This window comes from Actinocrispum wychmicini (genome assembly GCF_004345645.1).
GTDB lineage: Bacteria > Actinomycetota > Actinomycetes > Mycobacteriales > Pseudonocardiaceae > Kibdelosporangium > Kibdelosporangium wychmicini.
In genome coordinates, this window is sequence record NZ_SLWS01000011.1 from 173,015 (window position 1) to 229,461 (window position 56,447).

Annotated in this window: 59 protein-coding genes (2 of these 59 running past the window's edge); 28 read left to right on the forward strand and 31 right to left on the reverse strand. The window is 63.5% G+C overall.

Translation table 11 applies throughout. The annotated features are described in order from the left end of the window. Positions 1–635, reverse strand: the 5' end (the start) of a protein-coding gene (locus EV192_RS40180) for a tubulin-like doman-containing protein (protein WP_132123916.1). The gene continues 2,536 nt to the left of window position 1, outside the view; only the first 635 of its 3,171 coding nucleotides appear in the window; the start codon lies at positions 633–635; its stop codon lies beyond the left edge, outside the window. 26 nt (positions 636–661) lie between these two features. Continuing rightward, complete coding sequence (locus EV192_RS40185; RefSeq protein ID WP_165960878.1) at positions 662–2,860, reverse strand: vWA domain-containing protein; 2,199 nt, start codon at positions 2,858–2,860, stop codon at positions 662–664. Positions 2,861–3,251: 391 nt separating this feature from the next. On the opposite strand from EV192_RS40185, the gene EV192_RS40190 reads away from it, so the two are divergent. Together EV192_RS40190 and EV192_RS40195 are read left to right on the forward strand one after the other, a co-directional pair. Then, the gene (locus tag EV192_RS40190) at positions 3,252–3,734 is read left to right on the forward strand and encodes a hypothetical protein (protein WP_207926579.1); all 483 of its coding nucleotides are present in this window, start codon (positions 3,252–3,254) and stop codon (positions 3,732–3,734) included. Positions 3,735–4,033: 299 nt separating this feature from the next. Then, positions 4,034–4,234 carry a hypothetical protein gene (locus tag EV192_RS40195; RefSeq protein ID WP_132123918.1) on the forward strand — a complete coding sequence of 67 codons (201 nt, stop codon included), beginning with the start codon at positions 4,034–4,036 and terminating at the stop codon, positions 4,232–4,234. Between the two features lie 296 nt (positions 4,235–4,530). Here EV192_RS40195 and EV192_RS40200 read toward each other — a convergent pair whose 3' ends face one another. Beyond that, positions 4,531–4,833 (reverse strand): hypothetical protein, encoded by a 303-nt coding sequence (locus EV192_RS40200; RefSeq protein ID WP_132123919.1) that lies wholly within the window; start codon positions 4,831–4,833, stop codon positions 4,531–4,533. A 253-nt stretch (positions 4,834–5,086) separates the two neighbouring features. After that, positions 5,087–5,284, reverse strand: coding sequence for a hypothetical protein (locus EV192_RS40205; RefSeq protein WP_132123920.1), 198 nt, complete (start codon positions 5,282–5,284; stop codon positions 5,087–5,089). Positions 5,285–5,513: 229 nt separating this feature from the next. On the opposite strand from EV192_RS40205, the gene EV192_RS56355 reads away from it, so the two are divergent. Together EV192_RS56355 and EV192_RS40220 are read left to right on the forward strand one after the other, a co-directional pair. Beyond that, the gene (locus tag EV192_RS56355) at positions 5,514–5,951 is read left to right on the forward strand and encodes a hypothetical protein (protein ID WP_243727371.1); all 438 of its coding nucleotides are present in this window, start codon (positions 5,514–5,516) and stop codon (positions 5,949–5,951) included. A 290-nt stretch (positions 5,952–6,241) separates the two neighbouring features. Continuing rightward, positions 6,242–7,042, forward strand: a complete 801-nt coding sequence (locus EV192_RS40220) for a dihydrofolate reductase family protein (protein WP_243727372.1) — start codon at positions 6,242–6,244, stop codon at positions 7,040–7,042. Positions 7,043–7,102: 60 nt separating this feature from the next. Here EV192_RS40220 and EV192_RS40225 read toward each other — a convergent pair whose 3' ends face one another. From EV192_RS40225 to EV192_RS40235, 3 genes are all read right to left on the reverse strand, one after another. Then, the gene (locus EV192_RS40225; RefSeq protein ID WP_165960879.1) at positions 7,103–10,096 is read right to left on the reverse strand and encodes a nidogen-like domain-containing protein; all 2,994 of its coding nucleotides are present in this window, start codon (positions 10,094–10,096) and stop codon (positions 7,103–7,105) included. 468 nt (positions 10,097–10,564) lie between these two features. Then, the gene (locus tag EV192_RS40230) at positions 10,565–11,548 is read right to left on the reverse strand and encodes a hypothetical protein (RefSeq protein ID WP_132123923.1); all 984 of its coding nucleotides are present in this window, start codon (positions 11,546–11,548) and stop codon (positions 10,565–10,567) included. Between the two features lie 166 nt (positions 11,549–11,714). After that, positions 11,715–12,485 carry an ESX secretion-associated protein EspG gene (locus tag EV192_RS40235; protein ID WP_132123925.1) on the reverse strand — a complete coding sequence of 257 codons (771 nt, stop codon included), beginning with the start codon at positions 12,483–12,485 and terminating at the stop codon, positions 11,715–11,717. A 66-nt stretch (positions 12,486–12,551) separates the two neighbouring features. Here EV192_RS40235 and EV192_RS40240 point away from each other — a divergent pair, with 66 nt between their 5' ends. After that, the gene (locus tag EV192_RS40240) at positions 12,552–13,295 is read left to right on the forward strand and encodes a helix-turn-helix transcriptional regulator (RefSeq protein ID WP_132123927.1); all 744 of its coding nucleotides are present in this window, start codon (positions 12,552–12,554) and stop codon (positions 13,293–13,295) included. On the opposite strand, the gene EV192_RS40245 is transcribed toward EV192_RS40240, so the two are convergent. From EV192_RS40245 to EV192_RS40280, 8 genes are all read right to left on the reverse strand, one after another. After that, a complete protein-coding gene (locus tag EV192_RS40245) occupies positions 13,276–13,785 on the reverse strand; it encodes a hypothetical protein (protein WP_132123929.1) in 510 nt (169 codons plus the stop codon). The genes EV192_RS40240 and EV192_RS40245 overlap by 20 nt on opposite strands. After that, on the reverse strand, positions 13,782–14,498 hold the full coding sequence (locus tag EV192_RS40250) for a hypothetical protein (RefSeq protein ID WP_132123930.1): 717 nt from the start codon (positions 14,496–14,498) through the stop codon (positions 13,782–13,784). Before EV192_RS40250 ends, EV192_RS40245 begins: the two co-directional genes overlap by 4 nt. Beyond that, positions 14,488–14,775, reverse strand: coding sequence for a hypothetical protein (locus tag EV192_RS40255; RefSeq protein ID WP_132123932.1), 288 nt, complete (start codon positions 14,773–14,775; stop codon positions 14,488–14,490). Before EV192_RS40255 ends, EV192_RS40250 begins: the two co-directional genes overlap by 11 nt. Then, positions 14,772–15,851 carry a PPE domain-containing protein gene (locus tag EV192_RS40260; RefSeq protein WP_132123933.1) on the reverse strand — a complete coding sequence of 360 codons (1,080 nt, stop codon included), beginning with the start codon at positions 15,849–15,851 and terminating at the stop codon, positions 14,772–14,774. Before EV192_RS40260 ends, EV192_RS40255 begins: the two co-directional genes overlap by 4 nt. Before the next feature lie 73 nt (positions 15,852–15,924). After that, positions 15,925–16,389 (reverse strand): hypothetical protein, encoded by a 465-nt coding sequence (locus EV192_RS40265; RefSeq protein ID WP_132123934.1) that lies wholly within the window; start codon positions 16,387–16,389, stop codon positions 15,925–15,927. 11 nt (positions 16,390–16,400) lie between these two features. After that, complete coding sequence (locus tag EV192_RS40270) at positions 16,401–17,543, reverse strand: hypothetical protein (RefSeq protein WP_132123936.1); 1,143 nt, start codon at positions 17,541–17,543, stop codon at positions 16,401–16,403. Continuing rightward, positions 17,540–20,464 (reverse strand): DEAD/DEAH box helicase, encoded by a 2,925-nt coding sequence (locus EV192_RS40275; protein WP_132123938.1) that lies wholly within the window; start codon positions 20,462–20,464, stop codon positions 17,540–17,542. Before EV192_RS40275 ends, EV192_RS40270 begins: the two co-directional genes overlap by 4 nt. Further along, positions 20,461–21,795 carry a TIR domain-containing protein gene (locus EV192_RS40280; RefSeq protein ID WP_165960880.1) on the reverse strand — a complete coding sequence of 445 codons (1,335 nt, stop codon included), beginning with the start codon at positions 21,793–21,795 and terminating at the stop codon, positions 20,461–20,463. Before EV192_RS40280 ends, EV192_RS40275 begins: the two co-directional genes overlap by 4 nt. 215 nt (positions 21,796–22,010) lie before the next feature. Here EV192_RS40280 and EV192_RS40285 point away from each other — a divergent pair, with 215 nt between their 5' ends. Together EV192_RS40285 and EV192_RS40290 are read left to right on the forward strand one after the other, a co-directional pair. Further along, positions 22,011–22,940 (forward strand): M48 family metalloprotease, encoded by a 930-nt coding sequence (locus EV192_RS40285; protein ID WP_132123942.1) that lies wholly within the window; start codon positions 22,011–22,013, stop codon positions 22,938–22,940. Positions 22,941–23,348: 408 nt separating this feature from the next. Continuing rightward, on the forward strand, positions 23,349–24,086 hold the full coding sequence (locus EV192_RS40290) for a glutamate ABC transporter substrate-binding protein (protein ID WP_165960881.1): 738 nt from the start codon (positions 23,349–23,351) through the stop codon (positions 24,084–24,086). A gap of 141 nt (positions 24,087–24,227) precedes the next feature. On the opposite strand, the gene EV192_RS40295 is transcribed toward EV192_RS40290, so the two are convergent. Further along, on the reverse strand, positions 24,228–24,749 hold the full coding sequence (locus EV192_RS40295) for an HAD family hydrolase (protein ID WP_165960882.1): 522 nt from the start codon (positions 24,747–24,749) through the stop codon (positions 24,228–24,230). 618 nt (positions 24,750–25,367) lie between these two features. Here EV192_RS40295 and EV192_RS40300 point away from each other — a divergent pair. Together EV192_RS40300 and EV192_RS40305 are read left to right on the forward strand one after the other, a co-directional pair. Beyond that, complete coding sequence (locus tag EV192_RS40300) at positions 25,368–26,954, forward strand: alpha/beta hydrolase (RefSeq protein ID WP_132123947.1); 1,587 nt, start codon at positions 25,368–25,370, stop codon at positions 26,952–26,954. A 782-nt stretch (positions 26,955–27,736) separates the two neighbouring features. After that, complete coding sequence (locus EV192_RS40305; protein WP_132123949.1) at positions 27,737–28,237, forward strand: P-loop nucleotide/nucleoside kinase family protein; 501 nt, start codon at positions 27,737–27,739, stop codon at positions 28,235–28,237. Positions 28,238–28,871: 634 nt separating this feature from the next. On the opposite strand, the gene EV192_RS40310 is transcribed toward EV192_RS40305, so the two are convergent. From EV192_RS40310 to EV192_RS40340, 7 genes are all read right to left on the reverse strand, one after another. Beyond that, positions 28,872–29,099, reverse strand: a complete 228-nt coding sequence (locus tag EV192_RS40310; RefSeq protein ID WP_132123951.1) for a hypothetical protein — start codon at positions 29,097–29,099, stop codon at positions 28,872–28,874. Positions 29,100–29,632: 533 nt separating this feature from the next. Continuing rightward, positions 29,633–30,853, reverse strand: coding sequence for a helix-turn-helix domain-containing protein (locus EV192_RS40315; protein WP_132123953.1), 1,221 nt, complete (start codon positions 30,851–30,853; stop codon positions 29,633–29,635). Positions 30,854–30,936: 83 nt separating this feature from the next. Next, entirely contained in the window at positions 30,937–31,587 is a 651-nt protein-coding gene (locus tag EV192_RS40320; protein ID WP_132123955.1) for a hypothetical protein, read from the reverse strand. A gap of 1,307 nt (positions 31,588–32,894) precedes the next feature. After that, entirely contained in the window at positions 32,895–33,575 is a 681-nt protein-coding gene (locus tag EV192_RS40325) for a peptidoglycan-binding protein (RefSeq protein ID WP_165960883.1), read from the reverse strand. A gap of 11 nt (positions 33,576–33,586) precedes the next feature. Next, complete coding sequence (locus EV192_RS40330) at positions 33,587–34,039, reverse strand: hypothetical protein (RefSeq protein ID WP_132123959.1); 453 nt, start codon at positions 34,037–34,039, stop codon at positions 33,587–33,589. Continuing rightward, positions 34,036–34,260 carry a hypothetical protein gene (locus EV192_RS55080; RefSeq protein WP_132123961.1) on the reverse strand — a complete coding sequence of 75 codons (225 nt, stop codon included), beginning with the start codon at positions 34,258–34,260 and terminating at the stop codon, positions 34,036–34,038. Before EV192_RS55080 ends, EV192_RS40330 begins: the two co-directional genes overlap by 4 nt. A gap of 465 nt (positions 34,261–34,725) precedes the next feature. After that, on the reverse strand, positions 34,726–34,983 hold the full coding sequence (locus EV192_RS40340; protein ID WP_132123963.1) for a hypothetical protein: 258 nt from the start codon (positions 34,981–34,983) through the stop codon (positions 34,726–34,728). 351 nt (positions 34,984–35,334) lie between these two features. Here EV192_RS40340 and EV192_RS40345 point away from each other — a divergent pair, with 351 nt between their 5' ends. The 15 genes from EV192_RS40345 to cas1 all read left to right on the forward strand — a co-directional run bounded on the left by EV192_RS40345 (position 35,335) and on the right by cas1 (position 46,517). Further along, complete coding sequence (locus EV192_RS40345; RefSeq protein WP_132123964.1) at positions 35,335–35,661, forward strand: hypothetical protein; 327 nt, start codon at positions 35,335–35,337, stop codon at positions 35,659–35,661. Next, positions 35,636–36,352: an ATP-binding protein gene (locus EV192_RS40350; RefSeq protein WP_132123966.1), complete on the forward strand. Its 717-nt coding sequence runs from the start codon at positions 35,636–35,638 to the stop codon at positions 36,350–36,352. Before EV192_RS40345 ends, EV192_RS40350 begins: the two co-directional genes overlap by 26 nt. 243 nt (positions 36,353–36,595) lie before the next feature. Continuing rightward, positions 36,596–37,726 (forward strand): hypothetical protein, encoded by a 1,131-nt coding sequence (locus EV192_RS40355; RefSeq protein WP_132123968.1) that lies wholly within the window; start codon positions 36,596–36,598, stop codon positions 37,724–37,726. A gap of 297 nt (positions 37,727–38,023) precedes the next feature. Next, positions 38,024–38,206 (forward strand): hypothetical protein, encoded by a 183-nt coding sequence (locus EV192_RS40360; protein ID WP_132123970.1) that lies wholly within the window; start codon positions 38,024–38,026, stop codon positions 38,204–38,206. A gap of 1 nt (position 38,207) precedes the next feature. Beyond that, positions 38,208–38,402, forward strand: coding sequence for a hypothetical protein (locus EV192_RS40365; RefSeq protein ID WP_132123971.1), 195 nt, complete (start codon positions 38,208–38,210; stop codon positions 38,400–38,402). A 135-nt stretch (positions 38,403–38,537) separates the two neighbouring features. Next, complete coding sequence (locus EV192_RS40370) at positions 38,538–39,011, forward strand: hypothetical protein (RefSeq protein WP_132123973.1); 474 nt, start codon at positions 38,538–38,540, stop codon at positions 39,009–39,011. Between the two features lie 9 nt (positions 39,012–39,020). After that, a complete protein-coding gene (locus EV192_RS54320; RefSeq protein ID WP_165960885.1) occupies positions 39,021–39,179 on the forward strand; it encodes a hypothetical protein in 159 nt (52 codons plus the stop codon). A 148-nt stretch (positions 39,180–39,327) separates the two neighbouring features. Further along, the gene (locus tag EV192_RS40375) at positions 39,328–39,657 is read left to right on the forward strand and encodes a hypothetical protein (protein ID WP_207926581.1); all 330 of its coding nucleotides are present in this window, start codon (positions 39,328–39,330) and stop codon (positions 39,655–39,657) included. A 3-nt stretch (positions 39,658–39,660) separates the two neighbouring features. Then, positions 39,661–40,200, forward strand: a complete 540-nt coding sequence (locus EV192_RS40380) for a LysM peptidoglycan-binding domain-containing protein (RefSeq protein ID WP_132123976.1) — start codon at positions 39,661–39,663, stop codon at positions 40,198–40,200. A 3-nt stretch (positions 40,201–40,203) separates the two neighbouring features. Then, on the forward strand, positions 40,204–40,524 hold the full coding sequence (locus tag EV192_RS40385) for a hypothetical protein (protein WP_132123978.1): 321 nt from the start codon (positions 40,204–40,206) through the stop codon (positions 40,522–40,524). 158 nt (positions 40,525–40,682) lie between these two features. Beyond that, positions 40,683–41,132 (forward strand): hypothetical protein, encoded by a 450-nt coding sequence (locus tag EV192_RS40390; RefSeq protein ID WP_132123980.1) that lies wholly within the window; start codon positions 40,683–40,685, stop codon positions 41,130–41,132. Between the two features lie 76 nt (positions 41,133–41,208). After that, a complete protein-coding gene (locus tag EV192_RS40395) occupies positions 41,209–41,733 on the forward strand; it encodes a hypothetical protein (protein ID WP_132123982.1) in 525 nt (174 codons plus the stop codon). 497 nt (positions 41,734–42,230) lie between these two features. Further along, complete coding sequence (locus EV192_RS40400; protein ID WP_165960886.1) at positions 42,231–44,849, forward strand: DNA polymerase; 2,619 nt, start codon at positions 42,231–42,233, stop codon at positions 44,847–44,849. A gap of 156 nt (positions 44,850–45,005) precedes the next feature. Further along, entirely contained in the window at positions 45,006–45,401 is a 396-nt protein-coding gene (locus EV192_RS40405) for a hypothetical protein (protein ID WP_132123986.1), read from the forward strand. Positions 45,402–45,554: 153 nt separating this feature from the next. Beyond that, complete coding sequence (gene cas1, locus EV192_RS40410; protein ID WP_243727395.1) at positions 45,555–46,517, forward strand: CRISPR-associated endonuclease Cas1; 963 nt, start codon at positions 45,555–45,557, stop codon at positions 46,515–46,517. A gap of 844 nt (positions 46,518–47,361) precedes the next feature. Here cas1 and EV192_RS57215 read toward each other — a convergent pair. From EV192_RS57215 to EV192_RS40425, 3 genes are all read right to left on the reverse strand, one after another. Beyond that, positions 47,362–47,724, reverse strand: coding sequence for a tyrosine-type recombinase/integrase (locus EV192_RS57215; RefSeq protein ID WP_341770973.1), 363 nt, complete (start codon positions 47,722–47,724; stop codon positions 47,362–47,364). A 351-nt stretch (positions 47,725–48,075) separates the two neighbouring features. Next, the gene (locus EV192_RS40420) at positions 48,076–48,396 is read right to left on the reverse strand and encodes a hypothetical protein (RefSeq protein WP_132123991.1); all 321 of its coding nucleotides are present in this window, start codon (positions 48,394–48,396) and stop codon (positions 48,076–48,078) included. A 279-nt stretch (positions 48,397–48,675) separates the two neighbouring features. Then, positions 48,676–49,839, reverse strand: a complete 1,164-nt coding sequence (locus EV192_RS40425; protein WP_132123993.1) for an NsdA family TPR-like regulatory protein — start codon at positions 49,837–49,839, stop codon at positions 48,676–48,678. Between the two features lie 578 nt (positions 49,840–50,417). Here EV192_RS40425 and EV192_RS40430 point away from each other — a divergent pair. The 3 genes from EV192_RS40430 (at position 50,418) to EV192_RS40440 (ending at position 51,758) form a co-directional block, all read left to right on the forward strand. Further along, positions 50,418–50,612, forward strand: a complete 195-nt coding sequence (locus EV192_RS40430) for a hypothetical protein (RefSeq protein ID WP_132123995.1) — start codon at positions 50,418–50,420, stop codon at positions 50,610–50,612. 78 nt (positions 50,613–50,690) lie between these two features. Then, a complete protein-coding gene (locus tag EV192_RS40435) occupies positions 50,691–50,888 on the forward strand; it encodes a hypothetical protein (protein WP_132123997.1) in 198 nt (65 codons plus the stop codon). A 39-nt stretch (positions 50,889–50,927) separates the two neighbouring features. Further along, complete coding sequence (locus EV192_RS40440; RefSeq protein WP_132123999.1) at positions 50,928–51,758, forward strand: helix-turn-helix domain-containing protein; 831 nt, start codon at positions 50,928–50,930, stop codon at positions 51,756–51,758. A 181-nt stretch (positions 51,759–51,939) separates the two neighbouring features. Here EV192_RS40440 and EV192_RS40445 read toward each other — a convergent pair whose 3' ends face one another. The 5 genes from EV192_RS40445 to EV192_RS40465 form a co-directional block, all read right to left on the reverse strand. Then, complete coding sequence (locus EV192_RS40445) at positions 51,940–54,072, reverse strand: cell division protein FtsK (RefSeq protein ID WP_132124199.1); 2,133 nt, start codon at positions 54,070–54,072, stop codon at positions 51,940–51,942. An 86-nt stretch (positions 54,073–54,158) separates the two neighbouring features. Beyond that, entirely contained in the window at positions 54,159–55,052 is an 894-nt protein-coding gene (locus EV192_RS40450) for a hypothetical protein (protein ID WP_243727373.1), read from the reverse strand. Next, positions 55,049–55,384 (reverse strand): hypothetical protein, encoded by a 336-nt coding sequence (locus EV192_RS40455; protein ID WP_207926585.1) that lies wholly within the window; start codon positions 55,382–55,384, stop codon positions 55,049–55,051. Before EV192_RS40455 ends, EV192_RS40450 begins: the two co-directional genes overlap by 4 nt. Next, positions 55,384–55,746, reverse strand: coding sequence for a WhiB family transcriptional regulator (locus EV192_RS40460; protein ID WP_243727374.1), 363 nt, complete (start codon positions 55,744–55,746; stop codon positions 55,384–55,386). The genes EV192_RS40455 and EV192_RS40460 overlap by 1 nt, the downstream gene beginning before the upstream one ends. Then, positions 55,743–56,024 (reverse strand): helix-turn-helix domain-containing protein, encoded by a 282-nt coding sequence (locus EV192_RS40465; RefSeq protein WP_132124005.1) that lies wholly within the window; start codon positions 56,022–56,024, stop codon positions 55,743–55,745. The genes EV192_RS40460 and EV192_RS40465 overlap by 4 nt, the downstream gene beginning before the upstream one ends. A gap of 169 nt (positions 56,025–56,193) precedes the next feature. Here EV192_RS40465 and EV192_RS40470 point away from each other — a divergent pair, with 169 nt between their 5' ends. Further along, on the forward strand, positions 56,194–56,447 hold the 5' portion of the coding sequence (locus tag EV192_RS40470; protein WP_132124007.1) for an XRE family transcriptional regulator. It continues 136 nt past the right edge of the window; only the first 254 of its 390 coding nucleotides appear in the window; its start codon is at positions 56,194–56,196; its stop codon lies off the right edge, out of view.

Sequence of the window (56,447 nt, forward strand, 5' to 3'; positions counted from 1 at the left end):
TGCAGGTAGTCGTAGAACAGGCCACTGCCGGTGCCGCCGGCCACCGAGAACGCGACGAACACGTCACAGGCCATCTGACGGTTGCCACCGCCGAGCACGGCGAGCTCGCCCAGCGAGTTGTTGATGTTGCCGATCGCTCGCAGCAGCGGCCCCTGTGCCGGCGCAAGGCCGGCCCGGAAGGTCTCGAACAGGGCGGCCCGGCCGATCGTGGGCAGTTGTCCGGCCCCACGGGACAGCGGCCCGATCCGTGGCTCGCCGACCGGCGGCGGCAGCCACCCGTCCACATACGGGGCGGCGGACAGCCGCAGGCTCCTGGCCACCTCCGGGTACGTGTCGTACTGCGGCACGAGGTCGCGGACCATGTGCATGGTGCGTTCGGCGGCGGCCAGGTTCGACGCGTCCGGCACGATCCGCCGTTCGAGGTTGCCCAGTTCGTCCTCGCTCATGTCCGCGTAGACGAACTGCAGGCACGACGGCAGCTGGTAGGGCAGGAAGTTCTTGCCCTGCATGACTGCCTGCAGCGCGGTGCCGTCCGGGCCGCAGAGCTCCTCACGCAGCCGTCGTTCCAGCTCGGCGCCGACCCGGCATCCGGTGCCACCGAGGCCGACGAACAGCATCGGCTGGTAGATCTGCATTGGGGATGTCCTTCCGTGGTGTGGCGCTAGGAGTTCGGCGGTACTGGATCGGGTGACTCGTCGTGTCCGGGCTCGGCGAAGGCGGGTACCGCGGTGGCACGCTCGTCGTGCACCTCGATCTCCAGTTCCGACGCGATCGGCACGCGGCTGCCGACCAGCAGCTCACTCCGTCCGATGTGGACTCCGAGCACGGTCAGCCGCCCGCCGACGCGTCTCAGCTCGTACCTGTCCGGATCCGCCCGGGACACCGGCTCGTCGAGGTACGGTGGGGTGTTCTCGCCCGTTCGCACCGCGAAGGAAAAGCTGGTGGCGGCCTTCTCCGGCGCCGCGATGTCACCGCGCGGCCGTCCGTTCTCGTACAGGTACACCGCGAGACCACGCACGTCCCTTGCCCGCCGGTAGGAACGCCGCGCCAGCCAGAGCACGGCCGCCAGGGCCAGTGCGGTGGGAACGGCGACGTAGAGCCACACCGGCGGCGGGTAGTCGACGTCGACGGTGAACGGGTACAGGGTCAACACCTGGCTGTCGTCCGCGTCCTGGACGACCTTGAGCACCATCGTGTTCGGACCGCGGCCGGTGTCCGGCGCGAACAGCAGCCGGAAGGCGAAGTCGGTGTTGCCTGTGGGTGGGACGTCCAGGATGGTGTCCTCGCCGGGAACGCTGACTTTCGTGCCCGGCCCCGGATCGGTGACCTGCAGGCGCAACTTCACGGCTCGCCCGAGTGCGCTGGTGACGGTCACCGTCCCTTGGACGGCCTTGCCCGGTTCGACCGTTGTCGCGGCGTCGACCTTGATCTGCGCTCGCACCTGAGTCTGGCTGGTGCTCAGTGCGGCGTCGTACGTCCGCGTGTCCCCGCTGACCCCGACGCCGGTGACCGTACCGGTGAACTGGACCGACGCGCCCGTCGCCGGCGCCTGGGCCACACCGGTGTAGATACCGTCCCCGGCCTGCCGGTCCGGCTGTCTGCCGTCGTCGGCGACGGCCACCGGAGCACCCGCCATGGTGACCGTGAAGTCCAATGTAGACAGTTGGTCGGTGACGACCTGGTTGCGAGTCTGGAGTTTCAGTGACACGGTGACCGTCTGACCGGGCTGCGGCGACGGTGGATCGACGGTCAGGACCGCGCGTACCGCTCCCTGCCAGATCACCACCGCGGTCACGTCGACCGCCGTCATGGCGGGGAAGGATGTCAACGTGACGGTCCACTTGCCGGGCGTCGGATTGACGATCCGCAGTGCCTCGACCGGCCCGTTCTGTCCGCTGCCCTGGAACGTGGATCCGTCCCGGGCGCCGGACTTCGGCACCTCGACGCCGTGCGGATCCTTGAAGCTGACCGCGATTCCAGGATCGTGCTTCACGACCACGATGGAGCCGTCGGTGGCGATCGACGGAATGTCCACCGTCATGGACTCGGTGCTGCCCGGGCTGAGCCTCCGCTGTTGCAGGTCACTCGTGCCGGCGCATCTGGCCGCGCTGTAGGCGCGCAGCAACTGCTGGTCGACGTCGGCCGCGGAACTCACCACGACCGCGGCGGGTTTCGGCGCCTTCGGGCCGCACGCTCCGGCGAAACCGCCCTCTGCGAACCGGTCGAGAGCGGCCTTGTTGACGGTACCGAACCCCAGCGGCCACACCTGTGTCTGAGCCGCGCGAGCCCGGTTGAGCGTGTCGTCGACGACCGTCCACGCGGCGGCGTTGCGCTGGTTGCCCACGTTGTCGGGGCCGTACGCGGGGCTGCCGCTCACATCCAACTCGCCGTCGGTGAGGAGGAAGATCATCCGTGGCCCGTCGGGCTTCGCGTCTCCCATGTAGCTCATCGCCTGCCGCAGCGCGGCGGCGTGATCGGTGCCCTGTCCCTGGCCGGGTCCACGTTTGCGCAGGTTTCCGGTGCAGTCGGCCAGGCGCTGCTGATCCTCGGCCGTCGTCACCGTGACCGGCGGGCACACGACGTCGACGGCGGACTGGCCAGGGCCGTCACTGCTGCCGAAACCCACTACCGAAATCGTCGAGCGTGGCGCGTACTCGCCCAACGCGATCGTCGCGGCGGCTTCCCGTTCGCGTACCAGGTCGGCGTTGCTGATGCTGCCGGATTCGTCAACGAGAATGACGATCGTCGCCGGGCGGACGACCGGTGGCGGCTCCTGGTACGCCTTGGCCGCCCACGGACCCGCGCACATCACCAGTGTCGCTGCCAAAGGCGTGAGAAACCCGGAAAGACGGACGTTCACCGGCATCCACTCCACACTTTTGTCAGCCCCGTAGGAAGCGCCCTGGCAAAGGGACGTCATCTGCCCGTGCATCGAGCACTGGTGGAATCGTGTTACGGCCATTCGCCAACGTATACCGAGCCTGAATCAACGGGATCGAGGTACACCATTGGAGTGACCTGGAAAGATCAAAAGGTTCGACGGGTAACGTATGTCACGACGCAGACGAAGTGTATGCTCTCGTGTCCTGTGAAACGACTCCCAGCAGCGGAAAGTGTGCATTCGATCGACGTGCGTGAGCGCACCCGAACCATCCGTGACACAGTCGCAACCAATTCGCCGCACGGCGAAGCTCAACACGACGCCCGCCGATCGAGAACATTGTCAACGCACCTACCGCCCTGGAGGGTTAATGTTGAAGATCGGCGTGACCGGCCATCGGCTGCTCACCGAAAAGATCGCCGCATACGCGGACCAGTGGATCACCGGCTTCCTGAGTGGTCGCGACACTGACATCATCGGGATGACCAGCCTGGCTGATGGTGCGGATCAATTGTTCGCGCGGGCGGTGTTACAGCGCGGTGGCACATTGCAGGCGGTCATCCCGGCCAGGGACTATGCCGGGACGATCATTGACCGGGCCTCGTACTATGACTTGATCGCAGCCGCGACCACGGTCACTGAACTCGACTACGACCATGCGTTGCCGACGGCATACATGGCGGCGGGCAAGTATATCGTCGACAATTCCGACGTAGTGGTGGCGATCTGGGACGGTAACCCCGGCCGCGGTCCCGGTGGTACGGCGGACGCGGTCGCATACGCCCGCCAGGTCGGTCGCCAGGTCCACGTCTGCTGGCCGCCAGGTGTCGCCCGACCGACGTATCCGCGGTAGATATGGCCCCTCCGGCGTTGCCGTGCCACGGTTCGCGTCTCCGAAAGGCGGGTACTGGGACGGCGGCTTTGATTCCACGGTGAGGATTCGCGTCGCCGCCGATGTGACCGGTCTCCAGGAAGCCGACCCTCAGTTGGGTGCGCGACGCTTGATGGAGTGGTTGGCCAGCACGCCGGCTGATTGTTCTCGACGATGTGCGGAATCCAGGTGATCTGCGCGAGTAGCGTTGCTGGCCCGGTCTGCGATGAACACAGCGTGCTGGCCGGCGCACCCGTTCCGAAGAGAGAAAGGGTTCGACGATGAACAGATTCTTGTCCACTGCGCTCGCCGTGGCGTCCGCCGGTGTGCTGATGGCCTTCCTCGCTGTACCTGCGGCCGCTGCTCCAGCGATGGCGCAACGTGCCGCGACCACCGTCGCTGGCCCGGCTGCGGTCGGCGGTGGGGGAGCAGGCGACAACCACCTCGACTGCGGCGGTGGTGGCGGATCAGGCGACAACTGACCTACGCACCGGCAGCGGCGTTCGGTCGGTCGCAGGCTTGCCCCTTAGAACGCTTGTTTCTCGAGTGCTGAGCTCGCTGCGCGTGGTGCTCGCCCACTGGGCGGCCTGGGTGATGCGGCTGCCGCGATACAGGGGCGCCGGCTCCTGGTCGAGGTTGGCCCAGGTGCCGGCTGCCTCGGTGAGTTGGTGGTGGATGCGCACGGCCCGGCGTTGAGCACCTCGATCTTCGTGTTGGCGCCTTTGTCGAGTCGGCGAGCCGAAGTGCGCGACCGCGTCGTTCCGGTAGGCGGCTCGGGTCACACGGGCCGGTGTCCTGCGGTGGAGTCGATGGCCGCCTGTACCGCTTCCAACAGCGCGACCAGGCCTTGGGCCTGTTCCCATTCCGCGGCCGTGTAGTTCCAGATGTGTCTCGTGCCCGGGACTTCCGGCCGGCCATGCGCAATCTCCACGGTCCGCTTCCCCTTCCGGTCGGGGCCGGTGACGCGTAGGTGCAGGTGCCGTATGTGGAAGCGGAGAGCGTGACCGCCGAAGATCTCCAGTATCCGACCGTCGAACGAGTAGAACTCTCTGCCGACCGTGGTCGTGATCTCGTCGTTCATGGGTGAACCCTATGCACGTTGATCAGTCGGTGCCAGGTCCCTGTCGCGCACCACTTCCATCACCGCCCCTGCCACCGCGCGCATGATGATCGGACACCTCGGCTGGCCGAAAAGTCCTCCTCGGCGAGGACTCCGTTCCGGTAGACCCTGGTCCGTGACAGGGCACCCCTTCTGATCGCTTGTCCGGGACATACCCCCACGCCGGCCAGGCAAACAAAGCCGACACCGCGGCTCTGTCCGTGTCTTGGTCCTCTCACGCTGCCGGTATCGTGTCCAACAGGTCGGCGACCTCGGCGAGGTCGCGGTACGGCCGGGCCAGCAACGGCAGGTGGCGCAACCGTTCGCAGGTGCCGACGTCCGCGCCGAACAGGTCGGCGCTGGTAATGATTCCCAGCGCTGCGCGGGAAAGCTGACCTCGCGGAGGACACGACGCAGGATATGGCGAGTTCACGCGTGACCGGTCTGACATCGGCGGATGTGGCAGATGCCGTGCCTGGTTGCGGGCGTGACCACGGCTTCGCCGAGTTCGCGTAGTCGAATCGGGGAGTACGAGGATCGGAGTCCACACGCGACGGCCGGTCCTGTATCGTGAACGTAGCGGCGGACCGAGCGGGCGAGTGTACACAGTAGACCTTCGAAGCGGGTGTCCTGCGTCGGGCGTCCTCGAGTTGCCGCATGACTTGCTCGACTTCGGCGAGGTGGACATCGCTGGACAGGTAAACGTCTTCGACCGCCAAGGGTCGGTTCGTTATCCATCGAAATACGACTGTTCGAGCGTACCGTCCGGCAACGAATACTCTCTCCTCGGCCTGAGCGTGCGTTGCTCGACGGGCCTGGAGGATGATGTCGGAGTGGAGCGCTTTCAGGACGACGACGCTGGCTATGAGCGGTGGTTGGCCGCTCATCCTGACCTGTTCGTGCTCAACACCGCCCGTCGACCCGCGCCGAATTACCTGATGCTCCATCGGGCTACATGTCGCACGATCGCCGGTACTCCTGCACGCGGCAACCGGTGGACCGGCGATTACATCAAGTTTTGCGGCCGGCGAACCGAACTGGAGGAGTTCGCCCAGGCCCAAGTTGGCGGCACAGCCTTCCGCTGCCGCCTCTGCTTGTGACTTTCTCCCACTGGAGGACAAGGACAGGCCGTTACCGAACGCCGCGCAACTCGTCTGGAATTGCCGGCGGAGCTGTAAGTTGCATGGCGCGCTGATCGAAGAACAGGCGGGCGACGAGGTCGCCACGGGAGCTGGTGCCAGTCTTGGGGAAGATCGACTTCAGATGGTCCTGGACAGTGTAGGTCGACATCCGAAGCTGTTTGGTCATCAGGCAGGGAGCCCCAGAAATGTGTGGATAGTCGCGAGCACCTCGGTCGTAGCATGATCGACTACGCAATGGAGGTACTGCGATGAGAACGTTGCACGTCGGATCGCGGGTGACCGATCTCGGGCAGTCGCTGGCGTTCTACCCGGCTATCGGCTACGAGGTGGTCGGTAGCGTGCCCGAGACGCCGATCGGGCAGCTGACCCGGTCGACCGTGGATCGAACTCGTCCAGTGGCCCGCGGGCCACACCGACGGCATCACCGACGTCGACTGGCCAGAGGAAGGGGAATGAGGATGGGTAGGACGCCACTGCGGCTGTACATGTCCATGTCGGTAGACGGGTACATCACCGGGCCGGACGACCGGCCGGGCCAGGAGCTCGGCCGCGACGGAGGGCGGCTGTTCAACTGGCTCGACGACCGGATGTCCGAGGGGATCAACGGGCAGGTGTACGCCGAGGCCAGCTCGACCGGCGCCGTGATCTCCGGACGTCGCACGTTTGAGCTGGCCAAGCGATGGAATGGCGACCACCACGACGGCGTGCCGATCAACGTGCTCACCCACCACATCGACCCGGCCGACAAGCCACCGGGCAGCGCGAAGTTCTACACCGACGTCAACGCGTGTGCCGCCGAGGCCCGAGAAGCAGCGGGAGATCGACCCGTGCTGGTGCACGGCGCGGGTGCGGCGCAGGCGTTGCTGGCAGCCGGTCAGCTCGACGAACTCGAACTGCATCTCGTCCCCGTACTGCTGGGTGACGGACGACGGCTGTTTGAGCCGACCGGACTCGGCCACGTCGAACTGGAGCTCGTCCGCCGGCTCGAAGGCCGTAACGTCACACATATGCGTTACCGCGTCGTCCATCAGGATGGGAAACAGCCGTGACTCCGTAGTGGGCTTGCGGCAGCACAGCCGAGCGGACTCGGCGGTGCTGCCGCGTTTCGGCTATGAGCCCAGTGAGTTGTAGCTGGGTGGGGCCGAGTCGATCGGGGCGTGGGCTTGGTCGTGTGGGACTGCGACAGTGATGGTCGTTTGGCAGGTCAGGCCGGCGGCATCGCGGGCGGTCACGTGTACGCGGTATATGCGGCCGTCTCCGGTGCCGAGTCGTTCGGCGCGGAGCGACGCGGTGGTCGAGAGCGGGGCGGTCAGGGTCGCGTCCGGTGCGGTGGCGTCTTCGGGACCGGTGAGTGGTTCGTCCTGGGTGATCGCGTCGATGGTCGTGGTGACGGTGTCACCGTCGTCCGGGTCGGTCGCGCCGCTGACCGTGATGCCGACCATCTTGTGGTTCGGGGGCCAGAGGGTGGCCGGGTAGGGGTGTAGTGCGTGGCAGTCCGGCGGTCGATTGAGGTGGCTGAGCACGGCCTGGGTGAGCGCGTCGGCGCCGGACGCGGGGACGAGGCCGCTGTTGACGAGGCTGGCGACCAGGTTCGAGGTGAGCGTCTGGGCCGAGGTGGCCAGGCCGGCCGCGAGCCGGAATGTGACGATCCGGACGAGCCGGTCGGTCAGGCTGGGTTCCTGGTCGACCCCGAGCGGCGCGGCCTCGACCGTGGTCCGTCCGTCCAGCCCGGCCTGCAGGAAGCCCGCGGTGGCGTGCTGGCGGCCGGGTGGCTCGCAGGCGTCGCCGATGCCGTCCAGGGCGGCGTCACGCTGGTCCGGGTTGGCGGTGTCCGGGCAGTTGTCCAGCTCGTCGAGGACTCCGTCACGGTCGGCGTCGGCGATCACCGGGGCACCGTTGCGGACGGCGAAGTCGTAGCGGCCGCGCACCGGGCTGTCGACGCTGTGGTTGATCAAGCCGGTGTCCTGGTTGAGATCCAGGAAGGCGCCGGGGACGCCGGAGCCGGGCAGTTCGACGAACGTGCCGGGCTGGCCGGTGCCCTTGGCGAAGCCCGCGCGGGCTGAGGCGCCGCCTTGGCACGCTGCGTTGCCGCCGCTGGCGGTGCCGGTCTCCCACTGGATCCGGTTGTAGTTGAACTCGATGTCGAAGTCACCGGGGTTGACGTCCGAGCGGTCGACCAGCACCACCTGGAAGTCGTTGCGCACACTGGTGATCTGGTTGTAGCAGCCCACCGATGGCCAGGTGGCGCCGAATGCCGGGTGGCCGTCGACGGTGCCGGTTCCATAGTGGACGGTGTTGCCCTGGCGGGTGTCGACGTCGGCGAAGAACGGCGCGATGATCGACCGCTGCGTGCTCGACAGGTCGAACGGGGTGAACGTGCCGAGCGGCTGGTCCAGCGTCAGGTTCCCGTTGTTGTTGACGAACGCTGAGCTGAACTGACGGCCGAAGAAGTTGGCGGTGAACCCGATCGGCACCGCGCCCGTCGAGCCGTCGTCGTTGGGCGGCAGTTCGGTGGCGTCGAAGCCGGGTCGTGTTGCCAGGCGTGGCAGCGGTGGTCGGTGTGCGACCGGCACGTTGAACGAGAACGTGTTGCCAGTGGGCGAGGTCGTGCCGGACGCGGTGGTCTCGGTGACCCCGGGGTTGCGCGCGTCGCCGAAGAGGTCGACCACGGCCATGGAGAGGGTGAACGGCGATCCGTCCGGTCCGTGCACCAGGACCTGGTACTGGCCGGGCGGCGGGTTGAGGATCAGCGCGGTGGCCGCGCTGCCTTCGGGGTTGTTGGTGTAGATCGAGCCGGTGATGCCGTTGAGCACGGCACCGGCGGTCGTGCGGCCGGTCTGCGCGCCACTCGGGTCGGTGACCAGGACCTCGGCCGGCGGTTCCTGCACGATGGCGAACCGGTCGATGGAGGCCAGGTGGTCGATGAGCGTGGTGTGGAAGTACACCTCGGCGGCCTGCACCTTGGCCGCGAGCGGTGCCTTGGGTGAGGCCAGCGCGTTCAGGTTGGCCCAGAATGTGAGCGGGCCGGTGTTGTATCCGAGCGTGCCGGTCAGGCTGTCGCGGATGTCGAACCCGTCCGTGTGCCATTTCACGAAGATCGAGCCGCCAGCTGGCGAGTTCAGCGAGCAGTTGTTGCGCAAGGCTTGGAAGTCGCACACGGGCGGGACGGCGGCGTCCTCGGCGCGGTAGAAGTCCAGTGACGCGGTGGCCGTGCTGGTGGCCACGACCACTCCGATGGATGGAGGGAATATTGCCGGGCACAATCCGAAGGGGTGCAAGCAGGTGAGCCGCACGCGAAGCACGCCGCTGTTGGAGTCCAGCGAGCAGTACGCCGGTGAGCGCGCCGACACAGTGTTGAACGTCAAGCCAAGCGGGTCGTAGCTGACCCGGTAGCCCTTGCCGATCTGGCCAAGGATGTCGGTGGCGGTCACCGGTGGCAGTTGGACCGGATTCGACAGGCCCGTTGGGCAGTTTCCGGTGATGGTGACCTTCGCCTGGTTCGACGTGGCGCCCTCGTTGTCCGCGACGGTGTAGCTGAACTCGTCGGTGTCCTCGAAGTCCTGGCCCTTCTCGTAGGTCACCACCCCGCCCGAGATCCGAGCCGTGCCGTGCCCGGGTGCGTTGACGATGGCGACCGAGCCGGGGTCGAGCGAGCCATCCGGGTCGAAGTCGTTGCCCAGCACCGGAATGTCGTCGCGCGGCCGGTCCGCGATGTCCTTGGTGTCGTTGACCGCGACCGGCGGCTTGTTGGGCGGGGTGCCGCCCCAGAACAGCGGATCGGGCGAGTAACTGTCCCCACCCGCCGCCGACAGTTCGATCTCGTATTCGACGACCAGGTGGTCGAAATCGCACCGCGGCGACCGCCCGAAAGTGGCCTTCCCGCGCTGGCCGTCGATCTCGGCCACCCGTGACCGGCCAGCGCTGTCGGTCTGCACGTGCCCGTTCTCGATGAAGATGATCGTGCCATCCGAGAACACGTGGATGCTGTACCGCACCAGCTCCTCGGGACCGTTCTGGTGCTTCTCCACGGTATCGAAATTCACCAGGAAATAATCGTCCTTACGCAGCGGTGTGGTCGTCCCACACTCGTCATACAGCAGCATGAACGTGTCCGCCGGTGACCCGGGCTCCGCCCGATCCGGTCTCAGGTTCGCCTGATCGGAGTAAAGAAACGCGTGCCGTTGGGGGAACTCCGCCGGCGTCACATCGGCCCATTCACGGGTGCCGTCCGCGCAGGTGGTAAATGATCCATCGGTAATGTGACAGAAAGCGCTTGGCCCACTTGCCGCCCACGTGACACTGGGCACCGCGCCCAGTAGGAGGCTGAGGCATGTGCCCAAGGTGATCAATTTCCGGCCAATTGTCATACTCGGCTCCTTTGGTAACGCGAAACGCGGGTACGAACTGCCAAGCAAATCGGGAACCAGTCGGAACCGTTACTACGGATGCACCGCGATCAATGTCGAACAATCACCAATTGCCCGGTCTCTTCGTCGCCGACGGCTCGCGTTTCCTGAACGCACACGAACCATAACGAGGGCGCTTGTCGGAACAATGCCTCCCCGCGTTCGTCAGCTGAATCTGAACCAGGTGCCGCCGTCTCTCAGCCAGGTGCCGGTCGATGAGCCATGCTGAGTCTGAAAGGGTTTGCCGTAGTCATCGACGATCAATGGTGCGCCCAGTTGTCCCTTGTAGGCCCAGTCGATCGCGAGCCGCCAGGAGACCAGGCAGTTGCAGATGTCCTCAGGGCGGTTGGCGAGACTGGCTACCGCGTTGATCTGGAGCTGAACGAGGTCTTTGTCCGATGTCGTGAAAGGGAAGTTGTGCCCGTCGACCTCGGTGATCGGTTGAGCCAACGGCGGATCCAGGATGATTTTGAGCCGGCCCTCGTCCGGCTCACCGCACTCCGCCACGGTGCGGACCACTGGCCCGGCGATCCCTGGGGTCTTGTGCACGTCGACGAGACGGATGTCGAGCAGGTTGACGGCGCTCGGCTCCTTGCCCTGGATCGCCAGCTTGAAGTTGGTCACTTGGTGATCGACGCCGCCGATGGTGTGCGCCCAGGTCTCGTCCATGGTCCCCACGCCTGGGGGCGGCACGATCGACGTGATGGGCTGCGGGAACACCCACTGGCCGTGGCCGCCGCAGTGCGGAATGGCAGCTCCGTTGTCCACGTGGTTCCGGTCGTAGACAAGAGTCACCCCGAACGGCACGTCAGCGGGGTTCGCTGTCGCGCCAGGCATCACCGCCGGCACGCCGGAACTCGACGTGGCGACAGACGGACCGGGCGCGCCCCCCGTCGAGGACGGCCTCAGGGAAACAGCGATGACCAGGCCGCTCACTGTCACGACAGCGCAGATGCCAATCCATCGGTGGGCCGCAAGGAACTTCCCCGCACGCGGCAACCAACCAGGATTGGCCGCGGGCTCGATCGGGCGGTGATCATGATAGTGGATCCCGCCCTTGATGTTCGCCGCTTGCACCACAAACTCGGACTCGCCCACCGATAGCGTATTGCGAACGTCATCCGGTTGACGGTCCGGCTCCTCGGTCACGATTCGAGTATCTGTGCCACACCAGGAGCCGTTACTACTCCATCAATGGCGCTGTTCTCACGCGGGGACAGCAGCCTGTCGATCTCGTCGGCCGAGTTGTTACCGTGCGGTGGGATCTGCGGCGCGTTGCCACCGGCGCCACGGACCTGTCACCCGTTCTGGTTCATCAAATGACCTGGTCGAGCAACTCGGTCAGCCGGCGGCTGATCCACGTACCGTCGGCCGGCGTCAGCGTGGCCAACAGTTCGTTTCCCACGGCTTCCACCGTCACCGCGTAACGGCCTGTCGCGGTGTCGTACCAGCTGACGATCGGTGACCGTCCGTCCGGACCGTTCGCCGCGGCCTGGCCCGCGCCCGTGCGCTCCGAGTCGACCAGGGTGATGACCGCCCGCGCGGCCCGGCCTGTGACGTGCGCCGCCGCGAGGACCCGTTCGAACCCGTTGTACCCGGAACGTGCGTACGCCTCCATCGCGGCCGACAACGCCTCCCGAGGCATCCGGACCGGTTCCCCTGGGCCGGCGGGAAGATCTCCGATGACGTGCATGGCCGCCGCGACAAGCCGGTCAGGACGGGCTGGTTCGAGTGTCAGCTCATTGTCGTCCAGCACCGCGAGCACAGCCCGCTCGCCCGTGCCGGCGGCCAACACCCGCCATGCCTTCTCGCCGAACACGAGTGCGTCCACGGAACGTGTCGGACGATTCAGCAGTTCGACGAGTTCCCGGAGACCCGGAGCGACTTCTTCACCGTCGGTGAGTCCGGCGTTCTCCAGTGTCGCGAACACCTTGGCGCCCAACGCGTCGCGCTCCGCCATGGTCACCCCGTGCGAGGGAACCTCCAGCGGATAGGGTGGTGTCTGCCCGGACAGGTCGTCCCACAGCAGGTCGAACTCCAAGTGGGACAGCACCACGCCGCGCGCTGTCGGTGTACATCGGGCCATCCCGTCCTCCCTCGGCTACGGTGGGCCGCTGCGGACTATAGCGGTCGGAATGGATGAGTGGACGGTATGGGCCAGAACGTCGTCAGCGGGCACTTGGTCGTCCGCTCTTCCGGAACGGATGCGGTGTTGGCGGCGATCAACGGAACCGCTGCGCGGGAACGTGTTCAGCTGCTCATGCATTGCCCTGTCCGCGCAGGCGATGTCGCGTTCGCTGACTGTGCTTTACAAGCGTCCCATGACGGTGTGGTGATGCTGGCCGTCGCCGCGGCACGGCTGTCGATTGCGTTCGGCGAGCTGCGTCCGCTGATGTTCCAGCCCGTCGAAGTTTCGCCCGCGTTGCGTGAATTGTTCGCGAACGCTGTCGCGCAGGTGCTGTCGGCTCGGGAGGCGCTGGACCCACATGGATTGTCGCATTATCTGATCGGACTCGCGAATTTGGTGCTGCGCAGCGCTTTACGGGCCGAACTGGACCGGGTGGACACACTCGCGGTACGGCGCAGGGAAGCGATGGACTACATCCGCGAGCACCTGTCCGAACCATCGCTGGGCGCTGACCGCGTCGCGGACGCGCTGTTCATCTCCCGACGGCGTCTCTACCAGTTGTTCGACGACGGGCAGGGAGTGTCCGAGCGGATTCGGGGCATGCGCCTGGAACGCGCCAAGAACCTGCTGACCGACCCGGCCAAGGCCAGTCAGGGCATCGCCGGGATCGCCAAGGACTGTGGGTTCGTCAACGCCACGCACTTTTCCCGTACGTTCCGCAAAGTCGTGGGACAGACGCCGAGGCAGTTCAGGGAGACCGCGCGGTGAACTCCAGCGTGGACAGCAACCGGCCGGCCACGCCGGCCAGGTCCAGCCAGCCCCGTCCGGTCGGCGAGTGCAGCGTGAACATGGTGGCACGTGTGGCCGGTGCGGTGTCGGTGACGACGGCCTGCAGTTGGGCTCCCGCCATCAGGATCGGTTCCACGATCAGCACCGAACAACCCTTGGCTGTCTTGGCTTCCGTCACCTCACGCAGCTCCGGCGTGGACGCGTGCAGGAGGTGGTTCCGCAACTCCTCGGCCTGGCTTGCGGTGATCACGCCGCCGACCAGGATGCCGGGATCAGCGGCCGGATGCGTCACCACCGCGAGCAGCCCGGCACGGTCGCGGTGGGCTGCTTCCGCGGCCTGCACCGCCGCGGCCTCCAGGGTGGGGTCATGCTCGGCAATCCGGGTGATCGCGGCGAGAAGTTCAGCGGTGGTGTCCGCGACCGACCGCAACGACACCGAAGTGATACCGGGAATCGAGGCCAGCTTCACGCCGTCGGCGGCCCTTCTGTGAGCGCCGCCGCGAAAGCGCCAGCGGCACTGGCCGGTTCGGCCCTCGCACTACGTGCCCGCGGCAGTACGGCGGCCAACTCGGTGGCGAGCCTGGACTGCGCCGCGAGTATCTCGGCCAACGCCGGTGGCTGCGGCTGCGGCGGTACGGCGACCAGGTCGTCACCTGGGGCCAAGGCACGGAGCCGTTCGGTGACCTCGTGGGCGGCGGCCAGGTGCTCTCGCTTCAGCTCGCGGGCAGCGTTCAGCACACCGTCCAGTTCCTCGCTCAGGCTCTGGTGCCGCCGCGCCGCCCTGTGCCTGTCGGCCTCGATCCCAGGATCGGCGCTGAGCTGGGCTGCGGTGTGTGCACTGTCCACAGTGTCTTGTGCGGCCGCGATCGCCCGCCGCAGGTTGACCGCATGACGGTCCAGTTGCTCCGCCCGGCGCCGGTCGTCGAGCAACGTGGCCGCCCACTCGTCGAGCACGTCGGCCGTGCCGCGCAGAACCTGTTGTGCCGAGGTCAACTGCGCGGGCTGACCGCCGAGTTGGTCGTGGAGAGCGCTTGCCGCGATCCCCGTCCACCACTCGTGCACATTGGGCGGTAGGCGCGGGATGCGGTCGGCGGCGGTCCGGCAGCGTTCGCTGGCGGCCATCACCGCGTCCGGGCTGCCCGGTGCGGGATCGAAGCCCAGGCCCCGAAACTCACCCAGCATCGAAGCTCCCGGCGACGCGTGACTCCACCCCGGTGTAGGCGTCCCGAGTCGCCCGGACACGCTGCTCCGCCGCGGCCAACTCGCCGTGTACGCCGTCGATCTTCGCGGCACACATCCGTGTCAACTCGTCGACCACCTCGGTCACGCCGCCTGGTCCCAGGTCGCCTGCTGCTCCCTCTGCCAGAACCGCCGACGCGGCTTGGATATCCTCGGTCGCCTGGGCCAGGCGACGGGCCAGTTCGGCGAGCTCGGCCGGATCCGTCCGGTAACCGCTCACTCGCCAAGCACCGACGGGAAGGCCGGGGGCAGGTCGTCCAGCAGGTCGATCCCTGCACCCCACTTGCTCTTGTGCTCCAGGTCCTCCTCGCGGTTGGCGCCGGCGGCACCCGGCGGGTAGCACGCCGAACTCTGTGCCCCACTCCGTGTCCCGGCCACCGCGCGGTACCCGGCGGCGCCCTCTGGACCCACCACACCGACGCCACTGCCAGGCCCAGCCGCACCCGCGAAGCCCGCACCACGCCCGGAACTGGAGTCCGCACCCGGTCCATATCCAAGACCTGAGGCGGAACCGTAGCCGGGAGCGACTGGATCGACGCCCGCGGACTGCGCGTCCGTGCCGGGGACGCCAACGAACACCGCACCCGGATGTGATGGATCCGGGATTGGCCGCAGTGGCTTGGTGTCCGGCGTCCCGATGACAGGATCCGGTCGCGGATCCGGTCGCACCGGTGCGGGATTGTCGGCGGCGCTCAAGTCGGTGGTCGAGGGCGGGGCCTGGAACGGCTGGGGGAGATCATTGTGGACGTCGCGGCTGGACGCCTCGTACGTCCGCATCACGTCGATGGCACGTTCCTTGGCCTCGTCCGCTTGCTTCTTCGACGGCATGACGTCGTCCATGAGCTGGTCAGCCATGTACAGGCCGTTGGGTCCGTCGAGGGTCTTGACGTCGTAACCGGCTTTGTAGGAGCGCTCGGCCCAGTAGTGCACCGGCTCGGGCATGTGTTGCTGGGCGCGCTCCACCGCCGAGGTGTACGAGTCGAGTCCCTTCCCTACAGTGTGCGCTGTCTCGCTGGCGTCCGCGGCCCATCTCGTGAGGGCCGACACCGAGGCCGCCGCCTGCTGGGCGGACGGCCCCCGCCACGAGAACATCAGTCGCTGCACGACCTCGTGCACCTTGGCCGTCGTGGCGTCCACGCCCTGCGCGACCAGACCCCAGTTGTGTGCCACCGCGCCGAGTTGCCCCGGCGCGGCCTGTTGGATCATGTCCCAGAGTTCGGTGTGCGTGTACACCCGCCAGTTGATCCGGGCGAACACGTCGTCGTCATGCCAGTTCCGTGCACGTTCGCGCTTCACCCGTTGTGGCAACGGATGGTGCCCGTCCGTACGGTAACGATGTTTGCGCGGAGCTGGACCGTCCACAGTCACCTCACTGCTCCGACAGGCCGTTGGCGGCGTTGTGATCGTTTTCGGTGTGGATCGTACGCACCTGGCGAATGGCGTTCCGGATGGCTGTCAGCTCGTCCATGTATCCCTGCAACGCTGTTCGCACACCTCCGGGCTCGTCACCGCCCCGCAGCCCGAACGCCCGCCGCATCGGCCGGGTCACCGGACTCTTGCCATCCTGCAGGACAACCCCGAGTACCTCAGCCGCCCGCAAGTGGTCACCGATCTCGTCGGACAGGCGGGCCAGATCCTGCTCAGCCTGGTCCAACGCCTGCGGTTCGAGATCGAACCCGTCAGCGCCGCCATCGGCGACGACCGCGTCCGCCCCGGCCCCGGTCGGCGCGGCAAACTCGGACGCTTTGGCGATGTGTGGGCGTGGTCGCTCGCGGAGGGCATGTTCCTCTCGTGCCATCCGCCGGACATCGTGCATGTCCTGAATTCTCGCCATGGCGGCAAACCTTACAGCTCTCCGAGAGTCAGCGGGTCCACTTCGAGTTGGCGGGACAATGATCGCAGGTGCGCCACAAGATCGTCCTGAGTGGTCGGATCATGGGTGTTCAGCCATTGTGTGGCGCGTTGCCGGGCGGCCCGGCGGCGAGTTGTCTCATCGTCACACCAGAGTTGCACGAAGCAACGCTGTGACACCTCGAACGAACCCAGTTTGTGCAGCCGGAACCGTTCCCCGTCGTCACCGAATTCGCTGGCGGGTAAGGTGGCCCGCCAGATCCCGGAGGGCTGGCGGCGCAGGGCGTCCGCGCGACAGCCCTGTCTCTCCAGCCAACGGCCCAGGACGGCCGCCGGGTCCGGCGCGTCTTCGGCCGCCACGGTACGGAGGATGGCCGGATTGTCGTCGACCAGGGATTCGATGAACTTGTCCCGTTCGCCGGCCACCTGGCTGAACGCGAGACAGCCGGTCCTCCCGTTCGCCATGGACACTTCGATCAGATATACCGGCAGGTAGACCGGGCCGACACTGACAAGTGTCACGTCATGAAGTTCGTGTCGCAGGTTGAACTTGTCGCGATTCGTCCGGCCGGCCAACTGCTGGACGGCGTCAGCCCGGAAGTTCGCGAGATCACCGATCAGCGCCTGGAACCGGGTCCGGTCAGCGGTGGCCTCCACCGGTAGTTCCGGCTCGTGGAGCACGGAAATCCGGCCGGAGTGGTGCTCGCGCGGCAACGGCGCCGTGGTGAACCCGTCGAAAAGCAGGTTCTGCCGGCTTTCCTTCCACACGTAACGAGTGCCTTCCAGCAACGACTGCCTGCCGAGCGGGGTGAGCGCGTAGGCCGGCCCGTCCGTGGTGACATGCCCGATGTTCGTGAGAAAGCGCAGGACACGCTCGACAAGCGGGCGGTCCAGCCCGAAGAATCCGGCGAGCCCGTCGAGGGTGTCGACGCCGCCCTCGGTGATGGCTCGTTCGATGAACTTGTCCAGCACGTCGTACGGCTGACCGTCGTGGACCTTGGCGCTGATCTCAGCCTGCCACAACGGAAAGAGGGTGGCGAAGATCCGCGACGGCCGGACGTCACGCAGGGACAGGCAATGTTCCAGCGCTCGCCGCACCGGATAGATCGGGTGGCGCGAGCGGGTGTTCGTCGTCATGATCCACCTTTGGCGGTCCGAGACGGCAGGATGACGCCGTGTTCTCGCACGTACGCGACCATGTCCCGGAACAGCTCACGCAGTCCGGTGTCCCGGGCGTTGGTCAGGGTGCGCAGGTCGCCGATCACAACCACCTGTGCCTTCGCCCGGGTGAGCGCGACGTTCAACCGACGCAGTTCCTTCAGGAAGCCGACGTCACCACGGCCGTTGCTGCGTGTGCATCCGTAGACTATGAGGTCACGTTCGCCGCCCTGGAAGGAGTCCACGGTGCCCACGTTCTCCTCGATCTGGTCCGTGGCGCCGAGTTCCGCCCTCAGCCGACGCGTGACCAGGGCGGCCTGCGCCTGATAGGGAACGATCACGGCCCAGTCCATGCTTCGGCGGACAGCCTCGACCACTACCGGAACGACCAGGTCGGCCTCGGCCGGATTGTCGTAGCCGTGCCCCTGCCACGCGGTGCCGCGAGCCCGCTTGCGCGTCTCCTCATCGCGTTCCGCACGTCTGGTGGCCGGTTGATCCGATGTGTCCACGATCGCGAACGGGCTGCCCAACAGCGGACCGTGGCGTGGGACGTCCTTCGTCGTCAACCAATCCGAGTAGAAACTGTGTGAGACGAAGTCGGCGATCACCCGCGGCATCCGGCGCTGGACCTCGAGCCGTACCATGTGCGATTCCGGAGCGTGGTCGAACAGCGACTCGAATGCGCTTGTCCTGAGCAGGTGGCCGTACCGGTGATCGGTGCGGACCTCGTCGAAGAACGGCGGCAGTTGCATGTGGTCGCCCACCATCACCGCCCGCCTGGCCCGGACGAGCGGGACGAGCACGTCCGGCAGGGCGATCTGGCCGGCTTCGTCGACGATCACCAGATCGAAGTCCAGTTCGGTCAGGTAGTCCGACGTCGCGACGCCGATGCAGGTCGCCGCGACCACGTCGGCGTGCCGGATGAGGTCCGGATAGAGTTGCGCCATCGGCCTGCTGACCTGTTCCCGCCAGGCACCCAACAGTTCCGCCCGGCACTTCAGTTGTGGCCACGTTGCCTGCCACCAGTTGACGTACCGCGTCCAGTCCGCGAGACCGGCGTCGTTGATGACCGGCGGGACGGCAAGACCGCGAGTGGCCGCCTCGATCGAGGTTCTCGCGTCGGCCAGTCGTCGCGTCGCCTGGTCCTGTCCGTGTCGCGCCGCGGCCAACTGCTTGCTCGCGCCGCTCAACTCGGGGTGCCGTACGCGTTCGTGGGCAAGGGTTTGCCGGGCTTGGTCGAGCATCACACCAGTCGTGGCCCGGACGTTCGTGGCGTGGTCGAGGCGGAGTTGTGTGTCGTCAACCCGCCGCGCCCGCCGCGCGGCCAGCCATCGGTGCACCGGGGCGAACATTCCACTGTCGCTTTTGGACTGAGCCATTCCGTGGCGGTTCCGCAGTTTGTCCAGGGAACGGGACCAGGATTCGACGTCGTTGTCGTGCTTCCGTAGCGTGGATTCCAACTCGGCCAGCTGAGCGCACAGTGGCGCGAGGACCCGCTGTTCGGCCTGCTGGAGTGCCGTGGCGAACTGATCGGTCGTCTCATGCGCGGTGCGGGCGTCCTCCAGGAGCGTGATCAGGCGGTCAAGCAACCGCTGTGCCAGATCGTCCTGGATCAGGGGCGCGAATCTGGCGGCCGTCGGTTCCGTCCTGGCCAGGATCTGCTCCTGCAGCCGCGCGGCCTGGGATTCGATCATCTTCGTCCTGGCGAAGTCCGTCAGTGATCCCTCGTTGCCGATCCGCAACGACAGCAGTCGTGGTGACAGCTTCTCCAGCACGTTGTCCACGGCCCGGTTGGTGTGCGAGGTGACCAGAACCTGTTGGCCACGGGCGGCGCATTCCCGGGCGATCTCGGCGATCGTCCGGGTCTTGCCGGTTCCCGGCGGCCCCAGTACGAGCAGCATGTCCGGCACCTCGCAGGCCCTACTGAACGCGCTCAGCTGGTCGGTGTCCAGTTTGGTGTCCGGCCGGGCCGAGGTGTCGGGCTTGAACGCCGCGTATCGTCCGTCGACGAGAACCGGCAGCAGGTTGGGGTTCACCGACCGGCCCTCCCTGAGGAAGGACACCGCCTCACGCCGTTTGCGGTACACCGTCTGGCTCCGCACCTCTTCGAGACTGCCCTGCTTGGGCACTCGACGCTGGTCGATGGTGGTGTCGAACAGGACGGTGACGGCCAGGTCCTCGATCCGCAGAACTTTGCCCCGCAGATCCGGCTCGCCTTCGAGCTGGACCAGCTTTCCCTTGGTCAGCGAGGCCCTCCGGGCGAGCTCGAAGACGTACACCCCACGGTTGGAGTACCGCTCCTCCCGTGTCGGCCGGAAGTCCCGGTACGGCAACAGGACCGTGGTGTCCCACTGGCTGGGCTCGATGTCCCTCGCCGCTTCGACGACTTCGTCGAGCTGGTCCAGATAGTCCGAGTGACGAGCGGAGAGCGCCACGTCCGCGGCGGTCCCGGCCTGCTGTCGCAGCCCCTGCCATGCGGTGTTGATCAGGTTCCAGTGCGACTCGTACCGCCGATGCTCCCGGAGCACCTGTCCCTTCTCGAAGAACAGGTGCCAGTCGGGTGGGCGCAGCCGGAGCATGCCCTTGGCCAGGCGGTCATGGTCCTGGTACCGCAGGCGGTCGACGTAGCCGATCTCGTACAGGTCGCCGAGCTGCCTGCTCGGGTACAGCGACAGGAACCAGCTCGCGCCGTAGACGACCAGCCGAGACTTGGTGCCGGTCGCCTCGACTCTCGCCGGTACCCCACCGACGGCGGTCAGGGTGCGCAGTTCGTGCTGCATCCGCGACAGGTCCGGCACATACGGAAACCGGGAACGGAGTTCGTGGAGGGTCGTCTGCATCTTCGCCGACGGCACGAGTGCGATCGGTGACGGCAAGGCGACCCCGAGTTGACGCGTCACGCTGGACCTCCGCGGCGCAGTTGGTCGATCACGGTGGACAGTCCCGCGCTGAACGCGTTCGCGTCCGCTGGTCGCACGTCGGGTACCACGTCCAACGCTCGAGCCAGCAGTTCGTCGGCGCTGGACGGCAGACGCGGGTTGACCGCGGTGGGCGGCGGAGAGCCTGTGGGACTTGGCGGGTGGGCAGTGAGCACGTGATAGACGATCGCGGCGAGCTGGTAGACGTCGGTGCGTGCCCCATCGCCTGCCGACTGACGCAGCGAGAGGAACTGCTCCGGGGCCTGATATGTCACCGGGTCGGCTGCCACCGCGGCGTTTCCCAGGTCCCGAATGGACACTTCGGCTCCGTTGCCGGCCAACACGATGACGTCCGGGCTGAGCGCTCGATGGCTGTGCCCTCTCTTGTGCAGTTCGTGCAGCACCGCGCAGAACCGGCGGACGGCAAGGAGAAAGTCCACTGTCCGCAGGTGGTCCAGCGGCCAGGTCGTCGGACCGTACACCCGTCGGAGGGTTGACGCTTTCGTTCGGCGCAGGACAAGTGTGACGTGGTCCGCGTCGCGGATGGCTTCCAGCAGACGCGGCATCCCCGGCACGGTGTCCAGTTCCTTCAGCAGGTCCGCCTCAGCGATCAACGCAGCACGCTGCTGTTGCCATTCCGTTGACCGGCGGAGTCTTCGGACCTGGCGGAGGAACACCGGTGCCGGCATGGGATCCAGCCGTTCGGCCGGCGCGTACCGCCAGGCCCATGTGTGCGTGTCCGACACATGCTCCTCGGTCTGCTGCTGGAGCAGGAAAGACGCTGAGCCAAGCTGTACTTCTTCACCTGCCTGCCACGGCTCGTCCGGTGGGGGAGCCGTGGCGGTTGTGCTGCCTGTGTCGTCGGCCGCCAGTTCTTGTACACGTGTGAACAGTTCCGCCGTCAGCCGTGCCAGGTCATTGTGGTGATTCCGGTGGTCCAACCGGATGTACTGGCATTTGGCCAGTGGCGCGATGTCCGGCGGCAGGTCCCCGGCGGTCAGCCTGTCCGCGTTGAGCAGCACGGGGATGACGGGGATCTTCAGCCGGAACGCCTCGGCCAGTTCACGGCGGACCCAGTCGTCCGGTTTCTGGATCCTGCCGTGCTCGAGCCATCGTCGCCCGATCACGGCCACCAGCGCCGCGCTCGCCCGGACGGCCGGCAGAAGGTGCTTCTCGAAGTCGTCACCGAGCGGGATCGACTTCGACGCGAAAAACACGTTCCCGGTGCCGAATCTGTCGGAGAGAGTGTCGTTGATGAACGCCGCTGCCCAATGCTCGTCATCGGTGCGGTAGTTGATGAAGATCTTCCCCACGGACCGCATTGTGCGCTATCGCACCAGACGAGTTCGGTCGGGGTCGGATGTGTCCATGAACTGTCCACTCTTCGGTACGTCATTCGCCGCGCGAATTGACTGGCCGTGCAGTCCTCTTGCCTCGTTGAGAAGTGCGGCTCCGCAGAAGTCGTCCATCCGGTTCTCCCGATCTAGTGTCGCGGTTCCTGTTTTCGCCATGCACACGAAGGACGACAATGAGCGATTCGCCCTGTCCGCCTGTCCAGCCGAACCAGCCGGCCGTGCCGAGAACCCGGCGGCCGGACGTGTCCACGTCCCTGGAAGTCCTGCTGGCGCTCCCACAGCTCTTGAGCAGCGTGGCGGTCGTCTCGTTCGTGGGTGCCCTGATGTCGCCACGAATGGCCTGGATACTCCCAGTCGTGTGGCTGCTGTCTGGCGCGATCATGTTCGTGCCGGCCGCCGAGCGACTGCTGGCCACGATGAAATTCGGCGCTCGGCGGCCGACCGCGGACGAACTGCGGGCACTTCGGGCGCCCTGGAATTCGGTGTGCCAGGTCGCGGGTGTGCCCAGTGACCGGTATTCACTGTGGATCGAGGACACGGCCGAGGTCAACGCGTTCGCCGCGGCCGGTCACATCGTCGCGGTGACCCGGCAGACGCTTCAATTGTCACCTCGTCAGGTGGAAGCCGTACTCGCGCACGAGTTGGGCCACCACCTCAGTGGACATCCTGCGGTGTCATTGTTCGCGTGGTGGTGCGGGCTCCCCGCGCGGGCGTCGGTCATTGTCATCAGATTTCTGATGAGGGCGGTTCTCGCGATCGGCGACATCTTCGCGCGCGTAGGGAGTCCGCTGGTGGTCGTGGCGAGTATTGTGGGTGCGCTCGCCCTGCTGGGCGTGTTGTTCGCGGTGAATCCGTGGTTGCCTCTCATGCCGCTGATTTCCCCACTGATCGCGTGGACGAGCAGGCTGGGAGAGAAGCGGGCGGACCAGGTCGCGGCCCAACTGGGATACGGCCCCGCCTTGATCGAGGTCCTCTCCACGTGGCTGGCGTACGAACAGACCAAGCCCAAGCGAGCCGGAATCCGTGATCGGCTGTTCGCCTCGCACCCGGCCACGGGCGACCGGATCCGATCCCTGGAGGGGCACCTCGCCACGACCGCGTAGCCCCCGGGTGCCACGCGGCCGTGGCGACTACTGCCAACGCCGGCCGGATCTCCGCTTGGGGACGATTCCACAGTGGCGCCAGCATCGTTGTGCTGTATGACAGTGGTGTCTGGTAGGGCGGTCAACGGCCGTGAGGCGGGGCGAGGTGCTGATGTGACGGGCAGGCGGCGTCGTTTGATCGCCATGGTGATCACGTTCATCGTGCTGGTCAGCAGCGGGTGCGGGCACGTCGACCCAGTGTCGACGGAGGTCGCGGTGTCAGCACGCGAGGCTCGTCCGGTGGATGTGCGGGATCCCGCGCCGGCTCCGAGCGGGTCGACGGAATCCGGCGAGTGTGGAGATCCTCGGGCAAGCCTGCGCCCGAGCGGACCACTGCCCTTGCCTGGCCGCATGCCGCCCGGATCGACCATGGACAGGATCGTGCAGCGGGGATCGTTGGTCGTCGGGGTCAACCAGAACGCCTACCGGGTCGGCTACCGCGACCCGGTCTCGGGCGACCTGACCGGCTTCGAGATCGACATCGTCAGGGAGATCACCCGGGCTCTGTTCGGTGATCCCAGCCGGGTGCGATTCATCGCGATCGACCAGAGTGACCGGGTGTCCATGCTGCGCCGAGGCCAGATCGATCTGGCCGTCCGCACCACGACCATGACCTGCGAGAACTGGCGGGATGTCGCGTTCTCCACCGAGTACTACACAGCCAATCAGCGGTTGCTCGTCCAGCAAGGGGAACCGGCGACCGAGATCGAACAGCTCAACGGACGCCGGATCTGCGCCGCGACCGGGAGCACGTCGATCACCAACATCCCGACCTTCAACCCGACGGCCATCCCGGTCTCCGCGCCCGACGTCATCGACTGCCTGGTGATGCTCCAGCAACACCAGATCGACGCGATCTCCACGTCGGACATCCTGCTCATGGCGCTGGCCGCACAGGACCCGAACACCAAGGTGGTCGGCCGGCCCTTGAAGCAACAGCCCTACGGTGTCAGCGTCGCCCAGACCGCGCCTGACCTGGTCCGGTTCGTGAACGGTGTCCTGCAACGAATCCGCGCCGACGGCACCTGGACAAGCGCCTACACCCACTGGCTGACACCGATCCTCGGGCCGCCTCCACCACCGCCGCCCGCACGATACCGGCCATGATCGAACGGCGGGAGCAGTCCTCCACAGGCCGGCAACAGGATGGCCGCCCGCGCGGCGCGGGCCTGGGACTGGTTGCCGTTTATGCCGCGTATAGCGTGACCAAAGACGCCCTTCCGCATCCATGGATATCCAGCCAGGCCGCTATCCCTTAGCTGCGGTGGACAGTGCGTCGAACCAGGGAGTGGGTGGCGGCGGTGGTGTTGCCGGCTCGGCAGCGGGTGAGGTGGCAGCGCGGCGGTGACGGATAGCGTCGACACCCGCCGCGCGTGCGGCGGTGAGGTCGGCGTCCATGCTGCCGACGAACAGGCACGACTCTGCCGGGGTGGCCCGCTCGTGGATCGCGGCGTTGATCAAGTTCGGGGCCGGCGGCAGAACGGTACGGTCCGGACCGGTGCGTCCGACGAGATGTCGCGCATGCTCCGCCAGCCCGTGTATCACCAGAAACGTTCGGACTGCGGCGGTCGCCAGGCTGCTGACCACGGTGATCTGGGTGCCGGCGGCGGCCATCGTGGCCAAGGCCTCGCGGACGCCCGGCGTGACCCGCGCGGCGGCCACCACCTCGTGCTCGATGCGGCACAGCTGTGCGTAGACCGCCCGCTCGGTGGCCGGGCCGATCGTGGCCGCGTAAGCGAGGATGACGAAGGGGTCGCCGGTTCGCGTCACCTTCCGCGGCAACCGCCTATCAGCCACCATCACCCGCAACCGGTCAGTCCTCGGCCCAGCAGACGGCAACTCGGCGACCGGTCCATCAAACGCCACTAGTACGTGATCCCGCTCCGTGAGCAGTTCCTCCACGCGCATGATCCCCCCCGGGAAGACTTCCTCGAACCAGGATATGCCGTGAACGCACGCTCATGCAGCACGATGCGATTCGGTTCGTTGGGCAGAAATGCTCGAACGTGGTGCGTATCGGCAGCGTTGTCCATCACACGTAGAAGTCCGGCACGAACCAGATCATCTTGCGCAGGGAGTACACCACGTGGGACAACAGCCCGATCAGGTGGATCCTCGTGTCGGTCTGGATCAGTGCGGCGATGCCCGCCACTAGGCCCGCACGGGCAGGCCATCGGACCGTGCGGGAAACCGCCGTGCTGTCATCACACGGCCTGCCCAAGGCGCGCGTGCGGGCAAGAGCGGGCCTAGCCCCACCAGGCGGTGGGTCCAGCCATGTACCGGGCATCGGGCGGTCTGCCTAGCTTCGACACGCACGCCGTCCTGGGCATCCGCTACGTCCGCTGGAACACACTGATCACGTCCTGATCCCAAAAAGGGGAACAAAATATGCGGAATCCGTTACGCCACCGGCGACGAGGTGTCGCGCTGTGCGCCGCCCTCGGATTGATCGCCGCGCCGGCTGCGGCCGCGGCGCCGGCCGTACCGGTACTGGACTGGCAGCCGTGTGACAGCGGCTTCTTCTGCGCCACCGCTACCGTGCCGTTGGACCAAGCCCACCCCGCCGGCGCCACCATCCGCCTCGCGGTGATCAAACATCCCGCCACCGATCCCGCCCACCGCATCGGTTCGGTCTTCTTCAACCCGGGTGGCCCCGGTGGTCCCGGCTTCCCGGGGGTGACCTTGTTGCCGCCGCTGTACGCACACTTCCCGCCGGACCTACGCGCCCGGTTCGACCTGGTCAGTTTCGACCCACGCGGTATCGGACAGAGCACCGCCCTCCAGTGCTTCGACACCATCGACCAGGAGCAGCAACTGATCGCCCGCCGGCCGCCAGGATTCCCGGTCGGCGCGGCGCAAGAACGGACGTGGGAGAACATCGCCGCCGCTTTGGACGCCGCGTGCGCCGCGCACGCCGGACCGCTGCTCGCGCACGACACCACCGCCGATGTCGCCCGCGACATGGACCTGCTGCGTCAGGCCGTCGGCGATCCGACCATGAACTACATCGGTCTGTCCTACGGCAGTTATCTCGGCGCCACCTACGCCAACCTGTTCCCCGACAAAGTCCGGGCGATCACGCTCGACGGCGCTATCGACCCGGTGGCCTGGGCCACCGGAACAGACGGCTCCGCACGCCGGCTGGGCACCTTCCTGCGACTAGGTTCCGACGAGGCAGCCGCGGCTGCCCTGGACACGTTCCTCGACCTGTGCGGCCGGGCCACCACCAGTTCCTGCGCCTTCTCCGCGGGTAGCTCGGCCGCCACCCACGCCAAGTACACCGCCCTGCTGGACCGGCTGGACAGGCATCCGGTCACCCTGGCGGGGACGACCGTCAACGGGCCGGTCGGCGTGGGCCTGACGATCAGCGGACTGTTCTACACCCAGCGGATTCCGAACGTGACGACCGGCTGGCCCGGTCTGGCCACCCTCCTGCAAACCCTCTGGGCACACACCAACGGTGATCCCGCGCCGGCCAGCAACACGATGCCTGCCCCGGACGGCACGTTCCAGCCGCACGCCAACGCGCCGTACCTAGGCCGGGAAGCACAGCTCGGCGTGGTCTGCTCGGACAGTCCCTACCCGCGCAACCCGGCGTCGTACCCGGCGCAGGCGGCCTTCGCGGCGGCACGCTCCGGCGTGGTCGGCCCAGCGTTGGCCTGGGGCAGCGAAGGGTGCTCACAGTGGCCGGTACTGGCGCCGCAGCGCTACACCGGACCGTGGAACCACCCCACCCCGGCACCGATCCTCGTGGTCGGCACCACCGTCGACCCGGTCACCCCTTATCGGGACGCGATTGCCATGTCCCGCGACCTGGCCAACGCCCGGCTGCTGACCGTGCACGGCTACGGCGACACCGCGTTGCTCAACCACAGCAGTTGCGTGGACACGGTCGAGGATGCGTACTTCGTCACCGGCGCCCTACCCGCGCCCGGCACGGTCTGCGAGCAGGACCAGGCCCCGTTCGCCGGGTAACCCCGATCCAGATCCCGCATCAACCGACGCTGGCCCGGACAAACGTCCGCGGGCGGCCGACCTTCGAGCTGACTGACGTTCCACAGTGGAGGGACACCCGGACAACAGCCGGCTCGGCCGGCATCGGTTCTCCGCACGCCAGCACACCGCACGGGCCGCGACGCCACGCCACAGCCCCCAACTGATCCGCCGACCATCGAACATCCGCTTCTGCCGCGAAGCGGTTCCACCCGTCCGCACTCGCTGGGTACATCAGTGATCGGGACACCAAGTTCGCGATGGCGTTCGATGAGGTCTTCGGGAGCGAGGGCGTGGAGATCGTCAAGACGCCGCCGCGCACGCTGGGGGCGAACTGCTACAGGCAACCCCTCGCTGCGTTCGCTCCAGCGACGCAGCGGCCTGCCGCCGAGCACGCTCAGCGAGGTACTGCGCCGCGAACGGCTGCCCAAACGCGGGTGTTGCCGGCATTTCTCGGGGCTTGTGGCGTTCCTGCGCAGGGGCAGCAGGAGTGGATGGACGCCTGGGGCAGGCTCACCGCCTCCTCCATGCCGACTGATCGCCAGGAGACCGGGTAGTCCGGAACTGCTCCGAGCTGGCCACCTAGCCTCCGCGACCGCACCGACTACGGACAGTACCGTTCACCTGCCCTGCTCCCCGGGCCGAACCCGGGGCTAGTAGGGCAGGTTGCTAAATGGCGGGCCGGACGCTGGCGCGGCGACATCGCGCTATGCGGCTACACGAAGTGTCTCCACCGGCTCGGGCTCAGGACGTAGGGTCGTGTCATGGCGCGTCTGATCCACCTCAACGGCCCCTCACGCGTGGGAAAGTCGACCCTCGCTCGTCGCTATGCCAACGAGCACCCGGGAACGCTTGCGCTCGATCTGGATGTACTCGCGGGGTTGATCGGCGGGTGGAAGGAGAACTTCTCCGCTGCTCTGGAGATGGCCCGGGGTCACGGGCGGGAGTTGGCCACGCGGCACCTGCGCCATGGATACGACGTGGTTCTCCCGCAACTGGTGACCGTTCATGACCGCGATCCGGATCCGGCCTTCGAGGCAGCAGCCTGCGTGGCTGGGGCTACTTACATCGAAGTGGCCCTCATCGTCGACGACCGCGAGCATCTTCAACGCCTGCGTGGCAAGCGTCCAACCAACGATGTCGAGGCACGGATCCAGACGGCGCTGGAAGATCCCAATTCTGACTTGGTCAACAGGATCCGTGGTCACCTTGATGAGGGGTATGAATACCAGGACCGCCCCAAGCGATACAGAATTCGGACATAACCGGCGTGTTGGGTCCACAGTAGACGTGTCCACATAGGAGCGCCCCCGGCGTGGTGGGTGCCGGGGGCGCGTGGGGGACCGACGGAGTCCTTGTGGGGCTACCTTTCGGGCGGTTCTATTGGCCTCCTGATCGTGTCGCGGAATTGTGCACACCGGCACGGGACAAAGCCGCACTGCGTGCAACGATCTTCAGGCGTGAGCCGTCCATCTTCGTCAGGCACTCATCTACCGTTTCGGTGAAGTCGGATTGCTTCCGTTCGTCAACTGTTCGATGAACCAGTCCTGATAGGACGGGTCTTCATGCGGGTTAGGTTCCTCGGGTATGAGCGCCCACAACTCGGACAGCAGACGGTCTAGCTCTTCGTCGCTGATCGCATATCGGCGAGGGAACAGGCCAAGGAACATGGTTTCGTCTCCGGTTCGTTGGTCCGTACCCGGTAGCGACGGGGTCAGTCCCTCGGACGCCCCAACGTGGTCCGGGGGGCTGACGACTCCAGGCATGGCGGATAGCCTTCACTTCGGGGGCGGTCTATCCCCGCGACAGGCGCACGTTGACAACCCGCATCCACAGCCCTTAGCGGCTGGGGGGCACTGGCATTCCGTCGGTGCCTTACCGCACGTGCCGCACCACGTGTCACTCATGGGTCGTACTTCCGTTTGGGTCTTCGTCGAGACCAGCTACTTGAAAATGCCGTTTACGGATCACCTTGATGTTCATGCCCCGGCACGCTCGAACCGCATCTTCATGTTTTTCCATCGGTTCACCGATCATCGCATCTTCAATACGGTCCCACACGTAGTAGCCGTGTTCGTTGGCTTTCGGAAGATATCTGCCCACGGGTAGGAAGTTGTTGAAACCCATCACGCCTCAACTTCCACTATTTGAGCGTGGACGGGGTCCACTTCTGGGAGATGGCACCGTCCACAGATGCCGTCGATTGACACCGACGGATGAGGGTGCAGGATGACCTCACCGAAGATATGGGTAGCGACCCGTCCCTCTTCGACCACTCCGACAGAGCTATCCGTGTCCGCAGCGACACACTTTCGGATTGTGTGAAGAAGCACCCTAACGATCTCCCGGTATGCCACGGGTGCGAGCGACACCCCCGTCGCCAACGTCAACCAGTTAGTCACCGCGTCCCGGGCGCTGACGAGCGCTGCGAGCGCATGGGTCTCTTCGGGCCCTGGGGCGTCGGTTGGTTCGGGGTCCTCCCAGTCGGGTTGCAGCGGGGGGAGCGGGTAGTCGCCGCCGCGTGGCGTGCGGTGCGCGGGTCTGGTGTCGCTGGTCGGCGGGGGTTGTCTGGGTGTCACCGTTCGTCTCCTTCGTCAGGAGTCGAACGGTAGAAACGCCTGGCGGCTGTGGGTTTACAAGTTGTAAACCCCGAGCGAACGTCACCCTTTAGGGGTAAGCCCTAGCGCAAGGGCTAGAGCACGCAACTTTGTTCCACGTTTTGCGTGCCTAAGCTGACCTGTAACAACATCACGCACGAACGCGTTATTTCGCACTCTCTGAGGCGCCAACTGTTCAGCCTTCAATAGCAACTCAGCGCCGGTTTCCCGCGTCCGCTTCTCATCAATAAGCGCGCGCCCTACATCGGAGTAGAAAGCCGCTTGGCGTCCCGGGCTAGGAATGCTCTCTACATGAACATTACGCGCGATTTCGGCTACATTACCGGTGTCACCTAGTTCAACGCTCACCGCGACGCGCCAGATTCCGATATTAGTCTCGCCAAACCACATCTTAGAGAATGTGCCAACTTCGGTATCGAGCCGACTTGCTACGGCTGTAGCTTCGTCAAGGTGAGTGGCTGCTGTGTCGCGATCGGACTGTGTCGCTGCTGCGAGTGCAGCTGACAGATGCAACGTGCCGTAAGCTTGGGTGACCTCACGGTCATTCAATGACGGGCTGATCTCCTCAGCCATCTGAACGGCACGTTGATACTGTTGCAGACGATTTGCGGACCCCATCGCAAAACCCCGATAGAAGCTCATAATGGCGCGCCATTGTGGGACATCCAGTTCCTCGGCGCATTGTTGACCGGCTTTCGCTGCCAAGAGTGACAATCCATTGACACCACCGCCGCCCAAATATTTAGTCAAAGCGACAGCCGACTTGTATGTATTAGTCAACCCGAGAAGAATCTCTCGTCGGTGTCCTGGATCACGTACGTACAGAGCGTGAAGCTCTTTCAACAGATTAGGTACCAGTTCCGCTTGGGTCGCGTAGTCGGCGTGCACATGCATCAAATCAATCGACCGTGCTACGTCTGCTTTAACCTCGTGCCATTCTCGCGCACGTTCGCCTGGATCGTTGCCTAGTTCGCAAATGTCAAGTGCACTAATGATCGGGACAAGTTGAGCTTGTGTCCGCTCTTCGTCTTGCGTCAGCGTGCGTTCCCAGGGCTTCTCTGTTAGTTCAAATGGAGACACCCGGAGAGCGTTCGCTAGCGCCTCAAGCGTTGCCCGTTTGCTAACCGCACGGTTGCCAGATTCAATCAGGGACAGGTAACCCGCGCTAATACCTGCTAGACCTGCGGTTGCCTCCTGACTCATATCCCGCAATAGCCGCAATCGTCGTACGTTTCGTCCTATGTGCGAGTCTTCGTTCTTCACGGCAGCATCCCATTCGGTATTCAGCAGGGTACCACGTGTTCAATTGTACCACCGCGTGATCCAGCAAGAACGCCGCTACCTATTCACTCGGTCACCGGAATATCGGCGCAAAAGCTCACCGATACCGCAGGACCAACGTTAACCACCCGCACCTGACCATCCGGTTGCACATCGGCGAACATCGCAATCCCGTTGTCTGTCATCGAAACACGACGGGTAGCTGACACCGGCCGGTACCCTTCAGGCAGCGTCGCAATCGTCGTGAAATCGGCTCGTGTACCTGGTTTCACAGTTCCTTCCAGATGCACAAACCCATGCGGCAGCAGCCGAGCGGTCAACGGCGCGTAAGGGTCGCCCCAATTTGTCCAGCCGTTCTGAAGCGGCAACGCGTGCGCCGATTCGAACACGAAGTTCGCGTGCGTGTACCAAAACCCGTTGGCCTGCCGGAACGCCACACCCATGCTTGACACGGGATCGGTCAGCCAAATGCCCTCTTCGTCATTGTGTAGATCAGCTGTGAATTCGAGTAACGGACCGTCCGCGTCGGTCTTTCCGATGGACATGGTTTCGGCTGGGGCCTGGATACGGTAGACCCTGCCGTCTCCGCCCGTGATTTCGATGACGGGCACGTTCCCGGGGGCGGTGTAGATCCTGATGCGTGTTGGTGTCGTGCCGGTCACCATGACTTCCTGGGCCGTGACCACAGGCCCCTGATCAAATTCAAGGGAGGTCATAGCAGGGTTCCTCTCGTATACAGGGATGCTGTCGGGATCGTTCCGGCCCCTGTGCCCCACACGAGGTAGGTTCCGATGCCGGGCGGTATCGGGATGGGGTGTATGAGCACGAAACCAGTACACAGAGCGGATGGCATGTTCAGTAGCCGTTCCTGTTCGTCCCATAACGCGAGTCCGTCTGTGGTCATGATGTCTTTTGGTGGGACGATGACGCCTCGTAGAATTTCGCGGGGAACGTTATGGATTCTGAATGAAATGACCCACACAACACCGCTGTAACCCCACCTGTCGCCACGTGTGAGAACGCCTTGTTCGGTTTCTCTTGGTATCGTGAATGTGGTCATAGCCGTCGGCCCGTGTCGATTAGCCAATCGTTCTTGAGTGGCGTCTCTGTGACGTATCCGTACCTGGCGCAGTACTTCACCAGTTGTCGTTCAGTGCGGGTTAGTTCGGATAAGCGAACGCCACCGTCCACCCGTTTCTGTAGGCGGACGATGGCGTATCGCAACTTACCGTTTGGCATTTCTGCGATCCAGGTAGAAGTCAATCACTACGCCTAGCATGATGCGTCTTTGCCCCCCGGCGCGTGTCCATTTGGACCTGAGTTTCGCGAGCATCACGTCAATGCGACGGACTTCTACCGGCTGCACGATTCAGTCCCCGAGATGCCGTTGCAGCTCATGCATGACTGTTGGGAGCACGCTCACATACTGATCCGGCAACACTTTTTCGACTGTCGTGTCGTTTTCGAAGTCCCGCACAGTGAGTGTGTATTTCCCTGTGTCGTCCATGACGACGGACGCTGACAAGATTTCTTTGGTCACTTCGTGTCGACCTTTTTGACTGCGACCAGCAGGCACACGGCTTTGTCCACGGGTGCTGGCCGGTTCGAGTCGTCCCGTGGCGAAACTGTGATCTCGTACTCGTCCTTGTGCAGCGTTCTGAATCGTCTAGTTGCTAAGACGACATCCCTGAGTTCGCGTTGTGGTCCCTCTACCCGAACGACACCTGTCTTGGATTTCAGGGCCTCAGTGACCATTTCCTGAACTACGGGCGGAATGTCTTTGCGTTGACGGCCCCGTGCGATGGTTGACGGACTGGCCTTGATACTGAGAGTCATGGGGGTTCCCTCCCTTTTAGACACCGTCTGACGTATATGGAGTCTAGCTCCGGTTCGATCAACACAATACCGGCCGGATGTCGTTTCAATTACGAAGAGATCACGATCGGGACGGTGCTCCGGTTTTATGGCCACATTTTCACTCGACTGGAGTAGTCGTTTCAGCAGGCCAGACCCGTCCGGTATGTCACCGGAACCCCAGGGCCGACCAGGTCAGCGGCCCTACGATCCCGTCGGCCTTAAGCCCTAGCCGTTCCTGCGCATACACGACACGCGAACGAGTAAGAGCACCGAACACACCGTCAACAACAAGAGGATCCATCCGGGGATACCAGGCGTTAAGAACACGCTGGACGTCGCGTACGTCATCACCCGTAGATCCGAGAGATAGGGTCGGGCGATTGGACGGGCCGGGGTTGCCGTGATTTCTCACCCACTCGGCCACCTGATCGAAGTTGCCGACGATTTCCCAATGCATCTCGTCAACAGGGCTACCGCCGCTGTAGTCGCCACCCCATCGAATCAGGCCACCACATTCACTCAGGATGGCACGGATTGCGGCTACCTGATTCGCGTTGAACGTTCCTCGCTTCCCGGAGGGATGCTGGGTGGCGTTGAGATCGATAGCGGTGGCCGACGCGTGGTTACTCCACACCCGGGTGCCAGCAATGACGCGGTGTGCGTATCCCCAGTCGTCAGCCGGCCCAGGGGCATCTAGACTTTCCACTCTGGCGCTGAATTGCCGGGCGACGTACATGAGGATGTCGCCGCCGGGGCCGTCTACCACAATGAGCTTGGTGTTGGTGCCGTCTACGAGTCGCGCGGTTCGGGGCGGATCGATGGGCCACCCGTTTTGTGAAACTGTCATCACGGTTCCTTTCACAGTCGCCATTGCTCAATGGCGAGTACTTCCTTCACGAGAATGCGTGCGTTGCCGGTGCCGTTGAACGCGCCAACGGTGCGTATCTGCAACGGCACTTGAGCCGGAACGATCAGGCTCTTCGAGGACACAAGTAGCGTGTTTCCGGTCAGCCCGTCGTCCGGGACATGGGTCACGAAACCGCTCGGTGTGTCTTCGGCGAGAGAGACCCGTACCGCTCCGGACGTGCTCTTCAACACCGAGATGGTTTGGACGTCCCACACGTACCCGTGCCGGGGGACGAACTCCCACAGTTGCGGCCCCGGGGTCGACTGGGTGGTGCTCCCGGCCGGGAGCACCCAGCGGTACGTCACGCCCCCCGTGAGGAGCTGGGCGTGCGCACGGAGCTCCTGCTTGAGCTCGTCGCGGGACAGTAGGTCGACCTCCGCGTTTGCCTGAATTCTGAATTTCACGGGAGTACCCCGGTGACCTTGCGCACTGGTGAGCTTCCGGTGAAGAACACAAAGACCCCCGAGACAACTAAGACCGTGCCGAATAGGAACGCTGCGACTCTCGCCCACGTCTTCGGCAGGAACATATGGGTCAAGAACCATGTGAGAAGCTTTGCGGCGCTGGCGAAGAATTCGACGATGGGGCCGAACAGTTCATACGCCACCTTGAGAAGTGCGGGCATGTCAGTGGTGTCGGGTGTCGACGCTTGTCCGGGTCCAGTGGTGGTAGGCGGTGGCGTGTTGTTTGTTGGCCTAGCTCCTTGCATGACGCCAAGGACAATGGGCCACCCGGAGCGGATACGTTGCGTTGGGTACATGACTTTGGGTCGTTCCGCGTAGAACGCTGCGGTTGCGGATGCCAAACCAGGATCTAAATTCCACAAGCCGTCAGGTACGCGCCGGACTGCTTGCTGATATGCCGGCAGCATGAACAGTGTCGACGCTACGATGTCCCGCGCTTTAGCGGCTGTCATGTCCGGGTGCGCGGGTAGATAGATCTGATAGATCCCGTATGAATGGCCGCTGTCGCCCACTGAGTCTGGATTCATGCCGGACTCTAGTTGCGCTCCCATGAGCATGGATTGCCGGACTTGATTGTCCGGGGTGGCGCCGAATATAGCGTTGGCGACGTCTTGGGGTGCCATGGGTCAGCCGCCAAAGTATTTGTTCCGGGTGGGCGGGGCCGGGTCCTTCTTGTCGCTGCTTTCCGGCTCAGGGTCGTCCTGTTCGTCGCCGCCAAACAACCAGTTGAACCGCGTGTCGGACTTCCGCGCCTTGAACGAGTACGTTTCGTTCCCGCTCTTGTCTCGCGTGACGGTGACATTTTCATAGTCGTCTTCGTCTGCGGAATCGAGGTCTTTGGTCAGCGCTTCGATCTGCGCTTGAATTTCTTTCTTCGTTGCCATCAGCGTGCACCTTTTCGTGTTCTCGGAACTCCCCGGACGGTATGGCCGCCATGCGAACCGGCGCGTCTCACGATGTACACGTGCGCATATTTGCCGTCCGGCAAGTCCACGGTTCTAATGCTCGCGATTCCGCGCTTCCGTGCCTCGTTTCTGATTCGCCGCTCACGTACTCCGTAGGGCATATACTGAGTTTAGCATTTAAACTCACCCACGAGAGGGGCAGCGACAATGAGGATATCGACCGTCGAATCAGACGAAGAATCACCACTAAAAAGCCCACAGGAGCCGACACCTGGCGAACCGGCGAGAAAGCGCCGGGGACGTCCGCCGGGGAGCGGCACACGTGCACGAATGGAAACCCAGCTTCGTGACGAGCTGACAGCCTTTCTCAAGTTTGGCGGCATGCTGTGGTCAGTAAAGGACCCGCATTGCGGCCCGATACTCAGCGACGTTGCAGAGGGAGTTGCGGGTGACCTCGCGAAGTATGCTGCAAGGTCAAAGTGGGCGCAAAAATGGCTGTCAAAAGCCGTTGACGTTGGTGAATTGATTCCGTTTGCACTGCGCTTGCAGCCGCTGCTTACAGCGATTTACGAGCATCACATCTCCCCAGCAGTGGCGGCGCGAACTGGTCTGGAAACGGAGGAACCGGCTCATGCCGGATACGGTCCCCTGGGATGAACTAGGACCGGCCTTCTATCGGGAATGGGGGTGGCCCGGCGGGACGTGGATACCGGAACATCTCGCGATACTCGGGCCTACCGGCAGCGGCAAAACACAGTTCATGCTCACAGCTATCTCTGAGCGATGCCGGTTGAGTGGCGCTCATGCTGTCGTGTTGGCGACGAAACCAGCGGACAACACGGTAACGAGCCTGGCGCCGAAAGGGTGGAAGTTGCGTCGGTCGTGGCCGCCGGATTACGGCGAAACTCAGGTGGTCTTCTGGCCGCCAGGTCAGTCGCTGACGCAGGGGCAGGAGTACGCGAAACAACGTCGGGCCGTGTATGACTTCCTAGCCGACCTGTGGAAACCCAAAGCTAACATCATCATCGCATACGACGAAATCGCGTACGTCGAAAACGAACTCGGGCTACGTCGCATGGTGGACCTGTATTGGCGGGAAGCACGGTCACAAGGGATCACCATATGCGCGAGTACCCAACGGCCCCGAAACGTCAGCCGACAGATGCACAGCAATCCGAGCTGGTCAGTGGCGTTCAAGCCGGACGACGAAGACGACGCAAAACGAGTCGGAGAAATCCTCGGGTCGCGACGAAATTACGGTCCGATCCTCATGCAGCTTGAGCCATATCAATTCCTGCTGGTTCGGCGCAGGACCCAAGACGCATACGTCTCGAAACTCACGCCGTGACCTTTTCGTGATATTCTGAATCGTCCCCGCGGCTCATTTCTTGACACCCCCTCATTCCAAGGGAGGTGACCCTTTTGCACGCCCATTTTTCGTTGGTGAACGCACTGTCAGCGTTCATGTCCGTACTCGTGATCGGCACGTTTTGGCGCCTGGTTTATGCCCATCTCATGGCGTCTAGCAATCCGAAGTTGAAGCACATCGGGCAGGCGATGGCTTTTCAGTACTGAAAAGAGGTGACGACCAGTGCCGACAGCAGTCGCTGCCGCGAAAAACGCGACCAATGGAACCAATCCCGCTACGACACCGGGCGGTATTCCGTTCATTCAAGGTTCAAACCACAAGAATATTCGAATCACGTCCTACAGCTATCAGCTCACCGCCGGCGGCTCGCAGGAATTCGTTACCGACATCACTCCCGGCGGTTTCTTACGTGGTGTCCGCTTGTCGTGGAAGTCGACCGGCGGTGCTCTTGGCGGTGGCACGATTACGGCCGACGGTTCAGCAGCCATTTTTTCCAGCGTCTCGCTGGAAAACATTGACGGTGGCCTGTTCATTTACCCGATGGATGGTTTCGCCCATCGGATGCATCAAAAGTATATGCGTCCGTGGGACGGTGACCCGACGAAGCGCTCCGGTAGCACTTCCGAAACCTGGTCGGACACGATCAACCCTGCTGGGATGCTCAAGCTCTACCCCGAGCTACGCGATACGGCAGGGGTGTTGTCCAATACGGACGCTCGGGCGAAATACAGGGTCAGGTTCACGCTCGGGCCAGGTTCCCGATTGGTGACGGGCGGGGCACCCACGTACCCGACGGTGACCGTCACGCTGTACGCCGAATCGTGGGCACAGACCGACGTCCAAGATTTGCAGGGCAACAAGATCGAAGAGCTTCCGCCGGGACTCGCCCTCTCACACGTCATCCGCCACCAGATTTTGCCCCTCAACAGCGGCGGTTCGAACAACACGTTCCAGCTGACGAATGTGGGGAACGAAATTCGTGGCCTTATGGCTATCGTCCGTGATCAGAACGGCGTGCGCCAGGACTACCTCACCGATCCGATTCGACGCACGATCGATGACCGCACACTCGGAGTCGAATCCCCCGACGAAGTGTTCCACCACATGGAAGATTTCTATGACTTTCTCCGGAACAACACGGCCACCAGGGAAACCGGCATATACGTATGGCCCCGGTTCCGGGCACCTGGTGACATGATCGGGCAGTATTGGCTACCGACCAATTCCGGAACCTACTACATCACCGAAACCGCTACCTCCAGCGCTCTGGGCGGAAATCTGGGAACAGTCGAGTGGATCACGGACGAAGTGGTTCCGTTGGCACCGATTCCGGTTGAGCTGGACGGTATCTGATGGCGCGCTCGTATCGGGTTGCCGCGAATGCTGCCGTCGGTGTTGAGTCCAGCTCTACCGGCGGTTCCCGCATGCAACAGAAGGGCACTCAGTTCACACCAACTGTCTTGTCGTTGCTCCTGCTGGTCACACTCGAATACGCGGGTTTCATCGCTTTCCGCAGGTACTTCCGGCACGCTCACGGAGGATGATCGATCATGCATAAAAGCCCGGTATTTTGGGGAATCATTGGGTGGCTCGTGTCGCTGCTCTTCCCGCCTTCCGCCCTGTTCGGAGCGTTCCGGGGAGTCTTCGGCAATGCGTGAGAAGACCGCGTATCCGGAGCGGCTGACCATCGGCGTTACCTTCCTACTCGCCGGAGTTGTGGCTAGCATTTATGCGGTGTCTCTGTATCCCGTGATTCGCCGGATACACCACGGCGTCGCCGCTCGAACCGTTGCCCACAAAGTGACGAGCTTCCTCCGCGACTTGGACACCTGACATGACACCCGATGGATTCATCAGGCCCATCCGCGACATCATCGTTCTACTCGCTGGTCTATCCGCCGTGGTCATTCTGGCCTTGAGCGGAGAGATTCACGACGGTGAAACCATTGCCGCACTCTCCGCCGTCCTGTCAACCGCACTGGGTACACGGGCCGTTGACAAACATGTCAGCAACAGCGAGAAGACGTGAGAGAGGCATGGGGGTTGTTTCTGGTACTGACCGGGAGCGCCTTCATATGGGTTGGCATTCACGGGTACAGCGGCGCGGGACTGCCAGGAATGTTTGACGCCATCTTCGGCGCCATTGACCAGAGCTGAGGTGACCATGGCATCCCAGACACCACGTGTACGTAACTCAACGTCCCCGACGTACGTACCTGCACCCGCCGGACACGTACCCGTACCCGCCGGCCCGGCCGCCGGCCGCCGGACCGGGACGTCGGCCAGGTCGGCCAGGCGCGCGACCAGCTGGACCTTCAAGCCCGGCAAGGGTGGAGACGTCAAGGTCGTCAAGCTCGAATTCCTCGTTGGCCTGGTCCTCATCATGCTCGCGCCGTTGGCGAACAAGTCCCTCAAGTTCGATAAGAACTATGCCCGCCGGTTGATTGCGTTCGTGCTCCTGTTCGCCGGCTTGTTCGCGTTGGCCGACGCACGCGACCCGTCGGTGTCCCGGATCGCGTCCGGCCTAGGCGGGCTTCTCATCTTGACCCTGGTCGTGATGCAACCCGCGCGAGGGAACTTCGGCGTGAACACGGCCACTCTCATCGCGCACATCGTGGAACGACTTCAACCGAAATGAGGTGAACACGTGAACAAGGTCGCCGATTTCCTGGGTGGCGCACTCGTCGTAGCCGGAATCTTTGTCATGGTCCGACCCGGGTCACAAGGACCATCGTTGGTAAACGCGTTCGGTTCCGCCGTGTACGGCGTGTTCAACGCCATTACCGGCGGCGGAAGTTGGCGGTGATCCGATGCGACACCGGATAACTCCACCACTTCCCTATGGACGACCTGACGCGGTCCAACCGGGCGACGGGCCACGTCGAAACACCAGTACCGGCGGTCCGCCGTTCGCCGGCCGATACCGCAGAACCAACCGGTCGGTCAGCGCCAACATGATCGTTGCCGCCAACCCTGCGTTCTTCCGAACACGAGGTGTGTTCTTCAGCGTCGGCAACGCGTACCCGATCGCGGACAGCATCAGACAGTCGGAGCTACCCGTGCGCCCCACGATGCGGATGGCGACCGGGTCCTACCGTCGCTGGACCGGGGCCACCCGCACGCACTACGCGGGGTATCACACGTACCTGGCCGAAACGAACGTCGCAGCGAAAGCGCAAGGCACCGCCAAGGGCGGCATGGTGCCCGGTCGGCAAAACCGGCTCACGGTCCAGCGGTACCGAGGACAGTCCTACTCGCAGTCCACCACGGTCCTGGGTGGGTGAACCATGGCCGACGGTTTCCTGTCACGCGAGTACGCGCACATCCCGATGTGGGGCTGGATTCTGGGCGGGGTGGCTGGTCTGGTGATCGTGTCTTCCGTTACTGCGAACCGAAAAGCGGCGGGAGCCGGACCACAGCAGCGTCCCAGCGGGTCCAATGGGGACGCTCCCGCGCCGTCCATCTTCTTCTTACCCCAGGGTCCGTACCAGCCGAATCCGGGCAACATCTCCGTGGTTGTCAACCCCCGGTCGGATCAGCCGTCGGATCAGCCGTTCCCGTTGCCACGTTGGGTGCAGGTGCCGCGACGGTCGCCGGAGCAGGTGCCGACCGGCCCGGCCGGGCCGCCTGCTCCGGCGCCGCAACCCCGAGCGGTGGTCACGGTCAAGCAGTGGCCGGGACGGTCGTCCGGCGGGCTGGCCGAGTGGGACACCACCCTGTGGGGGATTGCCAAGCATTTCAACACGCCAGTGGACAAGCTGGCCGCAGACAACAACGTCAGCAATCCGAACCTTGTGTTCCCAGGTCAACAGATCTCGGTGTGGTGAGCCATGGCCAGTCGACAGGCGCTGGACACCACGATCCTGCTGGTGGGCATGTCATCGGGAGTGTTCGCCGGTTTCGCCCCAAGCTGGTTCACCGTCGCGTCGCCGTTCTTCCATGAGCAGGGCGCTCGTGAGGGCAACATACGGCGTATTCGTTGGGCCGAAGTTGCCGGGTCGGCTATTACGGTCGCGATGGGGTGGGCTTTAGCGCATGAGGAACGGTCCGCAAAACCGCTCATTGCTTCGGTTCTGATTTCGGTCACGTTCGTGATGGGTTACGAGTACATGATCCGTCACCCATCCACGGATGATTCAGCAGCAATTTAGTCGCAATTTCTCCGTACCCGGATTGTGTCAGAGCTGGGCGTACGGTCGCCTCGTGCGGGACACAGACACCCGCCAATCACCCCCGACGGACACGAGGTACAGCCATGGCTGCGAAAAAGTCAACTCCTACAAACATCGATAAGCGCACATCTCTCAGCATGGATGACCTGGTCGGCTTAGAGTCGTTCGATGCCGCGCTCGAACTCATGCGGACGCAGGGAGTCGACGTTGTCGACATTACCGACGTTCAGGATCTCCTAGGCGACGGTTTCCTGTTCCTCCAGAAAGACGCGCTCGTGAATATCCCAATGATGTTGTTGGACGTCAAACACACCTGGTCACCCTCGTACGACGCACCCATGGTCACCGTTCGAGCAATGACAGCCACCCACAAGCGGGTCAAGTTCGTCGACTTCGGGACCGGTATTCGTAGTCAGCTGGAAATGTTCGAAGCTCGCGCCGGACGTTCCCCCATTGGCATGGTCATCCCGGGCCTGGAAGCGTCGCAGTACGACGTGTGCAACGACTGTGGTCGCGCGAATTGTCAAGACCATGCCGACGCGACCGTGACCAGGGCGACCACGTACCGGCTGAAAATCGGCGCATGACAGAGGAAAGGGCCGGTGACCCCCGTCACCGGCCCGACTCCCTATTTAGCGTCTCGCGAATACACGTGAGTCTATCATGACTCGTAAAAGCTGGGACAAACTTGACGACGCGTACCGTAAACGGCTGGAAAAGCACGGGATCACTAGGTCACAGCATGAAGCCGGCGTGCCGCTGCCGGACGCACGGGGTCACAAACGAACACCCGAACATCCGCTGCCGCCGGGCGAATCTGTGCCGAAACGGTACGAGCGTTGGGCTAATTCTCGTGCCGGTACGCCGATCAAGATGCTCACGGCCGACGGGGATGTTTGGCTCACCGACGTATCTGTTCGGCACCGTTCGCTGATCGGGTCGCATTGGAATGCGGTGCAGTCGTATTTGTATGACAAACCGATGCCACGCGCGTTTTGGTGGAACGGCAACACGCGAACGGCATTACGCCCGTTTAAGGCACCGACGGTCACGGGTTCACAACTGGATACCGATAACTCTGTCGGATCACCTGAGAAGTTCCGATTTATGACAGACGCCAAAGCTATCGTCCAATGGATGCGACGCCAGGAACGGTCGTTTCCCGAAATGTATCGAACGGTTGCCTAATGGAAAACCATCATGTGGCCGGTCGGGCGATATCCAATGACACCGTGCCGTTGTGCACTCGATGCCACAGCATGGTCACTAGATGGCAGCGAACCGCCGGAATTGATCTCCGCAAGAACAGAAACCGAACCGAGCTCGAAAGAATGCGCGCGATAGGTGTCGGGTACGCCCTGTTGGGAGAACTCCTATGCCGACTGTATGGCCGCCTCATGTCACGGGCACTTGATGACGGCGCCTGGACACCTAACCCCAAGTTGGATCGAAATTCTTCCGGGGGCGATTAGACTATGGACGAGTATATCATCTTTGACACGGAAACCACGACGGACGAAACGCAAAGGCTCACGTTCGGATGCTTCCGATACGTCGTGCGATACCGAGGTTCCTTCCACACGCTAGCGGAAGGTCTCATCTACGCGGACGACTTACCCACGCGAGACCCTGACGCATATCGGACCTTGTTCAGGTACTGCGCTGGACACTCGGCTGACGTTGACATGCGTTTTCTTGGGCCACGAGAACCCGATTGGCGGCTGCATCTCATCAGCCGCAAGCAATTCGTGGAACGGTGGATGTGGGACATAGGCTACAAACGAAACGCCATCATTGCGGGTTTCAATCTGCCGTTCGACTTCTCGCGCATAGCCCTCAGTGTCACAGACGCACGACCACCATTCACCGATGGTTTCAGTTTTCAGCTGTGGGACTACACGTTGCGGCCAAATCTGAGAATCAAGCATCTGGACAGCAAAAAGTCGTTTATCGGTTGGACATATACCACGATCGCGGACACGCCGAATACGCGGGGACGGTTCATTGATTTACGAACGGCGACGTTCGCATTAACCAACGTGCCGCATACTCTTGATTCGGCTGCCGACGTGTTCGGGTGTTCACGAAAAACCCATCCCGACACTCACGGGGTCATCACGAGCGACTATGTTGACTATTGCCGTAACGACGTCAACGTGACTACGGAACTGTTGGCGAGAGTCACTGAGGAGTACGAGAGGCATCCTATTCCGATTCCGCTCCACAGGGTGTTCTCGCCAGCAACACTGTCAAAAGGGTACTACCGGTCTATGGGGCTCGTACCGCCCCTGGAAAAATATGGGATCGATGACAGCACTTACGGCCGGGTCATGTCAGCGTTCTATGGTGCCCGCACCGAATGCCGCATCCGTGGCGCACGTGTTCCGGTTACGCTGGTCGATTTCACGTCAATGTATCCCACAGTGAACGCTCTCATGGGAATGTGGGACTTGTTGAAGGCACGCGATGTGAACATCGTGGAGGCTACCGATTCCATTCGCGAACTGATTGACACACACCATCTAGACGACTACTTCACAAACCGTAACTTATGGCACCAATTCGTGGGGATAGCACGCATCCGCCCAGACGGTGACGTCCTGCCCGTACGCGCACAATACGGCGACGGTTCCACGTACAACATTGGCGTCAACCATCTAACCTACGACGGAGACTTATGGTATGCCATTCCAGACCTGGTGGCATCCAAACTTCTCACTGGCCGGACGCCGAACATTCTTGAGGCGATACGGTTCGTTCCCGTCGGACAACAAGACGAACTCAAGAAAGTAGCGTTACGCGGCGACACAGTCATCGATCCCATGGGTAGCGATTTCTTCAAATGGGTGATTGAGCAACGAGCTAGGGTGCGAGACACCAAACCAGCACTCGCCGAATTTCTGAAAGTCCTCGCTAACTCTGGAAGTTATGGCGTATTCGCCGAAATGGTGCGGGACGACGCGCTGACAGAGACCACGGTGGAAATGTTCAGCGCACCTGACACGCCCTGGCGTGCTCGTGTCCGGCACCCTGAACGTCCTGGTCAATATGCCTGGCCGCCGGTCGCAGCGAGTATTACGGCAGCGGCCCGGCTAATGCTCGCGATGCTCGAAAAGTGCGTACTAGATGCTGGCGGTTCGTGGGTATTCTGCGACACGGACAGCATGGCGATTTGTCGCCGCACGGACGACGACCCCGAGTTCCCGGCACTGACCGACGCACGTATCGACGATATTATCGAACGTTTCGACACCTTGTCACCATACGACCGGTCCCTTATTCCACACGTGCTCAAAAAGGAATATGTTGGATACTGCTACGCGATATCCAGCAAACGTTACGCATTATTCGACGAGAACGGCAAAGTCGAAAAATATTCTGAGCATGGGTTAGGACACCTCAAAGGACCCCACGCCGAATGGAAACGCGACATATGGTCACACGTCATTGGAACATATGAAGGCTCCTCAGAGTGGCTGGACACCCCAGCGTTATCGCAGTGGAGTGTGTCTACCCCGAGACTGTACCGAACATTGAACGTATGGAATCAAGGAAAGAACTATCCCGATCAAATCAAGCCGTTCAACTTCGTGAGCGCCGTCTACATGCGGCCACAACACAAACCACGATTGCGGCAGGGCATCCGAGGAATCCAGCTCATTACCGGCTACCTAGGCGGTACAAGCCCGCTCAATGCTGAATGGATTAACAAATACGATCCAAACGGGCCGAGATACACAATCACGGGGGGCAATATCGAGGATGACATGTGGGGCAATGCCCCCGATGTCGTCAAGGTCGTTACCTATCGCGAAGTGCTAGCCGACTACAGCATCCACCCCGAAGCAAAATTCGCGGACGCACACGGGGAACCATGTGGTCCGTACACCCGAGGGCGGCTCTATCGGCTCCACGTCCGCTTAGGAGGAATCGATTTTATCGGAAAGGAAAGCAACAAGGTTGACGACGTTCAAGCCGGGCTAATCGACGCGGCAGACCTGCAAATGATAGCTACACCAGGAGACATCAAATGGGACCAAATGCGAGACGCCATCTTTCTGGTGTTGTCTCGCTACACCACGACCGAAAACGCCCGACTCGCCGGAATCAGCCGGACGGAATACCACCGCCTTCAATCAGGTAAAACACGGCCACATCCACAAACCCGCAACGCGCTCGTCACTATGGCCGTTCACATCGCGTGCGAAGACCTCAAACGGTCACCGCGACTGGTCAAAGACCCACGCACTGTACTCGCGGAATGGAAATACACATGTGGAAACGCGGCGACCAATGCGAAGTAAAAACGCTCGGTATCTGGCGGAAAGCGCGAGTGTCCAGCGTGGCCGACACAACCATAGCGGTACTCATCCACGGGGTAGGACGATTCTACCGAAGCGAACTCCGCCATGACTCCCCCAACATACGACGACCACAAGCTACAACTATGGAGACATCAGATGGACCGACAACAGCTTAAGTGGGATGCTGACAGCAGTCACATGTTCCTAATCTGCCTCAAAATCGCAGCACACTGCGTCACCCATCACCCACATTGCCTCGAAACAACGACCGATGACGCAAGCGGCGACACAACATTGACCTTGTGCGCGACCAACTGTCAGGCCCATTTCGAGGTCACTGTGCGGGAATCCGTGACGGCAAGTCCTCTCGATTCGCTCACGCTCGTCCTGGCCCACTTCGTGCGTATGGTGGACTGCACAAGTGGATCAGCCAACACTCATCAGGTAACTTTTCATCCGAACGGGATGACAGTCACAACCGCCGACGCGACTTATGTCGTAATGAATGAGGCAATCGCCTTGTTCGACAAAGAACTCAGGATCGGTACCTGATCGTTGCCCAAACGCGATCGTGAGCAAGTAGGGGCGCACTAAGATATGACATGAAAGGTTGGTTCCCCTACCGGCAAAGAGGCCCGTAAGTTGACCAGTCAAACCCACATCCTCGTACATGGCATCGCCTCTCTCGCAGTCGAGAGAGGCGATTTGCTTATCAGGTACGGGATACCCCGAGGGACTGAGACGCTCACCATTCCTCGCACTGAACGCACCATCAGACGAATCATCATCACAGCACGACACGGCAGCATCACCCTAGACGTCTTCCAATGGATTCAAGGCGTCGGAATGTCTCTCTACGTTATTCGTGACGGCGAGTACGTTTGCTATGCCAATAGCACGTTCTATGACGCAAATCTCCAACGAGCGCAGTCCCTCGCGGCAGAAACCAGCACCGGCGTGGAAATCGTCCGCTATCTCTTGACGCACAAAGTGCGCGGACAACGCGACGTTCTGAAAGAGTTGAACCCTGAAGCGGCCTTCGCGTTCGAGCGATACGTCAGGAGAATGACAGCTGCAAAGACATTGGAACAATGTCATCGCGTCGAGAGAGAAGCAGCCAAAGCGTATTGGACACACTGGGCAGACGTATCACTTCGATTCAGCGGTAGGGTCAAGACACGGTGGAAGCGGTTCGGTGCTCGAAAGTCTTCCCTCTCGTCATCCGCCCGGCTAGCGGAAAACCCACCCAACGCGATACTCAACTTCGCTTACAATGTGTTGGCAAACGAGGCTGGCGCCGGATGCCTGGCGTTGGGGCTTAACCCACTGCTAGGACTGTCCCATAAAGACAACACCGACAAGCCTGGACTAGCACACGACATCATGGAAGTCGGCCGACCGTTCATAGATCAAGCCATACTAAACTGGATAGGTGCGCGCGTATTTAAACCAAACGAGTTTTACGAACTGGATAACGGTGTATGCCGATTGGACGACGACCTACTCAGCGAGGTAGCAGGAATCGTAGTGCAGTGCCTGCCCAGCTTTGTACATCACTGGGAGTGGGTAGCCCATCGGCTAGTGGATGATGCCACGGGGACCGCGTCCAAGAAAAGAACCCCGCTGACCGAGGGCAACCGGAAACGACGGTTCGCGAACGCTAGCTGACAACGACCCGAACGGAGGATTGAACTCGTGATTGTTCTCGACACAAAAGGCTACGTGATCATGGATACGTGGGTATTCGTTCTACTGGCCGTCCTGTTCGTTGTACTCTCCATTACAACCATCGTGTTGGCAGTCAGACGGACACGACAGCCACCACCCATCCCGTACCCCTACCAGGAGCGACGATAAGCATGGACGACAAGATTCGGCGCCGTGTCGTCACCGTCAACGGCCAAAGGATCCGGTACACGTACAACGTGAGGAACCGCGAAGTGACCGTGCCAGGTGTCCCGCCGTTCGAGGCTACCTGTTGGGATGCTGCTCCGGATGAGGTTCGCGAGGCTCTAGCCAGAGACCGCCCTTGATGAGCTCACACCACCACGCGCCCCCGGCACCCACCACGCCGGGGGCGCTCCTATGTGGACACGTCTACTGTGGACCCAACACGCCGGTTATGTCCGAATTCTGTATCGCTTGGGGCGGTCCTGGTATTCATACCCGTCACCTTGATGAGTATCTAGCCAGGCGTCCGCGCGCGATCCAGCTCGACACAACCGGCATCGGGGAGGACGCGTCATACGTGCGCCTCCTGAATGCACTCGACGCGGAGTAGGGACGCATTGTTGTCCTGGGGTAAATCCCGCTCATCGGCAAGAGGGGAGTTGGCGGGTTCAGCTCGCCGGGTGCAGCCCGCAAGTCGATGTTCGTACGGGGACGTTGGGCACGCTCAGCCGTACACGACTGAGCGAACAACTCAGTACGCCGACAGCCCACACCAAAGTCCGCATCTACTGGGTCCAACTTGACGAAGCCGTGCCCCGTCCCAAGCACTTTGGTCATGGGGTCAGCTGGTCCGCCGGTGCAGTGCGTCGATGTCTGCGGCGGCTGCTGGGTTGCCGAGGCCCTGTTCAATGTGGTGCTTCTCGGTGGTGCGGCTGTTGGAGTGTCCGAGTTGGTCGGCGACTTGGCGGGCGGTGTGGCCGGCCTGGTCGAGCGCGGTGGCGACGGTCTTGCGGCCGACGTGGGTGACGAATGTCGGGTACTTGATTCGTTCCCGCAGGCGTCGGATGGACCGCTGCACGTTGGATGGGTGCCGCCAGCTCAAGGTGCCTGAGGGGAACACGGGCTCGGCTGCGCCCGCTCCGGTCGTCGCCGACACTGGGCAGCGCACGCGCAGCAGGGTGCGGAGGAACTCCGGCAAGACCACGATCCTCTTCGAGGCGAACCTCTTCCCGGAGTGCCGGACGACGCCTTTGCCTTTGACCGCAACGATGTTGCAGTTGCTCGGCGTCGAACGCGTGCGCCTTCCGCTTGGGGCCGCCCTTGATGTTGCCCATGTGCTTGGCTGCGTTGACGGTGATGACTTCGTGGTCGATTGCGACCTGCAGGACGCCGGAGATGCGGGACCGGATTCCGCGCAGAGTCGAGGATGCGATGGTGGGTAGTCGTCGCGGATCTTCTCAATCGCCTTCTTGATCCGGCCGGCGCTGCATTCGCGGATCAACAGCGCGCCAAGGTAGGGCTGGACGTAGATGCGACATGTGCTTTCATACCGGTCCTAGCTGGTGTCTACGACAGTGCGCTTCGCCTCCGCGAGGTAGAGGTCGATCGCGTGATGGACGCGGGAACCAGCGTTGAGATCACCGGTGGCGGTGCCGGCGCGTTCCTTCAGCGCTGCCTTGGCCTTGGCTTCGGTGGTGCTGGATCGTTCGACTTGGCGGGTGTTGCCGTCCCAGTCTCGGAACTGGGCGACGGCCTTCCACTCGGGTGCCTTGACGTCGTCGGGCAGTGTGTCGCCGGGGCGCCATTTGCCACCGTCGAGGCGGTAGTAGGTCCTGATCTCTCCGTAGGTGCCGAGTTCGAGCGGTGGCCTCGCCATGATCCACCCCATTTGGCATGGGTTAGGCATGGATGGATCATCATATCGGATTGGTCTACCACTTGTGACCTGCGGGAACGGGTGCCCCCGGTGCGACTCGAACGCACACTGGACGGATTTTGAGTCGGCTATGAAATGCGGCCATGGTGGTCTACCTGGGCATTTAGCGATTGCAAAATGTTGAAATGTCGCACTGAAGGCACGGTGTGAAGAGGATTCGCACCCAGTTCCGCACCCACGGTCGTCTACTGTGGACGGGCGCTGATGTGCGGCTTCAGTTTACCTCAGGGTCACTGTGAGTGCGCGGACGCGTCGTTGCTGTCTGGCGGAGCCGATAGCTTCTGCGAGCCGGTTCGCGTAGCCAGCCTGCCGCAGTGCCTCGTCTCGTTCGTTCATCCTCGCGAGTGCGACTGCGAGATCAACACGAAGTCCAGTCTCGGCGCGCGTGAAGGATGGATCTAGGCGTTCGAGCGTTCCCGAAAGCACTTCCACGGCGTCGGAGGTTCCGAGTCGGGCGAGGGCGTGGCCTCGCCATCTGTCGAGATGGACTGGGTCAAGCGCGACGTACGGACCGTCGACTGTGCTCGTATCCGTTGGCAGCAGGTTAGCGGCTTGGGCGAATGCTCGAAGACATTCGGAAACCTGCCCATTTGCTGCGAGGGTCTCGCCATGCGCGGCAGCCAGCCAAGCGCGTATGACTGCGGGCGATGAGTTGGTGGCCTTTTCTCTCGACTCTGCGAGTAGTGCGGCCGCGTCAGATGTCTTCTCGATGTCGATTAATACGAATGCCTGCTGCGCTGCGGTTTGTGCTTCGAATGCTTCAGAGTTTGACTCACTCGCTGCGGATTTGGCCTGTTCGTAGTGTTCCCATGATTCTGTCGCGTTGCGAAGATCAAGCGCCTGCCAGCCGGCCAGCATGCACAACTCGGCAAGGAGAGCGGCCAAGCGTGCCCGCGCGTCCGGAGACAGGCTATGTGAGAGTAGCCGCTTGACCTGGCCAACCTTAACCCGTACCTCGTCGTAAGCGACCGTGGCGCCCAATTGTCGGTCGAGGCGGCGTATCGCGTTCAGTTGTTCGTAGAGCAGGTCAATAACCGTCGAATCGACTCGGTTGGACGTTTGCAGTCGTTCCCGTAGTTCGTTGGCGGAGTCGTGCTCCCACGATGGGTTCGGTGGAGAGAGTAGCTCGTGAATGTCTACATCGAAGATTTGTTCGAGCAGGCGTGTGGTCGTCGGGCGAACCGGTCCCAGCGGCCGACCGTCGGACCGTCGACCAGCGAGCAATCTCTGCAAGTGCCGCAATCCGAGCGTGCCAGGCTCGCCGTGCTCACGAGCAAAGATTTCGGCGTAGGCCACGAACTCTTCCAACGTCTGTCGACGCTCCCTGATGAGTTGTTCGAGCAGAGTTCGCGTCGGTCGGTTCGTGCCGCTGGCGTCCGGCATCGCTCGTTGCCTGCCCTCTTCACTCGGTCGTGTTCGCCATGTCGTTGGTAGGTCGCCACAAGTCGCTTCTGGGCCGTGTTCAGCCTGTATACGCTGATGACAAGCTGGTATCAGTCTGACATGGATGGTCCCCGTGGTCATCCCAGACTGCCCGGTGGAGCGATTCCTCCTAGCTTCGCGCCTCAGCCACCGGGCGATGTCGTGGCCGGAACCGGGGACGCCCCAAACCTCCTCTCGGTTCCGGTCACGACCGGAACTGTTCGGGAGGAATGGGTTGTGGGTGCCCGGGTGTGGTGGATCTGGGTAACGAGCGTGGTTGACGACGCTGATCACGCGGTGACCGACGAGAACATGGCTGCTGGGATGGCTGACGGTTCGGGGACGTATCTGGCCATGTGTGGCTTCGTCGCGGTTCCAGGGTCGATGGCTGAGCCGCCGAGTGGTCGGTGTCCGCGCTGTGTCGCGTTCCTGCGCTTCAGGTCGCGGAACCAAGCCCACGCACCTGTTGCGCGTCAGCGTCCGGCCGGGCCGCGCCATGCCAAACCGGGGCTACTGGCGCGTGTGTTTGTGGGGTGGCAGTGAACGAGGATGAGTTGATTGCGAAGTTGGCGGTGTTGTTGAGGGGTGTGCAGTGGGCGGCGGACGATATGGCCTTCCGCTTGCCTACAGGTCGTGTCACTGATGGTGATCTGATCGCGTTCGCGGATCAGTTGAGCGTTGTCGCCAACCTACTTCGTGCCCATGCGGCTGGTACTCCTAGCGGTGACGAGTGATGCTTTCTTGTCACCGCAACGATGAGGCGTAGTGAGCGACGCAGGCACCGGCGGAGTCGGGACCGTTCAGCGCGGCGGGTGGAGCCAGACACGGAGTTGTTGTGGCTGGACCTGCCGACCTCGCCGATTACCCCGTGGTGGCTGGACGCGCCTACGCCTGCGGTGCCGTATCGGCCGGTGACCTATCCGGACGGCGGCCCGCGCGTGTCGCGGTTGCTGCGAAGGGTGATCCGGCTGGCCTCCGGTTCTGCTCGGTCGAGCACCTACCCGTCCTGAACGTGATCACCATGACCCATAGAGAAAATAGGCGGATGCATGAGCACCTCTCGGGTACTTAACCACGCTGGCTGTCGCCTGATCCGCGCGTTGCGCGATCTGCGTGGGCAGTCCGGATACACCCAGACGGAGGCGGCTGAGCTTCTGCACTTCGAGATGCAGAAGGTGAGTCGTCTGGAGACGAACCAGTTGCCGTCGTGGCACGAGTTGCAGGCGATTCTCGCACTGTACGCGGTGGCGGATCGGGCGCCGTTCGAGGAGTTGTACGAGGCGGCTCGTCGGCGCGGCTGGTGGCAGAAGCCCGGTGTCTACAGCCTGGCGAACTGTCACTACATCGCCGCCGAAGACAGCGCGTCCGCCATGGTCGAGTTCGCGCCGGGTGGCATCCCGGACCTGATGCAGACGGAGGACTATGCGCGGGTAGTGAGTGACCAGCTTCTGTCCGGTCCCGACCCGATGGCTGCTGACCGGCGAGTCACGATGATCAGCAAGCGTCAGGAGCACGTACTGATCAGGAGTGAACCTCTCGTGGTGAATTTCCTGGTGTACGAGCCGGTACTGCATCAGGGGGTGAGTCGTGCGCAGCTGTCGAGGCTTCTCGCCGTTTCCTGGTTGCCCAACGTCACGTTGCAGGTTGTGCCGCAGTCGGTGGACCTGCATGCCGGGATCGCCGGTCACATGATCCTGCTGGGCTTCAACGACGTGGGCACGTCCGATCGGGCATTCACGACCGACCTGTTCAGCGACTTCCAAGAGATCACCCACCCTGATGGCATCTTCCGCATAGGACGAGCACTCAAGCATCTCGCACACCTCGCACTGTCCCCGGAACAGTCACTGAGCATGATCCGGAAGCTCCAGAGCGGCTGACCCCGACTCGCCCTAAGGCTGGCGGTGGTGACGGGTGTGACGGGTCGGCAGTCGACCCGTCACACCCGTCACAGTGTTGTTTGCCCAGGTCACCGCCGGGTCGTACCCGTCACAGTCGTTGTGACGGGTACGACCCATTGAGACGGGTTGCCGGTGACCGTGTGACGGGTCCACTGGCCGCTCAGTCCTCGTCGTCCGTGCCGTCGCTGACGGTGATCTCTCCGGCATGGACGGCACGTACGGCGGCGCGGATGTCGGCCGTGTAGAACCCCCGCACCTGACGAACCGAGCCATCCTCGGTCGGGACGCGTTCGCGCTTCGAGCGACATCCCAACTCTCCCATCTGCCGCCCGAACAAGGTTGGCTCGACACTCAGGGCGTCGATCAGTTCAGCGGTCGGCACGAACACCCGGCCGTCCTCGTCGTCGAGCTCGTCGCCCAGGTAGGCCACCACGGACGCGAGCGGCTCAGGCAACTCCTCGATGATCCCCGCTTGGTCCGGTTCGGTCGTGGTAGTGCCGATGGCGTTGACAACGGCCGCATGGTCCAGCACCAATGTGGTGTCCTGTCCGGCCGCATGCCCGGACAGGGTTCCCGCTTGCTCGCGCAGAGCCCGCCCGCGCTCACAGATGGCCTGCCAGTCCTGATTGGACATGTAGTAGGTGCGCAGCGTCGCCGCGAGTACATCCCCGCTGCCTTGGCTGGTTTCCCCGTCCGGGCGCAGGATGCCCACGCCCTTGTGCGAGGCGAGCAGGGTGGATGCGTCATATCCGCGGGTGTTCATCTGTTCGCCCAGGATGATGTTCGAGTCGCGCCAGTCCATCACCCGCAACGCGAACCGGGATCCGAGTACCGCCCGCAACCGGGACGGGATGGTGTTCGAGTCGGGCCGTTGGGTGGCCATGATGACCACGATTCCGGCCGCCGGCCCCTTGCGTACCAGCCAGGTCAGTAGGTCGCCGATGTAGTCTCCGAGCTTCGCCTTCTTGCCGTTGACTTCAATAGTTGTCTTGTCTTCCAAGGGGATGTGCGCTTCGTCGATGATGACCGCGGTGACCGGCATGTCCACTATAGAATCTCTGCTGATCGCTGGAGTGATCTTCGATTCCGGGCAGATCTCATCGTCCAAACGCTGCATCCGCGCATACCTGGCCTGCACGTCGACCACCAACGACTCCAGCCATGCCCGGAAGGTCAGCACATGCTCGGTATCGTCGCCAGAGAAGAACCGGTGCGCGCACTGCTCGCACGCCTTCCAGTCCTTGCCGCCCTTGAAATCCGCCACATACAGCCGGGCGTACGGGTCCAGGATCAGCCCAGCCGCCGCAAGCCGTGCGGCCATGGTCTTGCCATGCCTGGGTAGCGAACCGATCAGCACCGACGTCCACACCAACGGCAGATCCACCCGGCGGCCACGTGGGTCACGGCCGAACGGCACCGGCCGCCACACGTCCCACGCTTCCGCTCGCAACAACGGTGTCGGTGGCGACTCCTTGGCGTACGGGTCTTCGTCCGCGACCCAGAGCGCGACTCGCCCGGCGTGCCCGCCGCTGCCGCGCACCCGTTCCACGATCAACTGAACCTCGTCCACCGCGAGCGCGGACGCGAGCGCTTCCCGATTCTTGACCACGTCGGCGGCCTTGCGGGTGGCTGGGAGATCCACAGTGATGGCCCACCCGTCCCCGGCTCGGGAGGCGCGTTCGACCAGGCGCAGCGTTTCATCCTTGCCGATCAGCTTTGCGTCCCGGAACGCGTCCACCAGAACCTGAGGGTCCATGGTCCAGGTCAACGAGCGCGGACCGGCGAGCACGGCTTTGCGGCCGGGACTGCCGTCCTTGCGTCGCCCTGTAATCGCCAACGCTGCCGACGCGGCCATCCCCGTGATCCACAGTGCCGGAGCGTCATAGATCAAGTCAGCTACCCAGACCGCAAGCATGGTCATGGCCGCAACGACTCCGGTGACCTTCCACCGGAACAACGACAACGCGCGGATATCGCCGAACTTGTCGGCCAGCTTCGCAGACTCCTCAGCGGCGGTCCGGTAGTCGTGTACCCGCACCCACCGACGCCACACTCGCACGGCGACCACCACGCCGCGTACGACCGCGCCGAGATACCGCAACGGGCACCGCAGCAGGGCCACCACGGAGTCCTTGGCGGCCTGAACGGCGTACCGGCGACTCTTGAGCGCACGCGGCACCCGTGGTGAACGCTGCCACCACGAGACCAGCCGCATCCGGACAGCGCGTCTTGTGGTCGGCGGGGTGTCACCGTCCACGAGTTCCGCGTCGTACACCGGTCCCACCCGGACCATCTCTGGTTGGGCCTGGTGAATGGGCAGTGTGGACGGTTCGGTGGCGTTCACCGGCTCACCGGAGCGTTCAGGGGTGTTATCGGTACTCATTGCCACACCCCGCTTTCCGGCTCGTCCGGTGTCTCAGCAGAGGCAGCAGGCGACTCCAGTTCCGCTACCAGCGCGGCGGACAACCGGGAGGACAATCCGCGTGAGCACGTAGTGACCTGGCGTACCCAGGCCGGTGTGACCGCCACACCCGGCCGCCACGCCGCCCGAGCGTCAGCCAAGTAATCCGCGAACAACGTCCGCCGCTTACCCACCCGGCGAGACGGCCGGGCCGGTCGTGGCTCGGTACGCGGCTCGTGAACGGGCTGCCCGTCCGGTAGTGGGGTCATCGTGCGTGCGTTGGTGAACGCTGCCATGACCGCGTCGGTGAGTTTGTCCCGCAGATCGGTGATCGCTTCCGCCGCCGCGAACACCACCAACGGCGGGACCGAGTGCAGCACGATCCCCGATAGCGACCCGGCCGCGTACGAGGCCCACGTGTTCATCACGTACGTGGCCGCGAGCGTGAACCACTTCGCTCGCCGCACCCACCGCCCGGTCTGGACCTGATACCGAGCGGTGACCTGCTCCGCGCGCAGAATGGCCAGCAACACCAACGACACCGTCGGGTCCAGCAGCCACGCGGCAAGCCAGGGCAGCGACCACGGCGTGGCCCCGGCGGCGGCGAACTGTTGCACGTTGGTCATCGTGAACGCCAGACCGAGCATGATCCCGGCCCAGCACAACCGATCCACCTGTCCGCGGACCTGCTCCACCCGCAACGCGACCACGTCCGGATGTGTTTGGTACGCACGGACTTCAGCCGCTTCCGCCGCCTCCCGCGCGAGCCTGTCCGCACGAGTGGACGGGACTGTGGGACGGCGGGACGGCCGCCCGTAGGCGGCCACCCCTTCCACCGTCTCCTGTCCCTGTGGGGTGACTGGAGTAGTCATCGTCGACCACCCCGACGTCGCCCTGTCGGACCATCCATCGTGGACACCGTCAACGCTCGCGTCAGGACGTAGCCGGCGAGCAGGTCCGGTATCGCGAGCACGACCAGCAGCAACGTCAGGTTGCCCGGGTGCGTGACCACGATCCACTGCACACCGACCAGCAACGCGCCGGTGAAACCGACCCGACCGGCCAACGACACCAGCCGCGCACCCGTACGAGCCGCGTTGGCCGCCGCCTTGGCCTTACGGGCACCGAACCGCCACACCAGCAGCAGGGCCAGCAGGATGCCGACACCGGCCAACACTTGTTCAGGCGTCAGATGGAGCGTCATCACTGCTCACCCTCTTCGGTGTGCTCGCCGGGCCGGCCACCACGTGTCCGCCACAGCGGATACAGCGCGCGCCGGTCGTCTTCCGGCATGCCGCCCCATATCCCGACCGTGTCCGGGCCGTGTAGCCGCAACTCCCATTCCAGACACTCGTCCTGCACCGGACACCCGGCGCAGTACCGCGCGGCCAACTCCCGGTCCGGAGTGTCGCTGCCGGTCAACTCACCCGGGTCAGCGTCAGTGAAGGCCCACATGCACAGGCCATCCCGAGTCACGATCGCCGCGAGCACGTCCGTCGGGACGTTCCGCAACCGATCCAACCGAGCGGCAATCTCACCGAGCCGCTCGACATCGCGAGGGTTCACCATGACGCACCCCCGGTCAGCCGCTCGACCTCACGTGCCGTCCGTCGCTCGGATGCCATCCGAGCCACGTCGACACAACCGCCGGACTCGGCGGCCTCCGCCACGAGCTTGTCCAGCGCAGCGGCTGGGACGACGTAGCGGGTCCGGACACGGACGGCAGGGAAGGCGTCCTCCCTGATCGCCCGGTACAAGGTGGCGGGGTCCACGCGGAGAATCCGCGCGGCTTCCCGAACTGTGTAGAACGCCGGCGGACCGGCGTTAGGCATAGCTGTACTCATCGAGGAATTCCTTAAGTCTGTGATGAAAGAATTTCAGCGGAAATTTCACGCTGATATCGGCGTATTGAGACACGAATGGTCCAATCGCGCGCAAGCTATGTGTTATTCGGCTCCGCGGAAACGCGACGACCGGCTAATCTCGGCGCTGAGGCGGAGCGCGGAGGAATACGTGACGGAAGATTGGGCGGCGGTCGCGAAGGCCATCAATGAGCGCGTGCACGAGCTTGGCATGAAGCAACGCGTGCTCGCGGAGCGCTCTGCTGTGTCGCAGGCCATCATCCGCGAACTCCAGTACAACACTGTGGAGCGTCGCCGCAGCAACCGCACGCTTGAGGCGCTGTCCGTCGCCCTGGGCTGGCACCCGCAGCATCTGACGGCCGTCCTGCGTGGACGCAAGCCGCCGGTGCCGGGTGATCCGCTCTA

What these genes read in the sequence shown, in the direction of transcription:
- EV192_RS40190 (WP_207926579.1), top strand. Translation starts at nt 3,252, where the DNA reads ATGTTGAAGATCGGCGTGACCGGCCATCGGCTGCTCACCGAAAAGATC.
- EV192_RS40195 (WP_132123918.1), top strand. Translation starts at nt 4,034, where the DNA reads ATGAACAGATTCTTGTCCACTGCGCTCGCCGTGGCGTCCGCCGGTGTG.
- EV192_RS40200 (WP_132123919.1), bottom strand. Translation starts at nt 4,833, where the DNA reads ATGAACGACGAGATCACGACCACGGTCGGCAGAGAGTTCTACTCGTTC.
- EV192_RS40220 (WP_243727372.1), top strand. Translation starts at nt 6,242, where the DNA reads ATGAGAACGTTGCACGTCGGATCGCGGGTGACCGATCTCGGGCAGTCG.
- EV192_RS40225 (WP_165960879.1), bottom strand. Translation starts at nt 10,096, where the DNA reads ATGCTGCTGTATGACGAGTGTGGGACGACCACACCGCTGCGTAAGGAC.
- EV192_RS40235 (WP_132123925.1), bottom strand. Translation starts at nt 12,485, where the DNA reads ATGGCCCGATGTACACCGACAGCGCGCGGCGTGGTGCTGTCCCACTTG.
- EV192_RS40240 (WP_132123927.1), top strand. Translation starts at nt 12,552, where the DNA reads ATGGGCCAGAACGTCGTCAGCGGGCACTTGGTCGTCCGCTCTTCCGGA.
- EV192_RS40250 (WP_132123930.1), bottom strand. Translation starts at nt 14,498, where the DNA reads ATGCTGGGTGAGTTTCGGGGCCTGGGCTTCGATCCCGCACCGGGCAGC.
- EV192_RS40265 (WP_132123934.1), bottom strand. Translation starts at nt 16,389, where the DNA reads ATGGCGAGAATTCAGGACATGCACGATGTCCGGCGGATGGCACGAGAG.
- EV192_RS40270 (WP_132123936.1), bottom strand. Translation starts at nt 17,543, where the DNA reads ATGACGACGAACACCCGCTCGCGCCACCCGATCTATCCGGTGCGGCGA.
- EV192_RS40285 (WP_132123942.1), top strand. Translation starts at nt 22,011, where the DNA reads ATGAGCGATTCGCCCTGTCCGCCTGTCCAGCCGAACCAGCCGGCCGTG.
- EV192_RS40290 (WP_165960881.1), top strand. Translation starts at nt 23,349, where the DNA reads ATGGACAGGATCGTGCAGCGGGGATCGTTGGTCGTCGGGGTCAACCAG.
- EV192_RS40300 (WP_132123947.1), top strand. Translation starts at nt 25,368, where the DNA reads ATGCGGAATCCGTTACGCCACCGGCGACGAGGTGTCGCGCTGTGCGCC.
- EV192_RS40305 (WP_132123949.1), top strand. Translation starts at nt 27,737, where the DNA reads ATGGCGCGTCTGATCCACCTCAACGGCCCCTCACGCGTGGGAAAGTCG.
- EV192_RS40310 (WP_132123951.1), bottom strand. Translation starts at nt 29,099, where the DNA reads ATGGGTTTCAACAACTTCCTACCCGTGGGCAGATATCTTCCGAAAGCC.
- EV192_RS40320 (WP_132123955.1), bottom strand. Translation starts at nt 31,587, where the DNA reads ATGACCTCCCTTGAATTTGATCAGGGGCCTGTGGTCACGGCCCAGGAA.
- EV192_RS40325 (WP_165960883.1), bottom strand. Translation starts at nt 33,575, where the DNA reads ATGACAGTTTCACAAAACGGGTGGCCCATCGATCCGCCCCGAACCGCG.
- EV192_RS55080 (WP_132123961.1), bottom strand. Translation starts at nt 34,260, where the DNA reads ATGCCCGCACTTCTCAAGGTGGCGTATGAACTGTTCGGCCCCATCGTC.
- EV192_RS40340 (WP_132123963.1), bottom strand. Translation starts at nt 34,983, where the DNA reads ATGGCAACGAAGAAAGAAATTCAAGCGCAGATCGAAGCGCTGACCAAA.
- EV192_RS40345 (WP_132123964.1), top strand. Translation starts at nt 35,335, where the DNA reads ATGGAAACCCAGCTTCGTGACGAGCTGACAGCCTTTCTCAAGTTTGGC.
- EV192_RS40350 (WP_132123966.1), top strand. Translation starts at nt 35,636, where the DNA reads ATGCCGGATACGGTCCCCTGGGATGAACTAGGACCGGCCTTCTATCGG.
- EV192_RS40360 (WP_132123970.1), top strand. Translation starts at nt 38,024, where the DNA reads ATGCGTGAGAAGACCGCGTATCCGGAGCGGCTGACCATCGGCGTTACC.
- EV192_RS40365 (WP_132123971.1), top strand. Translation starts at nt 38,208, where the DNA reads ATGACACCCGATGGATTCATCAGGCCCATCCGCGACATCATCGTTCTA.
- EV192_RS40370 (WP_132123973.1), top strand. Translation starts at nt 38,538, where the DNA reads ATGGCATCCCAGACACCACGTGTACGTAACTCAACGTCCCCGACGTAC.
- EV192_RS40375 (WP_207926581.1), top strand. Translation starts at nt 39,328, where the DNA reads ATGATCGTTGCCGCCAACCCTGCGTTCTTCCGAACACGAGGTGTGTTC.
- EV192_RS40380 (WP_132123976.1), top strand. Translation starts at nt 39,661, where the DNA reads ATGGCCGACGGTTTCCTGTCACGCGAGTACGCGCACATCCCGATGTGG.
- EV192_RS40385 (WP_132123978.1), top strand. Translation starts at nt 40,204, where the DNA reads ATGGCCAGTCGACAGGCGCTGGACACCACGATCCTGCTGGTGGGCATG.
- EV192_RS40390 (WP_132123980.1), top strand. Translation starts at nt 40,683, where the DNA reads ATGGATGACCTGGTCGGCTTAGAGTCGTTCGATGCCGCGCTCGAACTC.
- EV192_RS40395 (WP_132123982.1), top strand. Translation starts at nt 41,209, where the DNA reads ATGACTCGTAAAAGCTGGGACAAACTTGACGACGCGTACCGTAAACGG.
- EV192_RS40400 (WP_165960886.1), top strand. Translation starts at nt 42,231, where the DNA reads ATGCGTTTTCTTGGGCCACGAGAACCCGATTGGCGGCTGCATCTCATC.
- EV192_RS40405 (WP_132123986.1), top strand. Translation starts at nt 45,006, where the DNA reads ATGGACCGACAACAGCTTAAGTGGGATGCTGACAGCAGTCACATGTTC.
- EV192_RS40420 (WP_132123991.1), bottom strand. Translation starts at nt 48,396, where the DNA reads ATGGCGAGGCCACCGCTCGAACTCGGCACCTACGGAGAGATCAGGACC.
- EV192_RS40425 (WP_132123993.1), bottom strand. Translation starts at nt 49,839, where the DNA reads ATGCCGGACGCCAGCGGCACGAACCGACCGACGCGAACTCTGCTCGAA.
- EV192_RS40440 (WP_132123999.1), top strand. Translation starts at nt 50,928, where the DNA reads ATGAGCACCTCTCGGGTACTTAACCACGCTGGCTGTCGCCTGATCCGC.
- EV192_RS40445 (WP_132124199.1), bottom strand. Translation starts at nt 54,072, where the DNA reads ATGGTCCGGGTGGGACCGGTGTACGACGCGGAACTCGTGGACGGTGAC.
- EV192_RS40450 (WP_243727373.1), bottom strand. Translation starts at nt 55,052, where the DNA reads ATGACTACTCCAGTCACCCCACAGGGACAGGAGACGGTGGAAGGGGTG.
- EV192_RS40455 (WP_207926585.1), bottom strand. Translation starts at nt 55,384, where the DNA reads ATGACGCTCCATCTGACGCCTGAACAAGTGTTGGCCGGTGTCGGCATC.
- EV192_RS40465 (WP_132124005.1), bottom strand. Translation starts at nt 56,024, where the DNA reads ATGAGTACAGCTATGCCTAACGCCGGTCCGCCGGCGTTCTACACAGTT.